We start from the raw sequence: 55,112 nt of genomic DNA, 5'->3' as shown, positions 1-55,112 counted from the left end.
CCGGTGCTGTGGACCACAGGCGTCAACACTGGCCGGCTGACGATGAACGAGTTCGTCGCGGTGACCTCGACTAACATCGCCAAGATCCTCAACATGTATCCGAAAAAGGGCGCCATCGTCGAAGGCGCGGATGCCGACATCGTCGTCTGGGATCCCAAGCGAAAGAAGAAGATCACTTCTAAGCAGCAGCAGTCCGTCATCGACTACAACGTGTTCGAAGGGTTCGAGGTGACCGGTCTGCCGCGGTTCGTGTTCTCGCGTGGCGAACTGTCGATCCAGGAGGCCGAGATCAAGGCCAAGCCCGGGCATGGAGAATTCGTCGGCCGCGAGCCGAATGCGGCGGTCAACCGGGCGCTGTCGACGTGGAAGGAAATCTCCGCGCCGCGCAAGGTGGAACGCACCGGCATCCCGGCGACCGGGGTTTGAGCTTGGCGCGTTCGGCCGCGCTCATTTCGTTGGTCCTGATGGCAACTGCCTCAGGTCCGGCAGCAGCGGACGGCCTACTGGCCGGCTCCTGGGGCAATGATGTCGGCTGCGCCGGCGTCAAAGCCGGTTATCAGGAGAGCGATGCCTATATCGTGCTGACCGCCGAAGGCGTCGAGACCTATGGCAGCGGCTGCCGGTTCACACAGCAATTGACATCGGTGCTGGGCGCGCAATCGCTTGGCGCGACCTGTTCGGCGGAAGGCGAGGCGGGAACGACAATCGAAACCGTCATGGTCACCAACAAGGGGGAGGATGGTTTCTTCGTCACCATCCCCGGCCTTGAGGAAATGGGGCCGCTGCAATTATGTTCGTGACGGTGCCGATGGCGGCCATTCCGTCGATGCTGGCCTCACGCGACCAGCGCATCCAGTTCCGGCAGCAGGACGACGCTTTCCTGTTCGTTGGGATCGGTGCGCGCAATGACGGCCGAAGACGGGGCGCTGCTCAGATTGGCCGGCAGATGCGGCACGCCGGCGGGAATATAGAAAAGGTCGCCGGCCTTGGTGACGATATGATGCTCGAGCCGGTCGCCGTACCAGGTGTGGACTTCGCCGGAGAGCACATAGATCGCCGTCTCGTGGCTCTCATGCATATGCGCCTTGGCGCGCGCGCCGGGCGGGATGGTGAGCATGTGCATGCAGATGCCGGAGGCGCCGACGGTTTCGGCGGTAATGCCGGCGAAATAGGTCAATCCCTGCTTGCCTTCATAAGTGCTTTCAGGGCGGATAAGATGACAAGTGGGTTTGGGCGACATCGGGGAAACTCCGGGCGTCGATCGAGTGGGACAAGACCAATGGGACAGGGCGAGTGGAAAACAACGTCGCGATAAAAGCAATCGGATTCCAGCCGCCGCAGGGACGGAAACAGGCAGGCGGCAGCCGATGACGGGGACTTCGCCAGCCGTCGTCGCGGCAAGCAAACTCGGACTGACCTTCCAGACCAATGACGGGCCGGTGCAGGCGCTGTCCAATGTCGATCTCACCATCGGCAAAGGGGAGTTCGTCTCCTTCATCGGGCCTTCGGGCTGCGGCAAGACCACGCTGCTGCGCGTCATCGCCGATTTGGAGAAGCCGACCTCGGGGACGATTTCGGTCAACGGCATGACAGCAGAACAGGCGCGCGAGAAACGCGCCTATGGCTATGTTTTCCAGGCCGCCGCCCTGTTTCCGTGGCGGACGATCGAGCGCAATGTCGGGCTGCCGCTGGAGATCATGGGTCTGTCCAAGGCGGAGCAAGGCGAGCGTATCAAGCGCACGCTCGACCTCGTCAACCTCTCTGGTTTCGAGAAGAAATATCCCTGGCAGCTCTCGGGCGGCATGCAGCAGCGCGCCTCGATCGCCCGTGCGCTGGCCTTCGACGCCGACCTGCTGCTGATGGACGAGCCGTTCGGCGCGCTGGACGAGATCGTGCGCGATCATCTCAACGAGCAATTGCTGGAATTGTGGGGACGCACCAACAAGACCATCTGCTTCGTCACGCATTCCATTCCGGAAGCCGTCTATCTGTCGACGCGCATCGTCGTCATGTCACCGCGCCCGGGCCGCGTCAGCGACATCATCGAATCGACGCTGCCGAGAGAGCGGCCGCTCGACATCCGCGAGACGCCGGAGTTTCTGGCGATCGCAGCGCGCGTGCGCGACGGGCTGCGGGCAGGGCATAGCTATGATGATTGAGCGCCCTGGCAAGCGAGCGGCCACCCACGCCTTCGTCATCCTAGGGCGCCGCGAAGCGGAGTGCGAAGAGGGAGCGCCCCACCAGACCTTCGTCATCCTAGGGCGGAGCAGGCGCGAAGCGGCCTGCGCAGACCCTAGGATCCATGCCGCGACGTGCGCCGAAGGGCAAAAACGGTTCAGAATATCGGCCAAGCAGGGCGAGGCACAGGGAGCCTTGTTCCGCACCGTTGCGGAGCACAGAGGTAACGGCATGGATCCTAGGGTCTGCGCCGCGTCGCTTCGCTCCTTGCTTCGCCCTAGGATGACGAAGGCGTGGTGGGCCGCCCGCGTTACGCAGAGCGCACGCCTCGCGGGCGAGGGCCGCTAGATGGACACCTTCCGCGACAAACTCATCCCCGTCACCTCGATCCTCGCTGGGGTGGTCGTGCTCTGGTATGTCTTCGCTGTCATCCTCAACACACCGTTCCAGCGCGATCTCGACCGCCGTGCCAATGAGACCTCCACGTTCAGCGAACTCATCGGCAAGACGTTGTCGCAGCCGAAGCCGACATTGCCGGCGCCGCATCAGGTGGCGGTGAATTTCTTCGAGAACACCTTCCTGCGGCCTATCACCTCGAACCGCAGCCTCGTCTACAATGCCTGGGTGACGCTGTCGTCGACGCTGCTCGGCTTTGCCTTCGGCACGGCGCTCGGCATCATCATTGCGGTCGGCATTGTCCATGTGGCGACGCTCGACCGTAGCCTGATGCCGTGGATCATCGCCTCGCAGACCATTCCCATCCTGGCAGTGGCGCCGATGATCATCGTCGTGCTGGGGGCGATCGGCATCAGCGGCCTGATCCCGAAGGCGATGATCTCGACCTATCTGTCGTTCTTCCCGGTGACTGTCGGCATGGTGAAGGGGCTGCGCTCGCCCGAGATCATGCATCTCGACCTGATGCACACCTACAATGCCAGTCGTGCGCAGACCTTCTGGAAGTTGCGCGTGCCGGCCTCGGTGCCGTTCCTGTTCACATCGATGAAGGTGGCGGTCGCGGCAAGCCTGGTCGGCGCCATCGTCGGCGAACTGCCGACCGGCGCTGTCGCCGGCATCGGCGCCAAGCTTTTGGCCGGTGCCTACTACAGCCAGTCCATCGACATCTGGTCGGCGCTGGTTGCTGGGTCTGTGGTGGCGGCACTTCTGGTCATGGTGGTCGGCATTGCCGGGCGCCTCGTCGACCGCGCCATGGGCGGGAGGCCGGCATGAACCGGCTGAAACCCTCCTGGCAAGCGGTGCTGGCGATCACGCTGTGCTTGATCGCTGTGGCGCTCGGCCCGATCGCCGCGCCGAAAGTCGATGCACTGGCGCAGCCTTCAGGGACGTTGATATACCCCTATGTGGCGACGAACTGGCTGATCTTCGGCGTGCTGCTTCTTGTTGCCTTGATCACGATGGCCAGAATACCGTCCGTCGTCGAAGCGGTTGTGCTTTTCATCGGCGCACATCTGGTCGCCTGGCTGCTGATTGGCGGCATCGCCGGCTTCGAGGGCCTGGCACGGGCGCCCTATTTCCTGCTGCTCACGGGTGCCTGGCTGCTTGGCTGGCGCTGCGTGGCGGTGCTGTCATCATTGCGTCCCTTCGCCAAATGGGCTCGCACCGCGCTGCGCCTGATCATCCCGGCCATCTTCGGCGCCTGGATACTGATTATCTGGGAAGCGGTGACGCGCGGGGCCGGCATACCCTTCATCCTGCTGCCGCCGCCAAGCGCCATCGGCGCACGCATTGCCGGTTCGCTGCCGGTGCTCGGCGCCGATATCAGGCAGACCATTTTCAAGGCGGTGATCTTCGGCTATGTGGTGGGCAGCGGCGCCGGCTTCATCACCGCGGTCCTCGCCGATCGCGTGCCGTTCCTGCGGCGCGGCCTCTTGCCGATCGGCAACATGGTCTCGGCACTGCCGATCATCGGCGTCGCCCCGATCATGGTGATGTGGTTCGGGTTCGACTGGCAGTCCAAGGCGGCGGTGGTCATCATCATGACCTTCTTCCCGATGCTGGTGAACACGGTCGCCGGCTTGGCCGCCTCCGGCCACATGGAGCGCGACCTGATGCGCACCTATGCGTCGGGCTACTGGCCGACGCTGCTGAAGCTCAGGCTGCCGGCAGCCGCGCCCTTCATCTTCAACGCGCTGAAGATCAACTCGACGCTGGCGCTGATCGGGGCCATCGTCGCCGAGTTCTTCGGCACGCCTGTCGTCGGCATGGGCTTCCGCATCTCGACCGAGGTCGGGCGGATGAACATCGACATGGTCTGGGCCGAAATCGCAGTTGCAGCACTTGCGGGTTCGGTCTTTTATGGCGTGGTCGCTCTTGTCGAAAGAGCCGTCACGTTTTGGCATCCCTCTGTCCGTGGTGGATAGGGGCGGTGGGTTTAGGGCACTAACTTCAGAGGGTAAAAAAATGAAAAGACTGATTATTCCCGTTCTGGCCGGCGCGATGTCGCTCGCCGCGTTCCAGGCAATGGCCGCCGACAAGGTGACGTTGCAACTGAAATGGGTCACGCAGGCCCAGTTTGCCGGCTACTATGTCGCCAAGGCCAAGGGTTTCTATGAGGCCGAAGGTCTCGACGTCGACATCAAGCCGGGCGGTCCCGATATCGCGCCCGAGCAGGTGATCGCCGGCGGCGGCGCCGATGTCATCGTCGACTGGATGGGCGGTGCGCTGGCTGCCCGCGAAAAGGGTGTGCCGCTGGTCAACATCGCCCAGCCGTTCAAGAAGGCCGGCATGGAACTGGTCTGCCCGAAGGACGGCCCGATCAAGACCGAAGCCGACTTCAAGGGCCACACGCTCGGCGTCTGGTTCTTCGGCAACGAGTATCCGTTCTACGCCTGGATGAACAAGCTCGGCCTCAAGACCGACGGCGGCCCGGACGGCGTCACCGTCTTGAAGCAGAGCTTCGACGTGCAGCCGCTGATCCAGAAGCAGGCGGATTGTATCTCGGTCATGACCTACAACGAGTACTGGCAGTTGATCGACGCCGGCTACAAGCCCGAACAGCTGACCGTGTTCAACTACTCGGCCATGGGCAACGACCTGCTCGAGGACGGGCTCTATGCGTCGGAAGACAAGCTCAAGGACCCGGCTTTCGAGGACAAGATGGTGCGTTTCGTGCGCGCTTCGATGAAGGGCTGGAAATACGCCATCGACAACAATGACGAGGCAGCAGGTATCGTCATGGACGGCGGCGGCCAGGACGAAAACCATCAGAAGCGCATGATGAGCGAAGTCGCCAAGCTGATCGACAATGCCGACGGCAAGCTCGACCCGGCAACCTACGAGCGCACCGCCAAGGCGCTGCTCGACCAGAAGATCATCACCAAGGAGCCGACCGGCGCCTACACCACCGCCATCACCGACAAGGCAGTGAAGTAAGCCTAGTTAGCAACATTTCGATCTCGAAAACGGCGCCTCTGGTCAGAGGCGCCGTTCTTTTATGGTGTTCATGACGAAGCTGGTTTCGATCGAGGCGACGCATTTCAGCCGCGCGATCTTTTCCTTGATGAAGCGCTCGTACTGTTCGAGGTTTCCCGTCACCACCTTCAGCACATAGTCGCGTGAACCGGTGACGAGGTGGCATTCCAGCACCTCTTCCCAGCCGCGGATCGCGTCCTCGAACATCACGATCTCGTCTTCGTTCTGACGGCTGAGCCGGATGGTGGCGATGGCGACCATGCTCCAGCCAAAGGCTGAGGGATCGACCAGCGTGGTGTAGCCCCTGATAATTCCGGTCTCCTCCAACCGCCGCACCCGCCTCAGGCAGGGCGATGGCGACAGACCGATCCGCTCGGCAAGCTCGTGGTTGGTGATGCGGGCGTCGGCTTGCAGCTCACGCAGGATCTTGCGGTCGAAATCGTCGGCTATCTTCTGCTGCACGTTCGGTCTCTCCGGGCAATTTGTTGCGGGAATGCAGCCATGAGAGCCCCAAAATAGCAAGAACTGGTGGAACAGGATCGCATAAATTGCCGTTCAATATTTCACTCGAACAGGCAGGAAAGATCATGACCGCGCCACGCCCGTCGAAAACCCATATCGGCAACCACAAGCTCCACCCGCAGACGCTGATGCTGAGCTATGGCTTCGATCCGCAGCTTTCGGAAGGCGCGGTCAAGCCGCCGGTGTTCCTGACCTCGACCTTCGTGTTCAAGTCGGCGGAAGAAGGACGCGACTTCTTCGATTACACCTCCGGCCGCAAGGAGCCGCCGAGCGGCACGGCGTCCGGCCTGGTCTATTCGCGCTTTAACCATCCCAACAGCGAGATCGTCGAGGACCGTCTGGCGATCTATGAAGGGACGGATGCCTGCATCCTGTTTTCATCAGGCATGTCGGCGATCGCCACGACACTGCTCGCCTATATCAGGCCGGGCGACGTCATCCTTCATTCGCAGCCGCTTTACGGCGGCACCGAGACGCTTTTGACGCGCACGCTCTCCGGTTTCGGCATCGGTGCTGTCGGTTTCGCGGACGGCGTCGACGAGACGGCGGTGCGCACGGCCTCCGACGCCGCCGTCGCGAAGGGCCGCGTGTCGGTCATCCTGATCGAGACGCCGTCAAATCCGACCAACAGCCTGGTCGACATCGCGCTGATGCGCAAGATCGCCGACGAGATCGGCGCGAGCCAGGGGTCGACGCCGATCGTCGTCTGCGACAACACGCTGCTCGGCCCGGTGTTCCAGCGGCCGATCGAACATGGCGCCGACGTGTCCGTCTATTCGCTGACCAAATATGTCGGCGGCCATTCCGACCTGATCGCGGGCGCCGCCATGGGCGGCAAGGCGGTCACCAAGCCGATCAAGGCGCTGCGCGGCGCGATCGGCACGCAGCTCGACCCGCATTCCTGCTGGATGCTCGGCCGCTCGCTGGAGACGCTGTCGATCCGCATGGAGCGGGCCAACGACAATGCGCGGCTGGTCGCCGAATTCCTGCGCGACCATGCCAAGGTCGAGAAGGTGCATTACCTGCCGTTCCTGGGCGAGGACACGCCGGCTGGCCGCACCTACAGGGCGCAATGCACTGGTGCCGGCTCGACCTTCTCCTTCGATATCAAGGGCAGAGAGAAGGCGGCTTTCGCCTTTCTCAACAACCTGCAGATCTTCAAGCTGGCGGTGAGCCTGGGCGGAACGGAGTCCTTGGCCAGCCACCCCGCGGCCATGACGCATTCGGGCATACCCTTCGAGGTGCGCGAGCGCATCGGCGTGCTGGAGACCACGGTCAGGCTGTCGATCGGCGTGGAGCACCCGGACGATCTGATCGCCGACCTGACGCAGGCGCTGGCGGCGGTCTGACGCTCCCCGTATCCGGGGTATCGCGCGGTCCATTAGTTTGCACGTAAGTGTTACTCGCGCGCAGCCATTCGCTCTTATAAGCGTTGTGCCGATACATCCGCGCGCCGGGGAGCCGTGGCTGGATGTCATCAGCAAACGGAGATCCTCATGCGTATCCAATCCTTGGCGCCGATGCTTTCGGCACTGGCCATCTCGGCGTCCTTCCTTACGGCAGCGCCGGCCCTGGCCGAGACGGTGAAGCTGAAAGCGACGCTCGACGGCGCCCAGCAGAACCCGCCGGTGACCACAAAAGGCAAGGGCACCGCAGCTCTTACCTTCGACACGGCCACGAAGAAACTCAGCTGGAACGTCAAACATTCCGGCCTCAGCGGGTCGGCGACCGCCGGGCATATTCACGGCCCAGCCGCGATGGGTGAAAACGCCGGGGTGGCGATCCCGTTCAAGGGCAAGCTCAAGAGCCCGATCAAAGGGTCGGCCGTGCTGACCGACGCGCAGGCCGCCGACCTGATGGGCGGCAAGGATTATGTCAATTTGCACACGGCAGCCAACAAGGACGGCGAAATCCGCGGACAGATCGAGGCCGCGAAATAGCGCAAGCCGCATGACGAAAAGGGGCGGGCGACCGCCTCTTTTTTTGTTTGGACTACGCCTTGTCGCGTATCTGCGTCATCGTCTTGGTCGGCGTGATCGCTTCGGGGTCGAGGCGGATTTCCACGATCGCCGGCTTGCCGCTGGCGCGGGCACGTTCGAAGGCGGGAGCGAAATCGGCGGTCTTGTCGACCGTTTCGCCATGGCCGCCATAGGCGCGGGCGAGAGCCGCGAAGTCGGGGTTCTTAAGATCGGTGGCGACGACGCGGCCGGGATATTCGCGCTCCTGATGCATGCGGATGGTGCCATAGATGCCGTTGTTGACGACGACCACAATGATAGGCAGGTCATACTGCACGGCGGTGGCGAATTCCTGCCCGTTCATCAGGAAGCAGCCGTCGCCGGCGAAGGCGACCACGGTGCGCTCCGGAAACAGCTCTTTGGCAGCGACGGCCGCAGGCGTGCCATAGCCCATCGAGCCCGATGTCGGCGCACCTTGAGTGGCGAAGCGGCGGAAGCGGTGGAAGCGATGCACCCAGGTCGCGTAATTGCCGGCGCCGTTGGTGAGAATGGCGTCGTCGGGCAGCATCTTTTCGAGGTAGTTCATGATCGGGCCCATCTGGACCGAGCCGGGGCCGCCTTCCGGTGGCGTCGACCAGTCGAGATAGGAGGCATGCAGCTTTGGTGTCTCGGCTGCCCAGGTCGGCTCCGAGGCCGGCTTGCGCTTGGCGAAAGCGTCGATGAAGGCGGACGGCGAGGCGTTGATCGCCAGTGTCGGCCTGTAGACGCGGCCGAGCTCGCCAGCGTCGGCATGGACATGGACCAGCGTCTGGTCGGGGTAGGGGCTTTTCAGCAGCGTGTAGTCGGACGACGGCATTTCGCCCATGCGGCCGCCGATCAGCAGCACGAGATCGGCCTGCTTGATCGCTGTGGCCAGCTTGGGGTTGATGCCGATGCCGACATCGCCGGCATAGTTCGGGTGCAGATGATCGAACAGCATCTGGCGGCGGAAGGAGCAGCCCACCGGCAGCGACCACGCCTCGGCGATCGTGCGCATTTGCGCCACCGCCTCGGCGTCCCAGCGCGTGCCGCCGAGGATGACGAACGGCCGCTTGGACTTGGCCAGCAGCTTTTCCAGCGCATCGAGCTCCGCTTCGCCCGGCCGTGTCTCAACCGGCGTGTGCGGCAAGGCGATAGGTGCTTCGACGATGCTGGTCAGCATGTCTTCGGGCAGCGAGATCACCACCGGGCCGGGCCGGCCCGATGTCGCCACCGCGAAGGCGCGGGTGACGAATTCGGGGATGCGCGAGGCGTCGTCGATCTCGACCACCCATTTGGCGATATCGCCGAAGAACCTCTTATAATCGACCTCTTGGAACGCTTCACGCTCCTTGGCGTGGCTGGCGACCTGGCCGATGAACAGGATGACGGGTATAGAATCCTGCATGGCGATGTGGATGCCGGCCGAGGCGTTGGTGGCGCCGGGGCCGCGGGTGACGAAGCAGATGCCGGGCTTCCCGGTCAGGCGGCCGTGGCAATCGGCCATCATCGCGGCACCGCCTTCCTGGCGGCAGACGATGGTGCGGATCGCAGAATCGTGCAGCGCGTCGAGCACCGCCAGATAGGATTCACCCGGCACACAATAGATGCGGTCGGTGCCGTTGGCTTCGAGCGCGTCGACGATGAGTTGTCCGCCGGTCTTCATTGTCCAGACTTCTCCAGTTCGGCAAGGATTTCTTGCGTGTGCTCGCCCAGGCGCGGCGAGGGGCGCTCATAGACCAGCGGCGTGCCCGACATCACCATCGGCGCACGCACCGAAGGCAGAAGATTGCCATGGCCGTCCTCGAGATCAAGCCGCATGCCGCGCGCGATCGTCTGCGGATCGGCAAACATCTGGCCGATCGTGTTGATCGGGCTCGCCGGCACGCTGGCCGCTTCCAGCTTGGCCAGCAGCGGATCGCGGTCAAAAATCTTCAGCGCGTCGATCATGCGCTCACGCAATTTCACCCGGTTGGCGACCCGGGCGGGGTTGGTGGCGAAGTCGGGATTGGCAGGCAGGTCGCCCAGTCCGACAGCGGCGCAGAATTTGGCGAACTGGCCGTCATTGCCGACCGCCAGGATGATGTGCCCATCCCGGACCGGCACCACCTCGTAGGGGGCGATGTTCATATGCGCATTGCCCATCTGCACCGGCGATTTGCCGGAGACGAGATAGTTCAAATTCTGGTTGCCGAGCGCCGAGATCTGGGTGTCGAAGAGCGCCATGTCGACGTGCTGGCCTTCGCCGGTTTGTTCGGCATGGCGCAATGCTGCCTGGATGGCGATGACCGAATAAAGGCCGGTGAAGATGTCGGAGATGGCGACGCCCGCTTTTTGCGGCTCGCGGCCGACCTCGCCGGTGATCGACATCATGCCGGCCATGGCTTGGATGATGAAGTCGTAGCCGGCGCGCGGCGCATAGGGTCCGTCCTGGCCGAAGCCGGTGATCGAGCAATAGACGAGGCGCGGGTTGATCTTGCGCAGGCTGTCATAGTCGAGGCCGTATTTCTTCAGACTGCCGAGCTTGAAGTTCTCGATCAGCACGTCCGAGGTGGCGACCAGTCGGCGCACGGTCTCCGCGCCTTCCGGCGCCGAGAAATCGATGGCGACGGAGCGCTTGCCGCGATTGCAGGAGTGGTAATAGGCGGCCGACAGGTTCTCGCCGTCCTTGCCCATGACGAAGGGCGGGCCCCATTTGCGGGTGTCGTCACCGCCATCGGGGCTTTCGACCTTGATGACATCGGCGCCGAGATCGGCAAGCAATTGCCCGGCCCATGGCCCGGCAAGGATGCGGGCGAGTTCGACGACGCGGACGCCTTTCAGCGGGGGCTCAGCCATGGATCACCGTGGTTGTCGCAATCACCGTGATTGCTGCGAAAGCAGAGCCTCTATCAAGCCCTGCAACGGCTGTCACGGCTCTTGCAATGGGCCAATCCGTCACGCTTTGAGGACTTTGTCGGCCCAGGCGGCGAAATCATCCATGATGATGTCGCGATTCACCTCGTTCAGGCTTTCGTGGCGGGTGTCGGCGTAAACCTTTGAAACCAGATTCGAAAAGCCCATCGCGCGCATGCGGCTGGCAAGATGCGTGATCCCTTTGCCATAATCCGAGGCGGGATCTCTTTCGCCGCCGACGATGCTGATGGGCAGGTCGCGCCGGATGCCGGCAAAGCCGGCATCCTTGCCGCCGTTCAGCGCCATCGAGACCACATCGCGCCACATCGATACCGAGGCATCCCAGCCGCAGAGCGGATCGGCGATGTATTTCGCCACTTCCGCCTCGTCGCGCGACAGCCAGTCGAACAATGTGCGGTGATTGGGCACCGCCTTGCCCCAGGCCTGGAAGGTGAGCTTCGGCAGCAGACGCGATGGCACGTCGGAGCCGAGCCGCATCCGTTCCCAGGCAAGGATGCCCAGCGCCACCTGTCCGAGCAGGCCTTGGGAGAAATTGCCGTTCCAGATAGCGGCGGCATGAACGCGCGGCGAGTGGCGTAACAGGTAGTTCAGCGCGACCGACGCTCCCATCGAATGACCAAACAGGATGACCGGTCTGTTTGGCTGTTCGCGGGCGATAAGATCATGGATGGCGCCGACGTCGGCTATCACCTTGGCCGGGCCGTCGCTGGCGGCGAACCTGCCGAGCGGCGCGTCGGGGGCCTTGGTCGCGCCATGGCCGCGATGATCGTGGACATAGACGTGGAAGCCGCGGGAGCCAAGAAAATCGGCAAAGCGGGCATAGCGCGCTGCGTGCTCGGCCAATCCATGATTGATATGGACGACGGCGCGTGCCCGGCCATCGGCCTGCCTGACGAAAAGATGGAGATCGGCACCGGTCGGCGAGGCAACCACGCGCTGCTGGCTGAATGACATGCCGCTCGGTCCCGCCCTTGCTTTATCGTCGTTGGCTTTGTTTGCGCCGGCCCACATTATGCGTCAATCCAGCAAACCCGCTTTTCGCGACGATGTTTCTTGCGTTTGGCCAGCAAAATATCGCAATTCTGACATGGAGACAGCTTCAGTCTGTCGCCCACTTGTCCAGCCGAGGATTTTCCATGCGCATTGGTGTCGTTTTCGGATTGGCCATGCTGGCCGCGTCGCTGGCCGGTGCCGCGCGTGCCGACGTCAAGATGAGCGGCTCCTTTGTGGCCGACGCTGCCTGCCCGGCAACGCAAGCCATCAAGAACGGCAAGAACCCCGGCAATGTCTCGACCGATGCCGGGCAGAGCTATCAGCTGCTTGCCGGCAACAAGGATACGCCGACGCATTATCTCATCCTGGTGCCGGGCGCCGATCCGGAGCGCCGCTGGGTGAAGGTCAGCTGCGGCCACGTTTCCGGCAGCAGCGCGGCGACCGTGCCGGCCGCACCTGACGGGCAAGGCAAGCCGGCGGCATCGGGGAAACCCGAATACGTCTTCGCGCTGAGCTGGCAGCCGGCGTTTTGCGAGACAAAGTCGAACAAGACCGAATGCAGGGCGCAGAGTGCTGGTGATTTCGACGCCACGCATTTCACCTTGCACGGTCTCTGGCCGCAGCCGAACGGCAATTTCTATTGCCAGGCGACGGCGAGCGACAAGGCCAACGACAATCCGGCCCACTGGAAAGACCTGCCGCCGGTCAATCTTGACGCCAACACCCGCACGGAACTCGATCAGGTGATGCCTGGCACGGCCTCCCACCTCGATCGGCATGAATGGATCAAGCACGGCACCTGCTACGGCAAGAGCCAGCAGGACTATTTCTCCGATGCGCTCAACCTGATGCGCGCGGTGAACAGCTCGCCGGTGCGCGAACTCTTTGCCAAGAACATCGGCGGCAAGCTGACGGCGGACCAGATCCGCGGCGCTTTCGACACTGCCTTCGGGGCGGGAGCAGGGGATCGCGTGCGCGTTTCCTGCGTCATCGATCCGTCGAGCGGCAGGCGGCTGATCGGCGAACTGACGCTCGGCCTCGCGGGTCCGATCGGGCCCAACAGCTCGCTTAAGGATCTGCTGCTGGCTTCGGTGCCGACCAACAAGGCCGGCTGCCCGACAGGCAATGTCGACGCGATCGGCTTCCAGTAACGCTCAACAGAGATACCGGGCTGTCGCGCTGCCGCGCCCTGGTGCTATGCTGCGAGCGCATCATTCTGGCGGGGGCGGCAATGGATGGCATGACGAGCAGCGCGCTGGCGCGGCTGGCTTTCTGGGCCAAGGGCATGGTCTCGATAAACGATGCCCGCATGGAATGGCCGGGCTTTTCGTATACCGACGCCGAGTGGGCACGCATGCGGACGCTCTCCAAACCGATCGGCGTCGGCACCTACCAGCTGTTCACGATCGTCAATGCGGCGATCTTCATCACGATCGCGGCGATCGGCATTTTCGGTGTCTTCCTGCCGCTGGCGACGCTGCTGTTTCCCATAGCGGCGGAAACCAGCGCGCTGAAGTTTTCGCTCCTGCTGGCCGCTTGCGCTTTCCTGATCATCGGGCTCGGTCTGCCGATCTCGATGCACCTTTCGGCCATGCTGGTGGGCGGCAAGACGGTGCGGGCGGTGCTGGTTCCAGCACTCGGCGACGAGGCGTTGGCGTCAAAAGTGTCCTGGCAGATCAACCGCATCATGCTGGTCATGTGCGGCCTGCTGGTGCCAGGCATCCTGCTGTTCATTGCCTACGATATCCAGGCCGGGCCGATCATCACGGTGCTGAAATGGCTGGCGATCGCGCTGATGGCGGTTTCGACCGTGACGGGCTTTCGACGGCAGAGGAATTCGTAACGAACTAGATCTGTGCGGATTTGGTCCGCGCAGCGGCCGTGTCGGCTTCTTGGCCGCCCGGCTCGCCGACGACGCGATCGCGGCCGGTCGACTTCGCCTTGTAGAGACGCTGGTCGGCAAGCGCGAACAGGTCGGCAAGGCAGCGCGTGGTTTCGCTGACGCTGGAAACGCCGGCGCTGACGGTGAATTCGAATCGACTGGTAGCCGCTGAAGCCTTGATCGCATGGCGAATGCTTTCGCCAAACAGCCTGGTAACCGAGTGCGGACGAGAACTGAGGATGGCGAATTCCTCACCGCCGATGCGGAACACCTAGTCCTCGGGATTGGCGACCTCGCGCAGCAGCGCGGCAACGGCTTTCAACACCTTGTCGCCTTCGGCATGGCGGAAACGGTCATTGATCGATTTGAAATGGTCGACATCGATGATCAGCAGGCTGAGCGGCCTGGCGGTGCGCAGGCTGGTCTGGACGGCGGCTTCCCCGTCGGCGTCGAAGCGCCCGCGGTGCAGCAGGCCGGTCAGGCCGTCCCGTCCGACATGTTCGACCAGCGCTTCGTAGCGTTCGCGATAGGTCAGCGTATCGAAGATATCGGTCAATCCGCGCGGCGCGGTGACTTGGCGCTCCTCGAACCCTTTGAGATAGGCGACGAGCATGGTGCTGAACGTCACCGCCGCCGCCATCTTGGCGAACCAGCCGCCGAAAAAGACGGCTATCGGCGCGCCGGCAACGAAATGCAGGGCGGTGAAAAACCCGGCCTGGTCGAAGGTCAGCACGCAAGCGACCGAAATCAGGATGCGCGCGAACGGCGCCTTGCGCAGATAACGCCCGAGCTTTTCATAAAGCAGGATGATCAGGATGGCATCGACGAACAGCAGCGTCGTGCCCCACACCATCAGCCAGCCCATCTGGTCGATGAAGCCGATGTCTGGAAGCCTGCCGTCGGGAAGTGCCGCGATGACGTGCAGGCGCAGCAGCAGCACCAGCCCGATCATCAGCGCATTGCCGAGCAGCAGGCCGTAGATCGGCTGACGCACAGTGGCGGCATCCTCCTTCATGTAGAGCAGCAAAAGCATCACCAGCTTGCCGGAAAACAGCACCGCCGAGCCAGGCGAGACCATGCCGAACGGCAAGGCGACATAAAAAACGCTGGCGAGGTAGGTCTCGAGGAAGTGCATGACACCGAGCGCGCAGATGAACACGCCGAGGCCGATGCGCCTCCGGAAGCGGAAAAGCGTCACCATGACGCTGAAATAGACGACCGCTTCGGCAAGGAGCAGGAAACTGTTCAGCAATGCCGTCGACCCGATCTCTTTCTCGAAATCGCGAATAGCGAGCGATTCCACTCCGATCCTGTTTTGACGCCGAAGAGTTAACCGGAGATTTCAGCACGCTTCGTGCTGGTGGAAAACTTCGGCGGTTGGCGGACACTTCCGCGTGTGACCGGGCAGATATGGCAAAAGCGATTGCCGTTCGCCGCCGCATCGCCTACATAGCGGCCAACCTCCACTCAATTCGACAGATCCAGTCAGTTTTCTGGGCCAGTCAGTTTTTTTCAGGGAAAGCGCGCGTGGCACGCCAGTTCATCTATCACATGGCCGGCCTCAACAAGGCCTATGGCACCAAGAAGGTGCTCGAGAATGTCCATCTCTCCTTCTATCCCGACGCCAAGATCGGCATCCTCGGCCCCAACGGTTCGGGCAAGTCGACGATCCTCAAGATCATGGCCGGGCTCGACAAGGAGTGGAACGGCGAAGCCTGGCTGGCCGAAGGCGCAACCGTCGGCTACCTGGCCCAGGAGCCGGCGCTCGATCCGGACAAGACCGTGTTCGAAAACATCATGGAAGGCGTTGCCGCCAAGACCGCGATCATCGAACGCTATAACGAATTGATGATGAACTACTCCGACGAGACGGCCGACGAGTCGGCCAAGCTTCAGGACGAGATGGACCGGCTCAACCTGTGGGATCTCGAACAGCAGGTCGAGATGGCGATGGAAGCGCTGGGCTGCCCGCCCAAGGATTCGGAAGTCACCAAGCTTTCGGGCGGCGAGCGGCGCCGCGTCGCGCTTTGCCAGCTCTTGCTGCGCCAGCCCGACCTTTTGCTGCTCGACGAACCGACCAACCATCTCGACGCCGAAACCACGGCGTGGCTGGAAAAGCATTTGCGTGCCTATCCGGGCGCCGTGATGATCATCACCCACGATCGCTACTTCCTCGACAACGTCACCGGCTGGATCCTCGAACTCGATCGCGGCCGCGGCATTCCCTATGAGGGCAACTACACCAAATACCTCGAAGCCAAGGCCAAGCGGCTCAAGCAGGAAGGCCGCGAGGACGATGCCCGCCAGCGCGCCATCGGCCGCGAGCGCGAATGGATCCAGTCGAGCCCGAAGGCCCGCCAGACGAAGTCCAAGGCGCGTATCCAGGCGTTCCAGGATCTTTTGGATGCAGCCGACAAGCGGCGGCCGAGCGATACGCAGATCGTCATCCCGCATGGCGAGCGGCTCGGCAATGTGGTGATCGAGGCGGAAGGCCTGTCGAAGGGCTTTGGCGACACGCTTTTGATCGACGGCCTGGAATTCAAGCTGCCGCCCGGCGGCATCGTCGGCGTCATCGGCCCGAACGGCGCCGGCAAGACGACGCTGTTTCGTATGATCACCGGCCAGGAAAAGCCGGATGCGGGCTCAGTGCGCGTCGGCGAAACGGTGAAGCTCGGCTATGTCGACCAGAGCCGCGATGCGCTCGATCCGTCAAAGACGGTGTGGGAAGAGATTTCCGGCGGCGCCGAAGTGGTCAAGCTCGGCAAGTTCGAGGCCAACACGCGTGCCTATTGCGCGTCGTTCAACTTCCGTGGCGGCGACCAGCAGCAGAAGGTCGGCAATCTGTCCGGCGGCCAGCGCAACCGCGTGCATCTGGCCAAGATGCTGAAGACCGGCGGCAATGTGCTGCTGCTCGACGAACCGACCAACGATCTCGACACCGAAACGCTGGCGGCACTCGAAGACGCGCTGGAAAACTTCGGCGGCTGCGCCGTCATCATCTCGCACGATCGCATGTTCCTCGATCGCCTGGCGACGCACATCCTCGCCTTCGAGGGCGACAGCCATGTCGAGTGGTTCGAAGGCAATTTCGAGGATTACGAGCAGGACAAGATCCGCCGCCTCGGGCCGGATGCCGTCAACCCGCACCGCATGACCTACAAGAGGCTGACGCGGTAAGGGGTTTTCCGGGCGGCGAATTCTCAAGAAGACGTGAGGAGTTCACATGGCTGATTGGTCCGCCGCCCAATATCTGAAATTCGAGGATGAGCGCACGCGGCCGGCGCGGGATTTGGTCGCGCAGGTGCCGGTGGACTTCCCGCGCCGGGTCGTCGACATCGGCTGCGGGCCGGGCAATTCGACCGCGCTGCTTGTCGAGCGCTGGCCGGATGCTGAGGTGAGCGGCTTCGACACTTCGCCCGACATGATCGAGAAGGCGCGGGCGCGTCTGCCCGAGGTCACCTTTGATCTGGCCGATGCATCGAAGTGGCAGCCGGCCGAACCGGTCGACGTGATCTTCGCCAATGCGGTGTTCCAGTGGCTGCCCGAGCATCCTGCGGTGTTCCAGCGGCTGATGGGCTTCCTGGCGCCGGGCGGCGCGCTGGCCATCCAGATGCCCGACAATATGGGCGAGGACTCGCACCGCCTGATGCGCGAGACCGCCGCCGAAATGCCGTTTGCCGACAAGCTCAAGGGCGCGGCACGTGGGCCGTTGCCATCGGTGTCGTTCTATTATGACCTCCTGTCGCCGCTCAGTGACCGGTTGCACATCTGGCACACGATCTACAACCACCCGCTTGCCGATGCGCAGGCGATCGTCGAATGGGTGAAGTCGACGGGCCTGAAACCGTTCCTCGATCCGCTGGGTGCCGATGAGCGGACGCTGTTCCTCGAATGTTACACGGCCAAGATCGCCAAGGCCTATCCGAAGACGGCTGATGGCAAGGTGCTCTTGCGCTTTCCGCGCATTTTCATTGTCGCAAAACGAGCTTGATTATCCGTGTTGCGCGGCGTCTTAGGGCCGCTTGGCTTTGCCTGTGGCCATGTCGAGGATCGGCTTAAGTCGGCCCAGATCTTTGGTTTAAGCCGGCGTAAACCGCCTCGGTGAGAAAACTGTTGCGCCGGAGCATTCCGGCGCCCACATGAAGCCGCAGCGCCTGCGGATGGGACGGACTGGACATGCATCGCGTCATCATCAGCGGCATCGGCGTTGAAATCCCCGAGCCCACAATCACCAATGAAGAACTGGTCGCCAGCTTCAATGCCTGGGTCGACCTGGAAAACGCGCGTCGCCTGGATACTGGCGAGCCGCCGCTGCCGAAATCGGACAGCGACTTCATCGTCCACGCCTCGGGCGTGCGCACCCGCCATGTCATCGAGCGCGAGGGCATTCTCGATCCGACCCGGATGGCGCCGCGCATTCCGGCGCGGCCCGACGACGCGCTGTCGCTGGAGGCGGAGTTCGGCATCGCCTCGGCGAAGAAGGCCCTCGACCACGCCGGGCTGCAGCCGTCGGATATCGACCTGGTGATCTGCTCGGCCTCGCATCACCAGCGGCCCTATCCGGCGATCGCCATTGAAATGCAGGAGGCGTTGGGGACGAAGGGCGCCGGCTTCGACATGGGGCTTGGCTGTTCCTCGGCCGCGGCCGCCTTGCACGTTGCCGTCAACCTGGTGCGGTCGGGCGCGCACAAACGCATCCTGGTGACGACGCCGGAGATCATCACCGGGCATCTCAATTTCCGCGACCGGCAGACGCATTTCATCTTCGGCGACGCTTCGGTGTCGATGGTGGTCGAAGGCCTGGCCAAGGGCGACAAGCGGCCGGGGCGCTTCGAGGTGCTCGACACGCGCGTCTGGACGCAGATGTCGAACAACATCCGCACCAATCTGGGCTATCACACCCGCACCGCCCAGGAAGATCCTTACATGATCAACCTGGAAGGCAATCTGATCAAGCAGGTCGGCAACAAGGTGTTCAAGGAAGTCACCGTCGCCGGGCAAAAATTCATCGTCGAATTCCTCGCCGAGCACGGGCTGACGCCGCAGGCGATCAGGCGCTTCTGGCTGCATCAGGCCAATGCGCGCATGAATGCGATGATCCTGAAACTGTCGTTCGGCCACGAAGTCGACCACGACCGCGCACCGATGGTGCTGGAGCGGCTGGGCAACACGGCGGGCGCCGGCGCCATCGTCGCGCTGTCGGAGAACCACGCCGACATGAAGCCCGGCGATTTCGGCCTGATCTGCGCCTTTGGCGCGGGGTATTCGATAGGCGGCGCGCTTCTCAGGATGCTGTAGAGAGCTATTCGTGTCAGACCGGTGCGAACGGCACCAGCATCGGCACCCGTCTGATATAGTCGTCATAGGCGCTGCCCAACTCGTCGTGCAGGAAACTCTCTTCCTGTCTTGCCTTCGTCACGATGCCGATGATGAGCGATGCGAGACCTCGATACCGGGCCTCCGCCCTTGAATCCGGCGCGCTGCTGGGCATGGGCGGACCATATGGCGGCGGACCAGATCACCATCCAACCAAAGCAACGTGATTGCCGTCACGGGTCGCATGATCGGCCTCCGTGAATTGTCTGGACGTCACCATGAACGGCACGTCGGTAATGCGCCATCACATCGATGACAGGTAAGAAATGCGTGATCGCCATCATATCGATGGTGTTGATCGGACAATCAGTACTTTCGACTGGACGCCTCGAAGTCCGCCCGGCTACTTCGCTGGATGACGAAAGGAAAGAACGCCATGTTGGATCTCTTCCCCGAGGCTGAAAAGCCGACCGAAATCATCCCCGCGCGAAAGCTTGTCGCCAAGGCGGCAGCGCTTTACGTGGCGCCGTCGGATCATTTTCAGACGCGCCCGGTGGATGAATTGCGGTTGGGTTTCGACGGTATATCGGGTGATTTCCATGCCGGGCCAACGCGCCGTTCGGGCGGGCGCGAACCGTGGTATCCGCGCGGCACCGAAATGCGCAACGAACGGCAGATATCGATCATTGCAGCGGATGAACTCGCCATCGTCGCCGAACGGATGGATCTCACCGAAATCAAGCCGGAATGGATCGGCGCCAATCTTGTGATCGAAGGGGTGCCCAACCTCTCCATGCTGCCGGCCGGGACGCTGCTGTTCTTCAAGGGCGGCGTGACCATCAAGGTGGACGCGCAGAACGGCCCTTGCCGCATCGCCGGCCGGTCGATCGCCGAGAATGCCGGAATGGTCGACGTAGAAGCCGGCGCGCTACTGTTCCCAAAAATGGCGAAGCGGCTGCGCGGCGTCGTCGCCTGGGTCGAGAAGCCGGGAACGGTCAAGACCGGCGAAGAGATTTCGGTGCGCGTGCCGGAACAGTGGATCTATAAAGCCTGAGGGCGAGCTACGCCGCCCATGGAGCGGCGTAGCAAGAGTGCTGGACTTCAGCCCTTGCGGTTCTTCTTGGCGCCTTGCGCCATGATGGAGACGTCGTCCCACTTCTCCCAGCTGGCGATGCGGTTGGCGTATTCCTGTTTGATCATCGGCAGGCCGCCGTCGCCGAAGAACACCCTGAGCGGCGGCTCGGCGGCATCGACAATGGCCAGCATGGCCGGCCCGGTGGCCTCTGGATCGCCGGCGACTGAATTGGCGCGGCGCTCCGTCATCTTGGCACGGGCCGGTGCATAGGCCTCGATCGGTTGGGACACCTTGGCCGACGGGCCGGCCCAGTCGGTGGAGAAACCGCCGGGTTCGACCAGCGTCACATGGATGCCGAATTCCGCGACCTCGATGCTCAGCGACTGGCTGAAGGCCTCCAGCGCCCATTTCGAGGCGTGGTAGAGGCCGAGCGAGGCAAAGGCATTGACGCCGCCGATCGACGAGATCTGGATGATGTGGCCGAAATGCTGTGCCCGCATGATCGGCAGTGCGGCCTGAGTGACCCACAGCGCGCCGAAGACATTGGTTTCGATCTGGTCGCGGGCTTCCTGTTCGCTGACCTCCTCGATGGCGCCGAAATGGCCGTAGCCGGCATTGTTGATGACGACGTCGAGCCGGCCAAAACGCTTGTGCGCTTCGGCGACAGCGGCATCGACGGCTTTCTTGTCTGTGACGTCGAGCTTTATCGCGGCAATCCTGTCGCCGTATTTCTGGACGAGATCGGCGAGCGTGCCGGCGTCGCGGGCAGTCGCCGCGACGCTGTCGCCACGCGCGAGTGCCGCCTCGGCCCAGACGCGGCCAAAGCCCTTCGACGATCCGGTGATGAACCAAACCTTGTTTGTCATGATCTTGGAGTCCTTGCCCCTGCGGGCGTGATTTTTGGGTGAAAGCGGAGGCTTCTCCGCTTTCGGGCATATACGGTCGATCCTCTGATTTTCCAGAGCCGACGGGAATGTTTTGAAAAGACGCCTGAATTATCAGGGATAATTCACCTGGGACGACCAGGCCGCGTCATCGTGCTTTTGCCAGTAGCGCGCCATCAGCCGGCTGGTGATCGCGCCGACCTTGCCGTCGGCGATCCGAACACCGTCGATCTCCGTCACCGGCATGATGCCGCCTGCGGTCGAGGTGATGAAAACCTCGTCTGCCTCGTGCAATGCGGCAACGCTGACATCGGTGGCGGTGGCTGCAAGACCTTCTTCGGCGCACAGATCAAAGACAGTGCGGCGGGTGATGCCGGGCAGCACACCGATGGAAGGCGTCGACAGTTTGCCATCCTTGACGCAGAAGACGTTGAAGCCCGGGCCTTCGGCGACATTGCCGTTGAAGTCCAGAAGCAACGCAGTCTCGGCGCCGCGATCATAGGCATCGTAGAGGCCGCGCACCAGATCGAGCCAGTGGTAGTTCTTGATCGCCGGATCGATCGAGGCCGGCGGAATGCGCACCTTGTCGCTGATGGCGACACGCAGGCCGCGATGCAGCTGCTCGGCATTGGCGACCGAGCCGAACGGCACGGCGAACGCCATGAAGCGGTTGAGTGCCTGGCGCGGGTCGCGGCTGAAAGTCGGGGAGGCGCCGCGCGTGCACAGCATCTCGACATAGGCGGCGCGATGACCCGACAGCGCCACGCAATTGTGCAGGATTTCGGCCACGCCTTTGCGGTCGAAGGGAATGGTCATGCGCAGTTTTTCCAGCCCGCCGAAGAAGCGGTCGAGATGCAAATCGAGGCGGAAGAAGCGGCCATTCCAGACATGCACGGTGTCGTAGGTTGCGTCGGAATGCAGAAAGCCCCAGTCCAGAACCGAGATCTTGGCCTGCGACATCGGCAAATATTGGCCGTCGAGGAAAGCGACGCCCTCGGGGTAGGAGTGCGGGTCGACATGGCGGTCGCCAACTATGGGCAGTTGCTTCTCGTCCTGTGTTGCCATCGTCCGGCTCATCGAGGCCTCCTGTCAAGCAGGCGAGAGGCTAGCGGCGCTGGGCAGAAGGCATAGAGCCACCCGCCCGGCGCTGTTCGGCCTCCATGACGATCTGGCCGATACATTCGATCGCGATTGCCCTATCGTTCCGGGTCTGAACGGGAGGGGAAAATGGGCAGGTTTGGGGCCGTCACAGCGGCAATGATGATGTTCGCCGCCGCGGGCCAAGCCAGCGCCCAGTGCGCACGCGAAGGCGAGGAATTGTGCCAGAGCGGCCAGACCTATCGCTGCGAGAAAACCGGCAGCGAATTGACGTCGATCTTCCAGAACGTGCCTTGCGCGGTGAATGTGCCGACGCTGAGCGGCACCTGGCTCGGCAGCGGCCACCAGAGCCCGGCCGGCGATGCCGGCGCCGACTGGCCGATCGCCATGACGATCAATGATGGGGGTGCGTCCATCGACTATCCGTCGCTCGGCTGCGGCGGATCCCTGTCGCAGACGTCCAGGGACGACATTTCGGCGGAATACCACGAGAGCATCACCTACGGTCAGGACAAGTGCATCGACGGCGGCAACATCACGGTCAGGTTTTTCAAGGGAAATCTGTCCTGGACTTGGGTCGGCCAGGCCGACGGCCAGCCTTATAATGCGGTCGCAGTGCTAAAGCGGAAGTAGCCGTGGTCATTCCTCCTCGTCGTCGGCGTCGAGCAGGCGGGTTGCGCGCCAGCGGGTGAGCACGATGTTGGTCTGCTCGATGACGAAGAAACGCGCCGAGTCGCGGTCATAGCCTTCGCTGAGCAGTTTTTCGTAATCGGTGTGCATGTGGCGGATATGGGCAATGGTCGCCAGCCATACGGCGATGCCCGGCGGCAGGGTCTTCATGTGAACCGCGCCGGCGTCGGTGCGGATCTTCTCCATATCGGCATAGGGCGCCAGCGGCAGAAGTGCGGTCAGCGCCTTGGCGATGGCGCGGCGGCGGCCGGTCGGCGCTGTCATCGCCGGATCCCATTGGGCTCGTCGCGCCCTTCGATGGTCGCCTCTGATATGGCGTCGGTCGAGGCGAAATAGGGTTTTAGGTCGATGACCGGCGTGCCGTCGAGCACGTCGATGGCGTCGAGATCGATGCGGCCGGTTTCGATGTTGACGGCAATCAGCCTGGCGATGTGCAGCCCGATGGGGTTCGGGCGGGCAGGGGAGCGCAGCGCAAATACACCTTTCGCTTCAACGGCATGGCGCGGTTTCTGCACAATCAGAGTCCGCGGCGCATGATGCAGCCAGGATAGGATGATGACGTGGCTGGCGCGCTCCAGCCCCTGCAGGCCCCTTCGGTAGGGCGCGTCGATGGTCAGCACCGCCTTCTGTCCGGTCTCGCGCGCGACGCGCATGTTCTTCGGGCAGGTTTCGCGCGTCGTCCACGGCGAGGCAATGCGGCCGATGAAGACGATGCCGCCATCAGGCGGCATCAGGGCCGGATCGTTTTCCAGCCTCTGCTCCCCTTCGCGCGCCTCGAACATCTCACGCGTTTCAGTCATGGCCCGCGTCTCTTAAAACGCCACACGAGCGGCATTTTCTGGTCCGGAAGCGACATAGCGCTTGCAAGGTTTCGAAAACCGACATAAACATATGTTTATATCTTTTCAAAGAGAATACGCTGATGCATGTCTCGCTCGACACCATGGTTGATACATTGAAGGCGGCGGCCGAATCCAGCCGATTGCGCATACTGGCACTTCTGTCGCGCGGCGACCTCACGGTTTCCGATCTTACCGAAATTCTCGGCCAGTCGCAGCCGCGCGTTTCGCGTCACCTGAAGCTCTTGCTGGAGGCCGGGCTGATCGGCCGCTACCAGGAAGGGTCCTGGGCCTTCTTCCGTCTGTCGGATGCGGATTCAGCGCGTGACTTCGTCATGGGACTGGTTTCCGACATTCGCGGCGCCGATCCGCAGGTCGAGCGCGATCTTGAGCGTCTGGCCTCGGTCAAGCGCAAGCGGCAGGACCGCGCGGTCGCGTATTTTTCGGTGAATGCGGCAAGCTGGGACCATATCCGCTCGCTGCATGTGCCGGACCGCGCCGTCGAAGCCGCAATGTTGAAGCTGGTGGGCAAGCGGCCGTTCCAGTCGATGCTGGATCTCGGCACCGGCACCGGGCGGCTGCTTGAAATCTTCTCGCCGCTTTATCGGCGCGGTGTCGGCATCGACATGTCGCGCGAGATGCTGACCGTGGCGCGCGCCAATCTCGACAAGGCCGGGGTTTCGAACGCACAGGTTCGGCAGGGCGACATCTTCGCACCGCCGGTCGAGCGCGATGCCTTCGATCTCGTCACCATCCATCAGGTGCTGCACTATCTCGACGATCCCGCCCGCGCCATCCACGAGGCGGCGCGGCTTTTGCGTCCGGCCGGACGCCTGGTCATCGTCGATTTCGCGCCGCATGCGCTGGAATTCCTGCGCGAGGAGCACGCGCATATGCGGCTCGGTTTTTCCGACCGGCAGATCGCCGACTGGTTTTCGGAAGCCGGCCTCGATCTTGAAGACAGTCAGGAATTCGAGCCGCGCGGCGGCAACGAGGCCAGGCTCACCGTAAAACTCTGGCTTGGCCGCGACCGGCGCCTCTTGATCGCCGATCCTTCCAACGACACAAGGCAGGCCAAAGCGAACTCGATAGGGGAAATCGCATGAACCAGTTCCGCTTTTCCCGCCGCCCCGACATTGGCGACAAGGTCAGGGTTTCCTTCGAATTCTTCCCGCCGAAGACGGACGAGATGGAAGCGAGGCTGTGGGAGACGGTAACAAAGTTGGAGCCGCTGAAGCCGAAATTCGTCTCGGTGACCTACGGCGCCGGCGGCTCGACGCGGGAGCGTACCGCGCGCACTGTAAAGCGCATCCTGACGGAAACCGGTATTCCTGCAGCGGCGCATCTGACCTGCGTCGGTGCAACACGCGACGAGGTCGACGCGGTCATCCAGGATTACAGGTCGATCGGCATCAACCGGTTCGTGGCGCTGCGCGGCGACCCGGCCTCCGGCGTCGGCGAACCGTATCGGCCGCATCCCGGTGGCTACGAGAACGGCGCGGAGCTGGTCGCCGGGCTCAAGGCAATCGCGGACTTCGACATCTCCGTCGCGGCTTATCCGGAAAAGCATCCGCAAAGTCCCGATTTCGCCACCGACATCGAGATGCTGAAGCGCAAGGTCGACAATGGCGCGACGCGCGCCATCACCCAGTTCTTCTTCGACAATGATCTCTACGAGCGCTATGTCGAGCGCGTCCGCCGCGCCGGCATCTACATCCCGATCGTGCCGGGAATCCAGCCGGTTCACAGTTTCAGGCAGGTCGCGAACTTTTCCGCCAGGGCGGGCGCGCATGTGCCCGGCTGGCTGGCGGAGCGTTTCGAAGGCCTTGACCGGGACCCGCAGACGCATGCGCTGGTGGCGTCGGCGGTGGCAGCCGAACAGGTGATGGATCTGGTCGAGCGCGGTGTCGGCGATTTCCACTTCTACACCATGAACCGCGCCGATCTGGTCTTTGCCATCTGCCATATGATCGGCATCCGCTCGCACGAGGCGGCGGCGGCCGGATCAGCCGCGGCTTGAGGTCGGGTTCAAACAAAAGGCCGGGAAAAACCCGGCCTTTTGAATTGGTTGGACTATTTGGGTGCTGGTCTTCCCCGCTTTGGCGGTCAGGGAAGGAAGCCCATAATAAGGGCTCCGATAAAGGCGAACGCAGCACAGATCATCAATGCGTTGATAGGCCTCGTAAGTCCCATGACATAGCCTCCTCTTAAAGAGCTATGTTATGGAGTCTAGGTTCATTTGTGCCACAGGCAAGCGGAAAATGTGCTGCATTGCGACGTGATTGTGAAATCCGCGACATGTCTTTTGCCGTTAGGCTTTGAAACTCCTAGGCAAAAACCGGCTTCAGACCTGTGAATAAAATGTGGCCCGCTCGTGTCGCTGCTGTGTCATGGCAGCGCTACCCCCGCGAAAGCCGAATTCGGCTTCGCGATGCGGGGGCAATTAGGCGGTTAGAGCATTCTTTGCGCGTCCAGTGGACGCGCGGCGCTCTAACGTCGGCCGAACAACCGCCCGTCGATGGTGACGAGGCCGAGCGCGATCAGCACCACGCCGCCGATTTCGAACAGCTCCAGCCGCTCGCCAAGGAACAGGAAGCCGAGCAGCATGGCGCTGGCCGGCACGACAAGCGTGACCAGCGAGGCGTTGGTCGCGCCGGCCGAGGCGACGAGGTTGAAATAGAGGATGTAGGCGAAGGCGGTGGACAGAAGCGCCAGCGCCAGCACCGCCGCCCAGACCGGGGGCGAGGCCGAGAACAGGCCGGATGGACCGTAGGTGAAGAGCACGATCGGGATCATGATGATGGTCGACGCCGTCAACTGTCCGGTGGCGATGACCGGTGAGGGCACGCCCTTGAAGCGGCGGGCGACCATCAGCGCAATACCATAGGACAGCGAAGCACCGATCAGCGCGAACTTGGCCCAGACCGGGCCGCCGAGCCCGGTAAGCAGGCCGGGGCCGATCATGACGGCCGTACCGGCGATGCCGAGCGCAATGCCGGCGAGCTTGTTCCAGGAGAGCTTTTCGTCGGATGTCAGCGCGTTCGCGAGGATCAGCGTCCAGAACGGCGTCGTCGCGTTGAGCACCGAGGCGACGCCGGCGCCAAGCTCCGTCTGGCCGACGAAGATCAGCGAGAAGGGCACGACATTGTTGGTGAGCGCCAGCAGGAAGAACAGGCCTGCATGCGGAAGCGCGAGGCGGAAGGACGGACCGCGCAGACCGAGATAGATCTGCAGCGCAATGGCGGCGATGGCGACGCGAAACAGCACCAGCACCAGCGGGGGGAGTTCCGCCACCGCGATGCGCGCAAAGAAGAACGAGCCGCCCCAGATCGCGCCGAGCAGCAGGAGTTGCCCCCAATCCTTGAGCACCATCGGCCCGCGTGGTGCGGATGTCGCGGCCATTGCCATGTGAGTCGCCCTCCCAGACTGCCTGAATGCCAGTCACTCAGGCAGAAGCCATATCGGCGCCAGTGACAAGGGCCACCCGAAACCTGATCGCTGGCAAACGTTGCTGGCAAAGACCTAGCGCCGCTGCGTCAGCCGCACGAGACACAGAATTGTTTTCATTAGCCGCTAGCTTGGATTAATTGTGCGCAGGCTAGGTCAAGGATTCGTCGATGCAGCGATTCGAAAATGCCCGCGAGGCGGCACTGGCGCTTCGTCCGGACGATCCGGTCTATTGCTTCCGCCCGCAAGTGCTGATGGCGGATGCCAGGCAGTTCATGGGCATGTTCCCCGGCAAGACCGCCTATGCGGTCAAGACCAATGGCGAGCAGATCGTGCTGAAGACCCTGGTCGAAGCCGGTGTCAAGGCTTTCGACGTCGCTTCGCCGGGCGAGTTCGCCGCCGTGCGCGCGGTCTCTCCGGATGCCGAGATGCTCTACATGCATCCGGTCAAGGCGCAGTCGGACATCAAGCTGGCGCTGGAGAAATACGCCATCCGCGTCATTTCGCTGGATCACGAGGACGAGATCACCAAGCTGACGCGAGTGGTGCGGGCGCTCGACATCGATCCGGGCTCGATCAGCGTGTTCGTGCGGGTGCAGACCAAGGGGCATGCCGCCTACGAATTGTCGAAGAAGTTCGGCGCCGGGCCGGCCTATGCGGTCGAACTGGCCGAGCGGCTCAACCGCACCGGCTACAAGGTTGGTCTGTGTTTCCATGTCGGCAGTCAGATCGAGGATCCCGACACCTATGAGCGGGCGCTGGCTTCCGCCGATTGGGTGCGCAACCGGCTGACCTTCGATATTGCAGGGCTCGACGTCGGCGGCGGTTTCCCCGCCGAATACGGCCACGATCCCAACCGCAAGCAGATCGAGATGCCGTCGCTCGGCCAGATCATGTCGCGGCTTTCGGGCGACCTGAAGGAGTATCAGTTCGACCAGATGCCGCTGGTGGCGGAGCCGGGCAGGGTGATCGTGGCGCGCTGCCTGTCGCTGATCGTGCGGGTGCTGCTGCGCAAAGGCAAGCGGCTCTACATCAATGACGGCATCTGGGCGTCGCTGTCGGATTCATGGACAGGCAAGATCACGCTGCCGGCGCGCTTCATTCCCGATCCGGCGATCCGCTCGCGTAATGGCGAGGAGAAGAACATCGTGCCGTTCAAGGTCTGCGGCGCGACCTGCGATTCCGTCGACATCCTGTCGCGGCCATTCTGGCTGCCGGAAACGGTCGATACCGGCGACTGGATCGAGATCGGCCATATCGGCGCCTATTCGCTGTCGCTGAGGACCCGATTCAACGGGTTTTACCCCGACACCTTCGTCGAGGTGACGACGCCGTTCGACGAGGGCGACGCGCCGCAGGGGTTTGCGAGTCTGGAGACGATGGCGGATTAGGGAATAGGGAATAGGGAATAGGGAATAGGGAATAGGGAATAGGGGTGGCAGGCACGGCTTTCGGAGTAATTTCCTACTGCCTACTGCCTACTGCCTACTGCCTACTGCCTACTGCCTACTGCCTACTGCCTACTGCCTACTGCCCTAAAATTTCCCCAATAGCTCCGGCGTCGGCCAGCCATCCACCGGCAGGCCTAGCCGCATCTGCTCCTTGCGGATCGCCTCGCGGGTGTTGGTACCCAAAATGCCGTCGACAGTGCCGACATCGTAGCCCCTGGCTTCCAGCTTGGTCTGCAACGCCTTCATCTGCTCGTTGTTGAGGCCGGTTTCGGGATTGCGCGGGTCGAGCGGCGGCGCGCCTGCGAGTCGTGCGGCAAGGTTGGCTGCCGTCAGCGCATAGGTGAAGGACTGGTTCCATTCGAGATAGACGTCGAAATTGTCGTAGGTGAGGAAGGCAGGCCCCTTGCGGCCCATCGGCAGCGCCAGGCCTGCTTTCAGGCCGTTGTCGACCAGCGGCGCGCCGCTAGGGTAGGTGACGCCCCATTGCGCCCACTGCGACAGCGGCAGCTTGTTGGTGCGGCCGGTCTGGTCCCACGGCATGTCTTCGGGCGCGCGGACTTCCTGGATCCAGGGCTGGTCGCGTTTCCAGCCGCGCGACAGCACTTTGTTGGCGGTGGTCATGATCACATCGGGCACGCTGCCGCGCAGGTCGATCTTGCCGTCGCCGTCGCCGTCGACGCCGCGTGCCAGATAGTCGGAGGGCAGGATCTGCGTCTGGCCGATCTCGCCGGCCCAGGCGCCCCTGACATCGGCCGGCAGCACGCCGCGATCGATCAGCTCCAGAAGCGGCACCAGCTGCTGCCGGAAGAGCTGCGGCCGGCGGCAATCATGGGAAAGCGTCACCAGGGCGCTCAGCGTGTGGAAGTCGCCCTGCACGGCGCCGAAATCGGTCTCCAGCGCCCAGAAAGCGGCGATGATCGGCGCCTGGACGCCGAACTGCTGGTCGGCGCGGGCGAAGACGTCGGCGTATTTCTTCAGGTTTGCCGCACCTTGCTTCAGGCGATAGGCCGAGATCATGCGGTTGGAAAACTCGACAAAGGTTTGGGTGAAGACGCCCTGGGCGCGGTCGCGTGCCAACACCTTGTCGTCGAAGGTTGCCGCTCCAAGGGCGTCGAGACCCGCTGTACCTACGCCAGCCGCCTTGGCTTCCGCAGCGACGCCCTGCTTCCAGGATTCGAAGTCGCCGCCGCATTCCTGCGCCATCGCCGGCAAGGCCGTGGCGCACAGGGTCAGCGCAGCCGCGAGGACTTTGGAACGCAGTCGCATCAGCTTCCTCTCGAAACGAATAGCGGGCAGTTGTTGTGCTCCCCGGAAGCCCAACGCCCTGAATTACTGGCGGTTGCACTTTTCACCGCTGGCTGTGTCGAAAAGCAGGCGGCAGGCCCGGTGTCAACGGGTGTTCTGCCGCAGCCACTTGTTCCAGGCGGCTTCACTGCCGTTGAAGACGTTGATGTCGGACTTGCCGCTTACGCCCGGAACGATGCCGGTTCCCGTGTATTGCCAGAAGGTGAAGGGGTGGCTGCCGTATTTCTCACGCGGATGGCCGGCGACGGAGCGCAGCCAATAGGGATAGCCGCGAAAGCTCGACAGCTCGTTATCGTCGAAGAAGTCGATCGAGGTGTAGATGATCGGCTTCTTGCCGTAGTGCCGTTCGACGATTTCAAGGAAGGTGGTCATCTCCGCGCGCACCGTGGCAGCGTCGGGACGCAGCCTGCAGGTCGGCGATTGCGGGTTCCATTCCATGTCGAGGACCGGCGGCAGCGCCGAGCGGTCGACGGGGACGTTGCGGATGAACCAGCGCGCCTGCACGGCAGCCGGGGTGCAGAAATAGTAGAAGTGATAGGCGGCTCGCGGAACGCTGGCAGCTTTCGTGCGGGTCCAATGCTCGTTGAAATACTCATCGAAGCGATCGCCGCCCTCGGTCGCCTTGATGAAGGCGAAGGAGATGCCGCTGGCCTTGGCCGCCGGCCAGTCGACCGAGGTCTGGTATTTGGAGACGTCGGTGCCGTGAACGGCATAGTTCCATGGCGCTCCGCTTTCCCATTCATGCGGCTTGGAATCGGCAAAGCGCGGCGCCCGGACAGTGACCGTCGGGCTGCTCGACGCCGACGGCGATAGCGGCGAGAGATCGTCCACTGTCGAGCACGCGCCAAGCAGCGCTAGCATAATGAGGCCCGCAAGACGGCGCATCGCAATTCCCGAGCCGGATTCAGCCGGTCGCTGATGGGTCTATACCTGATGGCCGGCTTGTGATCGGGCCCCCTCCGAGCGATCGCCCCACAGCATCGCCCGGCTTTCCATTCTCGTTCATGTCGTTGTCCCAAAACCGCTGCGCAGTTTTGGGCGACATTAACCTGTGATCGCCGATCATGGTTGATAATCCGTTGATGGCGCTCGACAAGCACCATGATTTGCGGAAGCAATGTCGGCAAATCGATGACATGAGGGTCGCGCAGGGCCCGGAGGAAATGAATGCGGATCGTGGTCAAGATCGTCAAATGGCTGCTTGGCCTGATCGTTCTGGCGATCGCCGCGCTTTTTGCCTGGCTTTATATCGCCCCGCCGGAGTTGATCAGGGTCGGCTCGGGCTACTCGGCCAAGATCGTCTGTTCGAACGTCTTCATTGCCGGCCGCGATCCCAATGAGGTGCTTGCCGTCGACGTGCAGGCGCCCGGGCATCCCCTGCTGCGGCTAATGCGGGTTTCGGTGGACAAGAACAGGGGAACGGTGTCGGCGGGCCTGTTCGGCTTCCTCGGCAAGAGCATCGCCGTCGCCCGTGACGGGCTGGGCTGCGCTTCGGTTCCGGACGGCGATGTAGGCAAGGCGCGGCGGACCGCGATCCAGGCGGAGCCGTCAGCGGCCACCATGGGCGACCTGTGGCCGCAAGGCGAGCGCGTCGAGGCATCACAGGATCCGGTGATTGCCAAGCTGCTGGACGATGCGGCGCTGAACGGCACCGGCATGCGCGCGGTGGTGGTGGTCAAGAATGGCCGCGTCGTCGCCGAGCGCTATGGCGATGGCTTTTCCGCCAGGACGCCGCTGCTCGGCTGGTCGATGACCAAGACGGTGAACGCCGCCATCGTCGGTACGTTGGTCAAGGACGGCAAGATGGCTTTCAACAACAAAAACCTGTTTGCGCCGTGGAAGGCGGACGGCCGCGCCGCGATCAGCCTTGCCGACATGATGGCGATGTCGAGCGGGCTGGAGTTCAACGAGGATTATGGCGACGTCGCCGACGTCACGCGCATGCTCTATCTCGAACCTGACATGGCGGGCTTCGCCGAATCCAAGCCGCTGGCTGCAGAGGTCGGCAAACAGTTTTCCTATTCGAGCGGCACGGCGGTGATGCTGTCGCGCCTCTGGCAGGACGCGATCGGCGACAAGGCCAAGGCGCTGACGTGGCCGCGCACGGCGCTGTTCGAGCCGCTCGGCATGCACAGCGCGGTGCTCGAGACCGACGAGCAAGGCACCTTCGTCGGCTCGTCCTATCTCTACGCGACTGCCCATGACTGGGCGCGCTTCGGCCAGTTCCTGCTGCAAAGCGGGGTGTGGAACGGCAACCAGATCCTGCCGACCGGCTTCGTCGACTGGATGCGGGAGCCGGCAGCTGCCTCGAAAGTCTACGGCAAGGGCCAGTTGTGGATCGAGGCCCCGGGCGATGAGGAAAATCCCGGCGCCGGCGTCGCGGCAGGCCTGCCCAAGGACACGTACTGGATGGAAGGCCATGACGGGCAGACGGTTGCCATCATCCCCTCGGAGCAGTTGGTGGTGGTGCGGCTGGGGCTGACGCCGGCCAAACTCGGCTACCGGCCGCAGACGATGGTGGGGGCGCTGGTCAAGGCGCTGCATTAGACTAGCGCGCCGTAACTCTTGTCTATGCAGCTGTCGCCAAAAGGCTTGGCGCGATCAACCCGCGCCCGCTCGTCGGGCGAGTTCATGACCTGCCAGAGATCGCTGCGGCGCTGGACGTTCAACCAGAAATCCGGGCTGTTGCCGAACACCCGTGCCAGAATGAGCGCGGTCGCCGCCGTCACGTTGCGGCGGTCGTTGCACAATTCGTTCACATGTTTGCGCTGGACCCCCATCGCCTCGGCCAAAGCTGCCTGCGTAAGGCCAAGCGGTTGCATGAATTCTTCCGTGAGAATTTCGCCAACCGTTGCTGGCTTGCGTGCGGTCATCAACATGTTCTCACCTCATCTATAGCTGTGGTCGTCGAGATAGATGTCCGACGCCTCACCGCGGCCGCCGTCCCAGCGGAAGATCAGCCGCCATTGCTTGTTGACGCGTATTGAATGGAAGCCTTCGAGAATGCCACGCAGCTTCTCGAAATGATTGCTGGGCGGCACACGCAAATCCTGATCGATCATCGCGTCGTCAATCATCTGGAGCTTGCGGAACAAACGGCTTTCGAGATCGGACGGAATGTTGCGAGAATGGGTGTCTTCCACGAAGAAGGCCCGCAGCCATTCATCCCTGAAGCCGATGATCACCACATGCTTCATGCATGTGAGATAGTGTACCGCTCTCGGGGTCATAAGGCAACGTTTATCCAACGGATCGTGGCTGCTTCGCCTTTATGTGCCTTTCCCACGGCAATATTCAGGAAGTTATCTTGATAACCGCCAGCCAGGCATAGCCGCGATAAAGCGTGCGGAAACGGAAGCTTGCGCTGGTTCGCCGAGATTCCGATTCCAGCACTTCGCGCAACGATTCACGCGGCGCGACGTGGAATTTTTTCAGCCAGCCGCGCAGCAAGGTCCGGAACCAGCCGGGTAGGCCTTCCTGCTGGCCGAAATCGACGATGTGCAGCGAACCGTTCGGCGACAGGGCGGCAAGCGCTGCCGACACAGTTTTTTCCCAACCGGGGATCATCGACAGCGAATAGGACACGAAGACGCGATCGAAGCCGTTGCGCCCGAACAGCGCCTTGGCATCGAATCCCGTGGCGTCGCCCTGGGCGAGCGTGACACGATCGACCAGGCCCTCGCGGGCAATCGCGGCGCTGGCCGTCTCCAGCATTTCGGCTGAAATGTCGAGGCCGAAGAAGCCGGCGTCGGGGTAGCGACGCGCGGCCAGGATGATGTTGCGGCCGGTGCCGCAGCCGAGCTCCAGCACGGTGCCACCGACAGGCACGTCGAGCCCCGAGATCATTAGGTCGCGGCCGAGCAGGTAGTATTTGCGGGTCAGGTCGTAGATATGGCGCTGCCAGCGGTAGACGCGGTCCATCAGTTCGGCATGGTTGGCCTTGAATTCGGGGCTGGCCGGCAACTCGCTGGTGCTCATGCCGCACGCTTCACGTAGAGGTGGAAGCCGCCATAGATGGCCGAGCGGTCGCGGGCCAAAAATTCGCGCGAAGCCTGGTCCTGATAGTCCCACTGGTCGAGCAGCGAGCTGGAGACTCGGCCCGGCAACAGGCTGGGTTCGGCGGCGGTGCGGAAGATGACGCGGGCGTCGGCCGATGCGGTGCGGGTGATTTCCGCCCACAGCGCGTTGAGCTGATCGTCGGTCATCCAGTCCTGCGCATCGAGCAAGACGAAACGGTCGACCGCGCCGGCGTCCTTGCCGGTGAGAAATTCGATCAGATTGGCGTGGTGGATGGCGACGCGGTCGACATTGCCGCGGATGGTCTGGTAATTCTGTTTTTCGAGATAGGCGGGCAGGGCGGCCTCGCCGGGGTTCGGATAGCGCCGAGCGAAGGCCTGCCAGGCGAAGTAGTTGTTCTCCAGCGGAAAATCGCAAGCGAGCTTTTCCAGCCGGGCTTTCAGCACGCTGGCCATGGTGCCGTCGCCAGAAGTGATCAGCGAATCGTACTGCGCCGGTGGAATGCCGAGGCCGAACAGCGAAGCCTTGCGCGACGTCGCCCATTTCAAAAGCTTCTTGTCGAAGACCGGCGCCAGTTCCTCGTTGAAGAAGCGGCGCTGCTCGCCGATGTTGCGGGCCTGCATGATGCCGGCGGGGTCGACGCCGAAGAATTTTGCCGTGCGGTGGCCCATGGCGATGAACAGGCCGAGCAGGCCGGTCTGGTAGAAATTGCGGTCGAACACAGTGACGCGACGGCGGCCACGCCAGTTGCGGCGCTCCCAGTAGTGACGGCTTACCGGATCGAGATGCGGTGCGATGAAGCGGTCGTAGGCCGCCGAATTGTGGCTGGTGTCGGCGGCACCGAAGAAGCGGAACAGGTCGCCCTGTGAAGGCAAATGGCGCACCGCCTCCAGCTTCATGCGGTTCAGCGCGATGTGCGCGGCGTTGAGATCGACGGCGTCGACCCGGGCCGGCGAGCGCGTGAGGTAGGCCAGGATGTTGCAGCCGCCGGAGGCGATGGTGACGACGCGGTGGCCCTGGCCAAGCTGCATCGCCTCCATGTCGACATCGGGGTCCTCCCAGATCTGCGGATAGACGAGGCCGGAAAACAGGAAGGCGAACAGCCGCTCCGAAATGCCTGCCTTCGACAGCGGGCGGTTCTGGTAGACGGCCTTTCCAACTTCCTTGCCGCGGCGAAAAACCAGATCAGCGGAAACGTCCGTCATGGCAAGATGATTCCCCATTTGCTTTGCCGCAAGCGGGTAGCTCAGGGTCATGACAGGCCGGTGACAGCCTGTTGACGCATCTTTTCACGGCTTGCCAAATCCGCCCGGCGTCGGCGTCGTCAGGATGACGGCGTCGCCGGCCTGCAGCACTGTCTGGTCGCAGGCTTTCAGCATGTCGATCGTGCCATCCTTGCGGCGGACCTTGGTCGAGCCGACCTCGCCATCGCCGCCACCATCCAGCCCTTGCGGCGGGCGGTTGCGGTGCGAGGACAGGATCGCGCATTCCATCTTTTCGAGGAAGCGGATGGTGCGTTTGGTGCCGTCGCCGGCGCTCCATTTGCCCTTGCCGCCGGAGTTTTCCCGAATGTGGAAATCCTCGAGCAGCACGGGAAAGCGCAATTCCAGCACTTCCGGGTCGGTGAGGCGCGAGTTGGTCATGTGGGTATGGACGCCGGAGGTGCCGGCAAAGCCGCGGCCCGAGTTCATCTGGCCGGCGGGCGAGCCGGAACAGATCGTCTCGTAGTATTGGTAGGTCTTGTTGCCGAAGGTCAGGTTGTTCATCGTGCCTTGCGCGTTGGCCATGGCGCCCATGGCGCCGAACAGCGCATTGGTGACATGCTGCGAGGTCTCCACATTGCCGGCGACGACGGCGGCGGGGTAGGCGGGTTTCAGCATGCAGCCGTCGGGAATGATGATGTTGATTGGCCGCAGACAGCCGGCATTCATCGGGATCATGTCCTCGACCATGACGCGGAAAGCATAGAGCACGGCCGCTCGGGCGACGGGTTCGGGCGCGTTGAAATTGTTCTTCATGACCGGCGACGTGCCGGTGAAGTCAACGGTCGCCTCGCGCTTTTGCCGGTTGACCGTGATCTTCACCTTGATGATTTGGCCGGTGTCGGTCGGGTATTCGTACTGCGAACTATCGGGCAGCCGCTCCAGCACGCGGCGCACGCTTTCAGCCGCATTGTCCTGGACATGGCCCATATAGGCCTCGACGACATCGAGGCCGAAATGCGCGACCATCTTGCGCAGTTCCGCGACGCCCTTCTCGTTGGCGGCGATCTGCGCTTTGAGGTCGGCGATGTTCTGGTGCGGATTGCGGGCCGGGTAGCGGTGGTCGGTGAGCAGCGTTTCCAGCTCCTTCTCGCGGAATTTTCCACGATCGACGATGCGGAAATTGTCGAACAGCACGCCTTCCTCGTCGACCGTGGTGGCAAGCGGCGTCATCGAGCCGGGTGCCGTGCCACCGATATCCGCATGATGGCCGCGAGAGGCTGCCCAGAACAGGATTTCGCGTTGGGCGTCGTCGAACACCGGCGTCACCACGGTGATGTCGGGCAGATGCGTGCCGCCATTGTAGGGCGCGTTGAGGGCAAAGACGTCGCCGGGGTGGATGTCGCCGGAATTCAGCCGGATGATGGTTTCGACCGAGCGGTCCATCGAGCCCAGATGCACCGGCATATGCGGCGCATTGGCGACCAGCGCGCCAGTGCGATCGAAGACGGCACAGGAGAAATCCAGCCGTTCCTTGATGTTGACCGAATAGGCGGTGTTCTGCAGCGTCACGCCCATCTGCTCGGCGATCGACATGAAGAGGTTGTTGAAGACCTCCAGCATGACCGGATCGGCCTCGGTGCCGAGCGCTGCCTGCCGGCGCTTTTTCTCGACACGGCGCAGGAGCACATGGTTCCTGGCGGTGATTTCGGCCTGCCAGCCCGGCTCGATGACGATTGTCTGGTTCGGCTCGATAATCAAGGCAGGTCCCGCAACCCTGTTTCCCGGCTTCAGCGCCTCGCGGCGGAAGATGGGTGAAGTGCGCCACTCTCCTTCGGTGAAGATTTCGCGGGTTTGCGAAGGGCTTACGGCAAGGTCTTCGGTTCGCGATTCAGTTTCGTCGCGCCCGGTGCCGCCGGTGTCCGCGCCTTCGACGCCGACGGTCTCGACGATCATCGGCTTGTCGTCATAAACGAAACCGAACTGCGCCTTGTGGGCGATTTCAAAATCGCGCCTGGCCTGGAAAATCGAATCCGCCTCGAAATTCACCGGCAGTGTCGTGTCGGTGCCGTCATAGCGAATGTGCAGCACGGGCTTTGTGGCGACCGTATCCTCGCCGATGCCTTGCGCCGCGAGTTCGGCGATGACGGCTTTTCTCAAGATGGCGATGAGGTTGCCGATCTCCGTTCTGGACTCTTCGGCAAGCGGTTTCAGCAGCGCCTGCTGGCGTGAGGCAAAGACCGAGGACAGGCCGATGCCATAAGCCGACAGCAGGCCAGAGAAGGGATGGATCAGCACCGCTTCCATGCCGAGCGCATCGGCGACTAGGCACGCGTGCTGGCCGCCGGCGCCGCCAAAACAGTTCAGGAGATATTCGGTGACGTCGTAGCCGCGCTGCACGGAGATCTTCTTGATGGCGTTGGCCATGTTCTCCACGGCGATGGTGACGAACCCTTCGGCGACAGTCTCAGGCGACCGGCCATCGCCGATTTCGGCGGCGAGTGCGGAGAATTTTTCGCGCACCGTCTCGACGTCGAGCGGTTCGTCCTGGCCGGGTCCGAATATTGCCGGAAAGAAATCGGGCTGCAGCTTGCCAAGCATGACGTTGGCGTCGGTGACGGCGAGCGGGCCGCCGCGCCGGTAGGCTGCCGGGCCGGGATTGGCGCCAGCCGAATCCGGTCCGGCCCGGAAGCGACCGGCCTCATAGTGCAGAATCGAGCCGCCGCCGGCGGCGACGGTATGGATGCGCATCATCGGCGCGCGGATGCGCACGCCGGCGACCTCGGTGTCGAAGGCGCGCTCATATTCGCCGTCATAATGGGCGACGTCGGTGGAGGTGCCGCCCATGTCGAAGCCGATGACCTTGTCGAAGCCGGCGAGCCTGGCCGTCTCGACCATGCCGACGACGCCGCCGGCCGGCCCCGACAGCAGTGCGTCCTTGCCCTGGAACATGTCGGCGGCGGTGAGACCGCCCGACGACATCATGAACATGAGGCGAGGCGATTGGCCGGGCGCCACGCCCAGCTCTCCCGCCACCCTTTGCACGTATCGAGACAGGATCGGCGACAGATAGGCGTCGACCACGGTGGTGTCGCCGCGGCCGACCAGCTTGATCAGTGGCGAGACTTCATGGCTGACCGAGACCTGGCTGAAACCAAGTTTGCGGCAGACTTTCGCCACAGCCTTCTCGTGGTCGGGGTATTTCCAGGCGTGCATGAAGACAATGGCGACCGCATCGATGCCATCGGCCCTGGCCTGTTCGATCGCCGGCCGGCAGGCGGCGATGTCGAGCAATTGTTCGACGCGGCCATCGGCGCGCACGCGCTCGTTGATTTCGATGACCCGCTCGTACAGCTGTTCGGGAAGGATGATCTCCTTGGCGAAGATGTCGGGGCGCGCCTGGTAGGCGATCTTCAGCGCATCGCGAAAGCCCTTGGTGATGAGCAAAAGCACGCGGTCGCCCTTGCGCTCCAGCAGCGCATTGGTGGCGACCGTGGTGCCCATCTTGATGTCGCCGATCAGGCCGCTCGGGATCGTGTCGCCGACTGACAAGCCGAGAAGGTCGCGAATGCCCTGGATGGCGGCATCGTTATAGGCTTCGGGGTTTTCGGAGAGAAGCTTGCGCGGGTGCAGCCCGCCTTCCGGATCTCGGCCGATGATATCGGTGAATGTGCCGCCGCGGTCGATCCAGAAATCCCATTTTTCGGTCATGACAGCCCCTGGCGCTCTTCTGTTCGATCGGTGGTGCACATGCTGTTAGTTCGCCACGGCCTGAGCGGCAATCGCAAATGAACCAGACGATGTTACATGTCGAAACGCAACGTTACGAAACTCATGGTCGTCTGACGCATTTGTCCTTCGACCGCTCACGGCAACGTGAGCGTGTGTTGAAGGAGAGACAAAATGAAAAAGCTCATTCTCGCGTCCGTTTCCGCTCTGGCCTTGCTTGGCGTCGCCGCCTGCAGTGACAGCGGCACGGACAATACGACCACCCAGAGCACCAATCCGCCGGCCGCCGAGGAACCGATGAAGCCGGCTACCCCGGAAGCCACGCCGCCGGCCGCGACGCCTCCGGCAACGGATAATTCGACCACGAAGAGCATCACACCCGAGAAGCCTGCCGAGCCGGCTCCGGCAACACCAGCTCCTGCGCCCGCGCAGTAGTGAGCAAGCAGTACTTCGTGTGATGAATGAGAAAGGCCGGCTCGCGCTGGCCTTTTTCATATTGTCCGAGCGCCGTGGCGTTCGAGTCCGATCGATTTGTCGCGCAAAGCCTGCGGCACTGTCCCGGCTTGATAGGAGCGGGCGGTGGCTCTAAGAAGCAGGCCATGTCGATTTGGGATCGCCTCGGCGAATTCATCACCCGCGTTTCATCCTCAGCCTCGTCGGGTGTCGCCGACGTGGTCGAGGCCGTGCGCACGGTTTTCGCCGGCGATGCGGATTTGCGCCGGCGTGTCGCCTTTTCGGTGGCGATGATCGCGCTGTCGGCCAAGATGGCCAAGGCCGATGGCATCGTCACCCAGGACGAGGTGCGCGCGTTCCAGGAAATATTCGAAGTGCCGCCGAAGGAGACGCGCAATGTGGCGCGTCTGTTCGATCTCGCCCAGCGCGACGTGGCCGGTTTCGAGGCCTATGCCGAGCGGATGGCGCAGATGTGCGGTTCCGGGCATTCCAATTGTGTGATGCTGGAGGACATACTCGACGGTCTGTTCCACATCGCCAAGGCCGACGGGCTGGTGCACGAGCGCGAAGGCCACTTCCTGCACCGCATCGCCGAGATTTTCCGCATCGACGAAGCGCATTACGAGGCCATCATGGCGCGGCACGTCAATCTCGGCGCCGGGGATCCCTATGTCGTGCTTGGCATCGAGCGCGGCAAGCCGTTCGAAGAGGTCAGGAAACGCTATCGCAAGCTGGTATCCGACAATCATCCGGACCGGCTGATCGCGCGCGGCCTGCCTCAGGAATTCATCAAGATCGCGACCACCAGGGTGGCGGCGATCAACGCCGCCTACGAGATGATCGAGCGGGGCCTGCGCCACGCATGAGCGGCTTTCTGCCCGACGAGCCACGTGCCGAAGTCAGGGTATCGCCGAATTTCGGCCCGCGGCGCGAGACGCCCAGGCCTGACATGATCGTGCTGCACTACACCGGTATGGCGACTGGCGCCGGGGCCGAGGCTTGGCTTTGCGACCCGGCCAGCGAGGTCTCGTCGCATTATCTCGTCCACGAGAATGGCCATATCGTGCAGATGGTCAGGGAAAGCGACCGCGCCTGGCATGCCGGCAAGAGTTCGTGGTTCGGACGGGCCGACATCAATTCCTGTTCGGTCGGCATCGAGATCGTCAATCCGGGGCATTCGCTGGGTTATCCCGGTTTTCCCCGGCGGCAGATCGATGCGGTGATCGGGCTGTGCCGTGGGATCGCCGGTCGGCATTCGATCGCCGCCGAGCGGGTACTCGCGCATTCCGATATTGCGCCGGGGCGCAAGATCGATCCCGGCGAGAGGTTTCCGTGGCGGACGCTGTTCGAAGCCGGTGTCGGTCATCTCGTGGCGGCCGCACCCGTCAGGCGAGGCGCCACTCTGACAACCGGCGACACCGGCGGCGACGTCGAAGCGTTGCAGTCGATGCTGGCGCTCTACGGTTATGGCGTTGAAATATCCGGCGTTTTCGACCGGCAGACCGAGGCGGTGGTCGAGGCCTTCCAGCGTCATTTCCGGCCGCGCAAGGTGGACGGCGTTGCCGACGGCTCGACGCTGCGGACGCTGCAAAGGCTGCTTGCTTCCGTGAGGCGCTGACCCCCGGGAAGCCTCTTCCAAGCAATTCTTTCCAATCCTTAAGTTACAAGCTGTCACTCAAAGTGACTTGCCTGGCCTTGTTTGACACTAATTCGGGCGTCAAACGGCTGACGTGTAGATGTCGGACCCCAAGCCCCCGGGTTGTTCCGACGTTGGTTAGGCGTTGCTGCGCGAACATCTTCGCGCGGTTCAGACAGAACAGGATCACATGCAGAAATTTACCGTTTTAACGGCAGCTCTTGCTGCCGGCGTAATGACTTTTGCCTTCAGTGCCGCAGATGCCGCGCCCCTCAGCCCGCGAGCCGATCAAGGGCCTGTCGTGGCATCCGCGAAAGGCGGCAAGGCCCCACAGGCCAGAAGCGGCAAGGCAGGCCAGGACGCCAAGGCGACGAAGCGGGCTTCCGCGAAAATGGAAAAAGCAAGCTGGTCCAAGCCGAAGAAGTCCGCCAGAAAGCAGACGAAGCGTGGCCGAAAAACCGTCGACATGACGGCAACGGCGTCGATCGGTGTCCGGAACGCGGCAGCCTCGGCGGCCACGGTGGCCAGCAGCGGGCAGTATTCCGCAATCGTTGCCCGCTATGCGGCGATCGAAGGCGTTCCGGTATCGCTCGCCTCGGCGGTTATCCAGATCGAAAGCAACTATCGGCCCAACATCGTCGGCGGCGCCGGCGAGATCGGCCTGATGCAGATCAAGCCGGCCACGGCTCGGATGATGGGCTATAGCGGCTCCGCCAAGGGTCTGTTCGATCCCGACACCAACATCAAATACGGGATGAAATACCTTGCCATGGCGCGGAGCCTCGGCGGCGGCACGACCTGCGGCACGATTTTGAAATACAATGCCGGCCACGCCGCAACGCGGATGAACCCGGTGTCGGCAGCCTATTGCGGCAAGGTGAAGGTGCAGATGGCTGCGCTGGGATCGCCCGCATAAGTCTGCTTTTTCGTTTGCGTTTTCGGGCGTGAACCCCTTTATACGCTCTGCCAGCTGGCTGGGCGGCCGCACCCGCAAACGCCGAAAGGTCGTGGGTGAGGAAAGTCCGGGCTCCATGGAAACACGGTGCCGGTTAATGGCCGGCGGGGGCGACCCCAGGGAAAGTGCCACAGAAAGCAAACCGCCACGATCCGGCTTGCCGGATTCGGGGTAAGGGTGAAAGGGTGGGGTAAGAGCCCACCGCGCGACTGGCAACAGGAGCGGCACGGTAAACCCCACCGGGAGCAAGACCGAATAGGGGCGGTGCGAGGGGAAACTCTCGAGGGCTGTTTCCGGCTCACCGTCCGGGTAGGTTGCGTGAGGCGCATGGCAACATGCGCCCAAGATGAATGGCCGCCACGTTCTCGCCTCGCAAGGGGCGAGGGCCATACAGAACCCGGCTTACAGGCCAGCTGGCAATTTTTTCTCCCGCGATATCGAAGAGAAGTCTCTTGATATCAACAGGTTGCGCCCTCGGGCGCGCCTGCTGATTCAAGTTTGTTCACCGATCCATCCATGCGAGCGAGGGCCGGCTATTGCTTGAAACTGGTGCGATTAAATCGTACCATGGATCAGCTGATAGCATCGGGAGCCTCTCATGGGACAGGTCGACAAACGCAGCATCACGCTGTCGCCGGAACTGGCGGCGGCGGTGGACGATGTAGTCGCCGCCGGCGAATATGCATCGGCCAGCGAAGTGATCCGCGACGCGCTCAGACAGTGGAAAGACCGGCGCGACCTGCATGGCTACACGGTCGAGGAATTGCGCAAGCTGGTGCAGGAAGGGATCGACAGCGGGCCTGGTCGATTTGCGTCAATGGATGACATCAAGGCTGAAGCGAGGAGACGCCTGCGATCTGACGACGCGGCATGAATCTGCTGCCCATCGTCCGGAATGCGCGCGCAGAAGACGATTTGATCGCGATCTGGCTTCATGTTGCACGCGACAGCGAGGCTGCGGCCGATCGGTTGCTCGATCGCATCGAGGCGCGGTGGCGGCAACTGCCACCTATCCCTTCTTAGGCGCACCGCGCGACGACATCGCGCCAGGCATCCGTCATCTGGTCGTTGGCGACTATCTCACCTTGTACCGGGTCGATGACGATGCGATCGAAATAATCCGCGTGCTGCATGGCAAGCGCAACATCGAGGCCGATGACGTCGGCGCGTAGCCGTTTCGTCAGCCGCCGATCTTGTCCAGTGACGCCTCGATCGCCTTCCAGAGCTCGTCCACCGGCTCGCAGCCGACCGAGAGGCGAACGAAGCCGGCGGCAACGGCATCGCCTCGCTTCAAGCGCCGCTCGGCGGACGTGTGGACGCCGCCGAAGGATGTCGCGGCCTGCATCAAGGCGCAATTGTTGATGAAATCCTCGGCCTTGTCCTCCGAGGCGAGCTCGAACGAGATGAGGAAGCCGAAGCGCTCCATCTGGGCGCGGGCAAGGTTGTGCGACGGATCGCCTTCCAGTCCGGGATAACGCAAGCCGCTGATTGCCCGGTGGCCCTGCAGCCGCCGCGCGATGACTTCCGCCGAGGAACACATGCGATCGAAGCGCACATCCAGTGTCTCCAGGCCGCGGTGCACCAGCCAGGCTTCGAATGGTCCGGGAATGCTGCCGGAAACTTCGCGCCAGCCGGTCACGGCGGCGATGATATCGGCATTGCGGCTGGCCACATGGCCGAACAGCACGTCGGAGTGGCCATTGGGTGCCTTGGTGTCGGCGGCAACGACGATATCGGCGCCAAGGTCGAGCGGCCGTTGGCCGAAGGGTGTCATGGTCGTGTTGTCGACGACAAGGATCGCGCCGGCTTTGTGAACAGTATCGGCAACGGCGGCGATATCGCAGATATCCAGCCCCGGATTGGCAGGGGTTTCGACAAACGCCAGCCGATAGCCATCGAAGCCACCATCGAGGAAGGTCGAGGTCGGCCTGACGTCGTAGGTGATGCCGAGCGGCTTGAGGAAGCGATCGGCCAAAGCCCGCGTCGTGTGATAGCCGTCCGAAGGCAGCAGGATACGGTCGCCAGTTTTGAGCACGGCAAAGAACGCCGCCGAGATTGCCGCCATTCCTGAAGGGAACCCGACGCAAGGTGCGTCCTCCAGATGAGCCAGCATATGTTCGACCGCGTCCCAGGTCGGGTTGCTGAATCGCCCGTACTGGTTAAAACCGGTGGCGTCGCCGGGCGCATGAAAAATGGCGGCCATGGTCAGGGGCAGGGGAATGGAATCGCCCATGGCAAGCCCGCTGCGACGCAGATGAGGAAGCGCTGCAGCGCGTGACTTTGCAGTTTCAGACATCGAATTTCCAACCCTGTTTGCGACCGGCGATATGTGGCGAGACGCTATGCCCGGCAGCGGCGCGCGGCAAGGCGCGTCCGGTTGGGCCAGGCGGCTCTAAACGGTTCGTTAGGCTTAATAGACCATAAAGACGAGACGTGTCGGCGAGGCTGCTCTCATTGGTCGCGGCGCGCGTGTTTGTGAAGCCTATTCCCGTTGACGCCCATAGTGCCCCATGATATCCCATCCAGACATCAAAGCCTTCGTTCCGCGTCAGGGTAAAGCGTACGCCAATCGGGCAGCCGCGGCGGCTGCGCGTTTGCCGGTCTTTGCCCGTGTGGACGAGGCTGATACGGGGCAGGGAACGCGCCGCGGCGGGGCGGGCGACAAGATGGAGAGGGGTGCGGCGGCGAAAGCGGCTGTAGCGTTTAATGGACCGGTTTCTGTCAAACACGGTGAGCAGGATCGATGCGAAGGGACGGGTGTCCGTTCCCGCGCATTTCCGTGCCGTCGTGCAGAAGCGCGGCTATTCGGAACTCTACGCGCTGCGCTGCCTCGACCTGCCGGCGATGGATGTCGGCGGGCTCGACCTGCTCGACCGCTACGAGCAGCGCATTGCGCTCGAGGATCCCTTCCTGCAGACGGCGGACGACATGTCGTTCTTCTGCCATGGCGATGGCACCTTCTTGAAACTCGACCAGGACGGCCGCATCACGATGAGCGATTTCATTCGCGAACACACCGGCATTTCGGCGGAAGTGGCCTTTGTCGGACGCGGCAATTTCTTTCAGATCTGGGAGCCGGGACGGCTTGCCGCCTATGGGGCGCAGGCGCGAGCCCGGCTTTTGCAGCTTCGGCAGGGGACGAAGCCTGGGGAGCGACCGGAATGACGGCGAGCCACGGCGATGACCTTCCTCACGCCGTTGGCGGATCGGCCCGCCACATTCCGGTCCTCCTTGGCGAAGTGCTCGAAGCACTGGCGCCGGCGCAGGGCGACGTCATCATCGATGGCACATTCGGTGCCGGCGGCTACACCAAGGCCATTCTGGCGACGGGCGCCTCGGTTGTGGCGATCGATCGCGATCCGGATGCAATCGATGCCGGGCGCGATCTGGAAGCGCAGTCCGGCGGCCGGCTGCGGCTGGTGCAGGCGCCGTTCTCGACGCTGGACGAACATGTCGAGAGCGCCGAGGGCGTCGTGCTCGACATCGGCGTGTCCTCGATGCAGCTCGACCAGGCCGAGCGCGGGTTTTCGTTCCGCGCCGACGGGCCACTCGACATGCGCATGGCGCAATCGGGCCTCAGCGCCGCCGATGTCGTCAATTCCTTCAAGCCGGGCGACCTTGCCCGTATCTTCGGCTTTCTCGGCGAGGAGCGCCATGCCGGACGCATCGCCCGCATGATCGAGGCGCGCCGCGAAAAGCGCCCGTTCGAACGCACGCTGGAACTGGCCGACGCCATCGAGACGCATATCGGCCGGGCGCCGAAGGACAAGATCCATCCGGCGACGCGCGTCTTCCAGGCGCTGCGCATCTTCGTCAATGACGAGCTTGGCGAACTGGCCAAGGCGCTGTTCGCGGCCGAACGCGCGCTGAAGCCGGGCGGTCGGCTCGCCGTGGTGACGTTCCATTCGCTGGAAGACCGCATCGTCAAGCGCTTCATCGCCGACCGGGCCGATGTTGCGACCGGCTCACGTCACCTGCCCGAGGCTCATGCGCGCACCGCGACGTTCCGCAAGGCGGGCGGCGGCGTGACTGCCGGCGACGCCGAGGTGGCGGCCAATCCGCGCGCCCGTTCGGCCAGGCTGCGCGCGGCGATCCGCACCGAGGCGCCGGCGCGCGGCAGTGTTTTTTCGATTTTCGGCCTTCCAAAGCTTCCCGGTATCGACCGGCCGGGGGAGAGGTAACACGTGTTTCGTACCAGCGACATTGTCCTGATCGCCGTCATGGTTGCGGTCGCGGCCCTTACCTACAAGGCCAAGCGCGAGGCCGAGGAACAATTGGCCGCGGTGCAGAAGATCCATGCGCAGATACGCTATGAGGAGGACACGATCGACCTGCTCAAGGCCGACTGGAGCCTGCTTACCCAGCCGTCGCGGCTGCAGAAGCTGGCCGAACTCTACAAGTCGCAGCTCGAACTCGAGCCGGTCAGCGCTCGTCAGATCGGCGGCATCGGCGACCTGCCGGCCAAATCCCTTGACATCCAGGACATCCTGTCGGGACGCCAGGGCGGCATGGCCGACAATTCCGACCAAGCGCCTTCGGACAGTAAGGATCCCGTCGTGACCGGAGGCATCGCCCAATGATCGGCAAACTGCTGAAGCGTCGCGCCAGGACGAGTGAGGATGGATCGATCGTGGTCGAGGGCGCCCGCAAGGCGACCGGCGGCAAGGGCAGGACGCGCATCGTCATGACGATGGCGGTGTTCTTCGGCATCTTCTCGACCATATCAGGGCGGCTGGTCTATCTCGGCTTCCAGACCCCCGATATGTCGGGCGGTCCGCAGAGCCGGGTGACGGCATCGCGGCCCGACATCGTCGACCGCAACGGCGAAGTGCTGGCCACCGATATCAAGACGGCGTCGCTGTTTGCAGAACCGCGCCGCATTGTCGACGCCGACGAGGCGATCGAGAAGCTGTCGACGGTGCTTCCGGACATCGACTATGAGCAGACCTACCATAAGCTGAAGAGCGGCGCCGGTTTCGTCTGGCTGCAGCGGCAGCTGACGCCCAAGCAACAGTCCGACATCATGCAGCTCGGCATTCCCGGTTTCGGCTTCCGCACCGAAAAGCGCCGCTTCTATCCGAGCGGCGAGACCTCGTCCTACATTGTCGGCCTCACCAACATCGACAACCAGGGCATCTCCGGAATGGAGAAATATGTGGACGAGCAAGGCTTGAGCGACTTGCAGGCATCGGGCCTTGCCATTGCCAAGGATCTCAAGCCGGTAAAGCTTTCGATCGATCTGCGCGTGCAGCATGTGGTGCGCGACGAGATCGCCGCCGGCCTTGAGCGCTATCGTGCCATGGGGGCCGGCGCCGTCGTGCTCAACGTCAAGACCGGCGAAGTGGTGGCCATGGCTTCCGTGCCGGATTTTGATCCGAACAATCCCTACAATGCACAGGACAAGGACCGGCTGAATCGCATGTCGGCGGGCCTCTACGAGATGGGCTCGACCTTCAAGAGCTTCACATCCGCCATGGCGCTCGATTCCGGCAAGGCGACGATGGCGAGCCGCTTCGATGCTTCGCATCCAATCCGGGTCGGCCATCAGGCCATTCACGATTTCCACGGCAAGAACCGTGTGCTGTCGTTGCCGGAGGTGTTCCTCTATTCGTCCAATATCGGGTCGGCCAGGGAAGCCGAGATGGTCGGCATCGAGGGGCATCGCGAATTCCTGCACCGCCTTGGCATTCTGGACAGGATGCAGACCGAATTGCCGGAGACTGCCCGTCCGACTGAACCGAAGGTCTGGAAACAGGTCAATTCATTCACCATCGCCTTCGGCCATGGCGTGTCGACGACGCCGCTGCAAGCGGCTGTGGGCTGCGCGGCGTTGATGAATGGCGGCTTCCTGATGAACCCCACCTTTTTGGTGCGGACGCAGGCGGAAGCGATGGCCACCGCCAAGAGAGTGGTGAGCGAAAAGACCGTCGAAGGCATGCGCTACCTCTATTCGCTCAATGCCGAAAAGGGCTCTGCCAGAAACGCCAGAGTCCCCGGCTACCGCGTTGGTGGCAAGACCGGAACGGCCGAGAAGGTCGTCAATGGCCGTTACTCCAAGGACTTGAATTTCAACACTTTCGTCGCCGCCTTCCCGATGGACGATCCGCAGTATCTGGTGTTTACCATTGCCGATGCCCCGCACCCGGAAAAGCCTGGTATGACGGATGTCGCGGCCGCAAATGCGGGGGTAATGGCCGGCAATATCATCAGGCGTTCAGCTGCCATGCTTGGCGTGAAGCCAGATTTCAGCCATGAAAATGGTGCAACGCTGGTTTCCTATCAGTGATTCTTAGGGCGCGCCGGCAACAGCGCGCTATTTTGTTGCGGTGAACGGGACTCGATGAAGCTCAGAGATCTAGCCGGTATCCTGCCCGTCGAGGGAATAGCTTCCGTCGATCTGGAGGTTACAGGGATTTCTTCGGATTCCCGCCAGGTAAAACCGGGCGTTGTCTTTTTTGCGCTCGCCGGAACCAAGGCCGACGGCGCCGTTTATGCCGCCGACGCCGCCTCGCGCGGTGCTGCCGCGATCGTGGCGGGCAAGGGCAGCACCATTGCCGGGCTGTCGGTTCCGGTGCTGGCGGTCGACGATCAGCGCCTGGCGCTGGCGCTGAGTGCGGCACGCTATTCCGGCAAGCAGCCTGAGATCATGGTCGCGGTGACCGGCACCAGCGGCAAGACCTCGGTCGCCGCCTTCACCAGGCAGATCTGGGAGCAGGCCGGTTATGCCGCCGCTTCGATCGGCACCACCGGCGTGGTGGCGCCTGGGCGCAACGACTATGGCTCGCTGACGACACCCGATCCGGTCGCCCTGCATCAATTGCTGCGGGAATTGGCGGATGCCGGCGTCACCCACGCCTCGATGGAAGCCTCCAGCCATGGGCTCGACCAGCGCCGCCTCGACGGCGTGAAGCTGGCCGCCGGCGGCTTCACCAATCTCGGCCGTGACCATATGGACTATCATCCGACCATCGAGGACTATCACCGCGCCAAACTGCGTCTGTTCGACACGCTGCTGCCGAAGGGCGCACCAGCCGTGATCTTCGCCGACGATCCATGGTCGGCGCCGACGACCCTGGCCGCACAGGGCGCCGGGCTCAATGTGCTGACGGTCGGCCGCCATGGCGATTTCCTCAGGCTGAAGCGGGTCGAGCATGAACGCCATCGCCAGCGGGCCGAGGTCGAGGCCGATGGCGTGCTCTACGAGATCGACCTGCCGCTGGCCGGTGATTTCCAGATTTCGAACGCGCTGGTTTCGGCGGGTCTTGCCATCTCCACGGGAACACCTGTCGCCAGGGCCTTGATGGCGTTGGAGAGACTGAAGGGCGCGCCGGGCCGGCTCGACCTCGTCGGCACCACCGCCAGCGGCGCGCCGGTCTATGTCGATTATGCCCACAAGCCCGACGCGCTGGAAAACGTGCTGGCCTCGGTGCGCCCATTCACCACCGGCCGCGTCATCGTCGTGTTCGGCTGCGGCGGCGACCGCGACCGCGGCAAGCGACCGATCATGGGCGAGATTGCGACGCGGCTTGCAGATGTCGTCATCGTCACCGACGACAATCCGCGCTCCGAAGTGCCGGAAACGATCCGCGCCGCTATTTTGGCCGCCGCTCCCGGTGCCATCGAGATCGGCGACCGGCGCCAGGCGATTCATGAGGCGGTCGCCATGCTGCATGCCGGCGACACGCTGATCGTGGCCGGCAAGGGCCACGAGGAGGGCCAGACGATCGGCTCCGAGACCTTGCATTTTTCCGATCACGAGGAAGTTCGCGCGGCACTCGTGGAGCGTGCCGCATGAGCTTGCTGTGGACCTCCGAGGCGCTGGTTGCCGCCATGGACGGGCGGCCGCTCGGGCCGATGCCGGACGGCATTTCAGGCATTTCGATCGACAGCCGCAGCCTGCAGCCGGGCGACGCCTTCTTCGCTATCAAGGGCGAGGCGATGGACGGCCATGACTTCGCAACCGCCGCCATCAAGGCTGGCGCCGGCGTGCTGGTGGTGGCCGAAGGCAAGCTGCCGTCGCTCGGCCGGCTGACGGCGCCGATCATCGTCGTCGAGGACGTGCTGGTCGCGCTGGAAAAGCTTGGAGTTGCGTCGCGCGCCCGCTCGAGCGCGAAAATCATCGCTGTCACCGGTTCGGCCGGCAAGACCACCACCAAGGAAGCGCTGCGCCATGTGCTGCAAGCCGTCGGCAAGGTGCATGCCTCGGCGCAGTCCTTCAACAATCACTGGGGCGTGCCGCTGACCTTGGCGCGCATGCCCGATGATTGCGACTATGCCGTGTTCGAGATCGGCATGAACCATCCCGACGAGATCCGTCCGCTGGTCAAGATGGTGAGGCCGCATGTCGCCATCGTCACCATGATCGCGGCCGCCCACCTAGGTTTCTTCCGCAATCTGGACGAGATCGCCAAGGCCAAGGCCGAGATTTTCGAGGGGCTGGAGCCCGAGGGGGTCGCCGTCCTCAACCGCGACGATACGCGCTTCAAGCTGCTCGACAAGATGGCCCATGCCGCCGGTGTCGAGCACGTATACGGCTTCGGCGAGAATGCGCGCTCTACCTTCAAGCTCACCAAATGCGAACTGCATGCGGATCATTCCGACATCATCGCCAGGATCGGCGGCCACGAAGTGACGGCGCGGATCGGCGCGCCCGGCCGCCATATGGTGCAGAACGTGCTGGCGGTGCTGGGTGCGGCGCATCTGGTCGGCGCCGATCTCGACAAGGTGGCTTCAGCACTGGCCGATCTCTCCGCCGAGCGCGGGCGCGGCAAGCGCCATGTGCTGCGCCATCCCGGTGGCTCGACTTCGAGCCACCCAGGTGGACCGATCACGCTGATCGACGAAAGCTACAACGCCAATCCGGCATCGATGGCTGCTGCCATGGCATTGCTCAACGCGACGCCTGTGACGGGCGAGGGCCGCCGCATCGCCGTGCTCGGCGACATGCTCGAACTCGGCGACCATTCGGCCAAGCTGCATGCAGCCCTTGCCGAACTCATCGTCGGCACCGGGACACAGACCGTCTTCCTCGGCGGCCCGGAAATGCGGGCGCTGGCCGAAGCGCTGCCGGCTGAGATCAAGACGGAATACCGCGCTGGTGTCGAGGAGCTGAAGCCGGTGCTGCTTGCCGCGCTTAAGCCGGGTGACGTGGTGATGATCAAATCGTCGAAGGGCATCGGTTTTGCAAAACTGGTCGATGCGCTGCTGGGCAAATTCCCGGCTGAATCGACAGCTAGAAAACAGACCTAGGTCGGGGGACGAAAACGCATGTTTACACTGCTCGTCGATTTTGCGGACAAGGTCTCGGTCTTCAATGTCTTCCGCTACATCACCTTCCGCACCGGCGGGGCGCTGATCACGTCGGCGCTGATCGTCTTCATCTTCGGACCGACCATCATCAATTCGCTGCGGCTGCGGCAAGGCAAGGGTCAGCCGATCCGCGCCGATGGGCCGCAGACACATTTCAAGAAGGCCGGCACGCCGACCATGGGCGGCCTGATGATCCTGTCGGGCATCATCGGCTCGTCGCTTTTGTGGGCGAACCTGTCGAGCATCTATGTCTGGGTGGTGCTGCTGGTGACGCTGGGCTTCGGGTCGATCGGCTTCTACGACGACTATCTCAAGGTAACCAAGCAGTCGCATCTCGGCTTTTCCGGCAAGGCACGCCTTGCGCTTGAATTTGTCATTGCCGGCATCGCCGCCTGGGTGATCATGCACAATGGCCAGGCGCCGTTCTCTTCGTCGCTGACATTTCCCTTCGCCAAGGAATTCATCGTCAATCTCGGCTGGTTCTTCATTCCGTTCTCCTGCTTCGTCATCGTCGGCGCCGGCAATGCTGTGAACCTCACCGACGGTCTGGACGGACTGGCGATCGTGCCGATCATGATCGCGGCGGCCTCCTTCGGTGTCATCGCCTATCTCTCCGGCAACGCCGTCTTCGCCGAATATCTGCAGATCCATTTCGTGCCCGGCACCGGCGAACTGGCTGTCGTGCTCGGCGCGGTCATCGGCGCTGGTCTGGGCTTCCTCTGGTTCAATGCGCCGCCTGCGGCGATCTTCATGGGCGATACCGGCTCGCTGGCCATGGGCGGCCTGATCGGCACCGTTGCGGTCGCCACCAAGCACGAGATCGTTCTTGTCATCGTCGGCGGATTGTTCGTCGTGGAAATCCTGTCGGTCATCATCCAGGTCGGCTACTTCAAGATGACCGGCAAGCGGGTGTTCCTGATGGCGCCGATCCACCATCATTTCGAAAAGCTCGGCTGGACCGAAAGCCAGGTGGTGATCCGCTTCTGGATCATCGCCGTCATCCTGGCGCTGGTCGGCCTGTCGACCCTCAAGCTGAGATAGGAAGCCCTTTGATCCCCGCCGCATCCTTTTCAGGCAAGCGCGTTTCGCTCTTCGGGCTCGGTGGCTCGGGGATCGCGACGGCGCGCGCGCTGATCGAGGGCGGCGCGGACGTGCTGGCCTGGGACGACAATCCCGAAAGTGTGGCCAAGGCCACCGTTGCCGGCATCGCGACCGCTGACCTCCGCGGCGCCGACTGGGCGAAATTCTCGGCCTTCGTGCTGTCGCCGGGTGTGCCGCTGACGCATCCCAAGCCGCATTGGACGGTGGAGCTGGCGCGCGGCTCAGGCGTCGAGACCATCGGCGACATCGAGCTTTTCTGCCGCGAGCGGATGCTGAGCGCGCCGACGGCGCCTTTCATCGCGATCACCGGCACCAACGGCAAGTCGACGACGACCGCGCTGACCGCGCACATCCTGAAAGCCGCGGGACGCGACACCCAGATGGGCGGCAATATCGGCCGCGCGGTGATGACGCTCGATCCGCCCGAGCCCGATCGGCACTATGTCGTCGAATGCTCGTCCTACCAGATCGATCTCGCGCCCTCGATCAACCCGACGGCCGGCATCCTGCTCAACCTGACGCCCGACCATCTCGACCGCCACGGCACCATGCAGCACTACGCCGCGATCAAGGAACGGCTGGTGGCCGGCAGCGAGACGGCGATCGTCGGCATCGACGATTCCTGGTGCGCGCAGATCGCCGAGCGGCTGGAGCGGGCGGGGCGGCATGTCATCCGCATTTCCAAACGCCTGCCGCTGACCGATGGCTATTTCGCCGACGGCAGCAATTTGATGGAAGCGGTGCACGGCCGTTACAGCCGTGTCGCCTTCCTCGAAGGCATCGGTTCGCTGCGCGGCCAGCACAATGCCCAAAACGCTCTGGCGGCGGTCGCCGCTTGCCTCAAGGTCGGGCTGGAGCTTGGCGAGATCCAGTCGGGGCTGGAAAGCTTTCCCGGCCTCGCGCACCGCATGGAGCAGGTCGGCCGCAAGGACCATGTGCTGTTCATCAACGATTCCAAGGCGACCAATGCCGATGCGGCGGCGCCGGCGCTGTCCAGCTTCGCGCGCATCTACTGGATCGCCGGCGGCCTGCCCAAGGAAGGCGGCATCGAACCCTTGCGCGGCTTCTTCCCGCGCATCGCCAAGGCCTATCTTATCGGCGAGGCGGCGCCGGCTTTTTCGGCGACGCTGGGCGAGGCAGTTCCCTACGAGATTTCAGGCACGCTGGCCGCGGCGGTCGAGCACGCCGCGCATGATGCCGCTAAGGACGACAGCGGCGAAGCGGTGGTGCTGCTGTCGCCGGCCTGCGCCAGTTTCGACCAGTTCAAGAATTTCGAAGTCCGCGGCGAAGCCTTCAGGCAAGCTGCGAATGCTATCGAGGGTGTGAAACCCATCGGAGGGGCACGATAATGCAAAGCCGTCTCGACAAAAGTCCGGTTGCGACCTGGTGGTGGACGATCGATCGCTGGTTCCTGGCGGCTTTCCTGTCGCTGATGGGGCTTGGCATCGTCTTGTCCTTTGCTGCCAGCCCGGCGGTGGCCGAACGCATCGGCCTCGATAGTTTCCACTTTGCCACCAGGCAGATCATCTTCACCGTGCCGGCGCTCGGCGTGATGCTGGCCGTTTCCTTCCTCGATTCCAGGCAGATCCGGCGCATGGCGCTGGTCATCCTGTGCCTGATGCTGGTGCTGATGGTGGCGGTGCTCTACATCGGCGTCGAGGTGAAGGGTGCGCGCCGCTGGGTGTCGCTTGCAGGCCTGTCGATCCAGCCGTCGGAATTCCTGAAGCCGGCCTTCGTCATCATGTGCGCTTGGCTGTTCGCCGAGCACAAGCGCCAGCCTGACATTCCGGGCAATCTGTTCGCCATGCTGCTGCTGGTGCTGGTCGTGTCGCTGCTGGTGGCGCAACCGGATCTCGGCCAGACCATGCTGACGACCGGCACCTGGGGCATCATGTTCTTCATGGCCGGGCTGCCCTGGCTGTGGATCGTCGCGCTCGGCGCGGCCGGCGTCGGCGGCGTCTTTGCCGCCTATACGGTGTTCCCGCACGTTGCCTTGCGCATCGACAAGTTCCTCACCGGCGAGGGCGACACGTTCCAGGTCGACATGGGGCGCGAAGCGCTGATCAATGGCGGCTGGTTCGGTGTCGGGCCGGGCGAGGGCACAGTCAAGCGCGTCATTCCCGACAGCCATGCCGACTTCGTCTTCTCGGTCGCGGGCGAAGAGTTCGGGCTGATCATGTGCTTCTTCATCATGTCGATCTTCGCCTTCATCGTGCTGCGCGGCCTCAACACGGCGCTGAAGGAGCATGACGATTTCACCCGCTATGCGGTCGGCGGCCTAGTCACCGTGTTTGGCCTGCAGGCGGTCATCAACATGTGCGTCAATCTCCAGCTTGTGCCGGCCAAGGGTATGACGCTGCCGTTCATCTCCTATGGCGGCTCCTCGCAGATCGCCATCGCCATCTCGATGGGCATGGTGCTGGCGCTGACACGCAAGCGGCCGGAAAAGCGCAAGCAGATGGGCTTTGGCCTGTCGCAACGCGCCGTGCCGGCGGAGTGATATGGCCAGAGGCGTCATCCTTCTCGCGGCAGGCGGCACCGGTGGGCATCTTTTCCCGGCCGAGGCGCTGGCGCATGAGCTGAACGAGCGCGGCTGGTCGGTGCATCTGGCGACCGACGACCGTGCCGAGCGTTTCGCCGGCCATTTTCCGGCCGCCGCCGTCCACCCGATCCAGTCGGCGACGATGGGCTCGAAAAATCCTTTTGCCC

General features: G+C 63.1%; 54 protein-coding genes, 1 other RNA gene and 1 pseudogene (2 of these 56 running past the window's edge). 36 read left to right on the top strand and 20 right to left on the bottom strand.

Going from position 1 to position 55,112, the window contains the following annotated elements; translation table 11 throughout:
- Both hydA and NKJ04_RS09625 read left to right on the top strand, forming a co-directional pair.
- Window positions 1–426: the 3' end of a dihydropyrimidinase gene (gene hydA / locus NKJ04_RS09630; protein ID WP_352674526.1), read on the top strand. The gene continues 1,026 nt to the left of window position 1, outside the view; only the last 426 of its 1,452 coding nucleotides appear in the window; its start codon lies beyond the left edge, outside the window; it ends in the stop codon at window positions 424–426.
- A gap of 2 nt (window positions 427–428) precedes the next feature.
- Window positions 429–800 (top strand): hypothetical protein, encoded by a 372-nt coding sequence (locus NKJ04_RS09625; RefSeq protein WP_023813188.1) that lies wholly within the window; start codon window positions 429–431, stop codon window positions 798–800.
- Window positions 801–835: 35 nt separating this feature from the next.
- Here NKJ04_RS09625 and NKJ04_RS09620 read toward each other — a convergent pair whose 3' ends face one another.
- Window positions 836–1,240, bottom strand: coding sequence for a cupin domain-containing protein (locus NKJ04_RS09620; RefSeq protein WP_127296050.1), 405 nt, complete (start codon window positions 1,238–1,240; stop codon window positions 836–838).
- A 127-nt stretch (window positions 1,241–1,367) separates the two neighbouring features.
- Here NKJ04_RS09620 and NKJ04_RS09615 point away from each other — a divergent pair, with 127 nt between their 5' ends.
- The 4 genes from NKJ04_RS09615 to NKJ04_RS09600 all read left to right on the top strand — a co-directional run bounded on the left by NKJ04_RS09615 (window position 1,368) and on the right by NKJ04_RS09600 (window position 5,568).
- Window positions 1,368–2,159, top strand: coding sequence for an ABC transporter ATP-binding protein (locus NKJ04_RS09615; RefSeq protein ID WP_023813186.1), 792 nt, complete (start codon window positions 1,368–1,370; stop codon window positions 2,157–2,159).
- A 367-nt stretch (window positions 2,160–2,526) separates the two neighbouring features.
- Entirely contained in the window at window positions 2,527–3,405 is an 879-nt protein-coding gene (locus tag NKJ04_RS09610; protein WP_023813184.1) for an ABC transporter permease, read from the top strand.
- Window positions 3,402–4,556 carry an ABC transporter permease gene (locus tag NKJ04_RS09605; RefSeq protein ID WP_023813183.1) on the top strand — a complete coding sequence of 385 codons (1,155 nt, stop codon included), beginning with the start codon at window positions 3,402–3,404 and terminating at the stop codon, window positions 4,554–4,556. The genes NKJ04_RS09610 and NKJ04_RS09605 overlap by 4 nt, the downstream gene beginning before the upstream one ends.
- A 40-nt stretch (window positions 4,557–4,596) precedes the next feature.
- On the top strand, window positions 4,597–5,568 hold the full coding sequence (locus NKJ04_RS09600; RefSeq protein WP_013894623.1) for an ABC transporter substrate-binding protein: 972 nt from the start codon (window positions 4,597–4,599) through the stop codon (window positions 5,566–5,568).
- A gap of 42 nt (window positions 5,569–5,610) precedes the next feature.
- On the opposite strand, the gene NKJ04_RS09595 is transcribed toward NKJ04_RS09600, so the two are convergent.
- On the bottom strand, window positions 5,611–6,069 hold the full coding sequence (locus NKJ04_RS09595; RefSeq protein WP_023813182.1) for an Lrp/AsnC family transcriptional regulator: 459 nt from the start codon (window positions 6,067–6,069) through the stop codon (window positions 5,611–5,613).
- 125 nt (window positions 6,070–6,194) lie between these two features.
- Between NKJ04_RS09595 and NKJ04_RS09590 the strand changes: the two genes are divergently transcribed.
- Both NKJ04_RS09590 and NKJ04_RS09585 read left to right on the top strand, forming a co-directional pair.
- A complete protein-coding gene (locus NKJ04_RS09590; RefSeq protein ID WP_023813181.1) occupies window positions 6,195–7,478 on the top strand; it encodes a cystathionine gamma-synthase family protein in 1,284 nt (427 codons plus the stop codon).
- 147 nt (window positions 7,479–7,625) lie between these two features.
- Window positions 7,626–8,069 carry a CHRD domain-containing protein gene (locus NKJ04_RS09585; RefSeq protein WP_352674520.1) on the top strand — a complete coding sequence of 148 codons (444 nt, stop codon included), beginning with the start codon at window positions 7,626–7,628 and terminating at the stop codon, window positions 8,067–8,069.
- A 52-nt stretch (window positions 8,070–8,121) separates the two neighbouring features.
- On the opposite strand, the gene NKJ04_RS09580 is transcribed toward NKJ04_RS09585, so the two are convergent.
- The 3 genes from NKJ04_RS09580 to NKJ04_RS09570 form a co-directional block, all read right to left on the bottom strand.
- A complete protein-coding gene (locus NKJ04_RS09580) occupies window positions 8,122–9,771 on the bottom strand; it encodes a thiamine pyrophosphate-binding protein (RefSeq protein ID WP_352674517.1) in 1,650 nt (549 codons plus the stop codon).
- The gene (locus NKJ04_RS09575) at window positions 9,768–10,943 is read right to left on the bottom strand and encodes a CaiB/BaiF CoA transferase family protein (RefSeq protein ID WP_352674515.1); all 1,176 of its coding nucleotides are present in this window, start codon (window positions 10,941–10,943) and stop codon (window positions 9,768–9,770) included. The genes NKJ04_RS09580 and NKJ04_RS09575 overlap by 4 nt, the downstream gene beginning before the upstream one ends.
- Window positions 10,944–11,042: 99 nt before the next feature.
- Window positions 11,043–11,975, bottom strand: a complete 933-nt coding sequence (locus NKJ04_RS09570; protein ID WP_352674514.1) for an alpha/beta fold hydrolase — start codon at window positions 11,973–11,975, stop codon at window positions 11,043–11,045.
- A 182-nt stretch (window positions 11,976–12,157) separates the two neighbouring features.
- Between NKJ04_RS09570 and NKJ04_RS09565 the strand changes: the two genes are divergently transcribed.
- Window positions 12,158–13,165, top strand: coding sequence for a ribonuclease T2 family protein (locus NKJ04_RS09565; protein ID WP_023813176.1), 1,008 nt, complete (start codon window positions 12,158–12,160; stop codon window positions 13,163–13,165).
- A gap of 80 nt (window positions 13,166–13,245) precedes the next feature.
- Window positions 13,246–13,857: a hypothetical protein gene (locus NKJ04_RS09560; protein WP_352674511.1), complete on the top strand. Its 612-nt coding sequence runs from the start codon at window positions 13,246–13,248 to the stop codon at window positions 13,855–13,857.
- Between the two features lie 4 nt (window positions 13,858–13,861).
- On the opposite strand, the pseudogene NKJ04_RS09555 reads toward NKJ04_RS09560, so the two are convergent.
- Window positions 13,862–15,148: pseudogene (locus NKJ04_RS09555) on the bottom strand (GGDEF domain-containing protein).
- A 275-nt stretch (window positions 15,149–15,423) separates the two neighbouring features.
- On the opposite strand from NKJ04_RS09555, the gene ettA reads away from it, so the two are divergent.
- From ettA to NKJ04_RS09540, 3 genes are all read left to right on the top strand, one after another.
- On the top strand, window positions 15,424–17,073 hold the full coding sequence (gene ettA, locus NKJ04_RS09550) for an energy-dependent translational throttle protein EttA (protein WP_013530923.1): 1,650 nt from the start codon (window positions 15,424–15,426) through the stop codon (window positions 17,071–17,073).
- 46 nt (window positions 17,074–17,119) lie between these two features.
- On the top strand, window positions 17,120–17,887 hold the full coding sequence (gene tam / locus NKJ04_RS09545; RefSeq protein WP_352674508.1) for a trans-aconitate 2-methyltransferase: 768 nt from the start codon (window positions 17,120–17,122) through the stop codon (window positions 17,885–17,887).
- Between the two features lie 185 nt (window positions 17,888–18,072).
- Window positions 18,073–19,194, top strand: a complete 1,122-nt coding sequence (locus tag NKJ04_RS09540; RefSeq protein WP_128303467.1) for a beta-ketoacyl-ACP synthase III — start codon at window positions 18,073–18,075, stop codon at window positions 19,192–19,194.
- A 13-nt stretch (window positions 19,195–19,207) separates the two neighbouring features.
- Here the strand turns inward: NKJ04_RS09540 and NKJ04_RS09535 are convergent, their stop codons facing one another.
- The gene (locus tag NKJ04_RS09535) at window positions 19,208–19,387 is read right to left on the bottom strand and encodes a hypothetical protein (RefSeq protein ID WP_352674505.1); all 180 of its coding nucleotides are present in this window, start codon (window positions 19,385–19,387) and stop codon (window positions 19,208–19,210) included.
- A 261-nt stretch (window positions 19,388–19,648) separates the two neighbouring features.
- On the opposite strand from NKJ04_RS09535, the gene NKJ04_RS09530 reads away from it, so the two are divergent.
- A complete protein-coding gene (locus NKJ04_RS09530) occupies window positions 19,649–20,266 on the top strand; it encodes an MOSC domain-containing protein (protein WP_352630888.1) in 618 nt (205 codons plus the stop codon).
- 47 nt (window positions 20,267–20,313) lie between these two features.
- Here NKJ04_RS09530 and NKJ04_RS09525 read toward each other — a convergent pair whose 3' ends face one another.
- Both NKJ04_RS09525 and NKJ04_RS09520 read right to left on the bottom strand, forming a co-directional pair.
- Window positions 20,314–21,153, bottom strand: a complete 840-nt coding sequence (locus NKJ04_RS09525) for an SDR family oxidoreductase (protein ID WP_128303469.1) — start codon at window positions 21,151–21,153, stop codon at window positions 20,314–20,316.
- Between the two features lie 132 nt (window positions 21,154–21,285).
- Complete coding sequence (locus NKJ04_RS09520) at window positions 21,286–22,248, bottom strand: D-amino acid aminotransferase (protein ID WP_352674502.1); 963 nt, start codon at window positions 22,246–22,248, stop codon at window positions 21,286–21,288.
- Between the two features lie 150 nt (window positions 22,249–22,398).
- On the opposite strand from NKJ04_RS09520, the gene NKJ04_RS09515 reads away from it, so the two are divergent.
- On the top strand, window positions 22,399–22,902 hold the full coding sequence (locus tag NKJ04_RS09515) for a hypothetical protein (protein ID WP_352630886.1): 504 nt from the start codon (window positions 22,399–22,401) through the stop codon (window positions 22,900–22,902).
- A 6-nt stretch (window positions 22,903–22,908) separates the two neighbouring features.
- Here NKJ04_RS09515 and NKJ04_RS09510 read toward each other — a convergent pair whose 3' ends face one another.
- The gene (locus tag NKJ04_RS09510; protein WP_127260329.1) at window positions 22,909–23,223 is read right to left on the bottom strand and encodes a DUF2293 domain-containing protein; all 315 of its coding nucleotides are present in this window, start codon (window positions 23,221–23,223) and stop codon (window positions 22,909–22,911) included.
- Entirely contained in the window at window positions 23,220–23,759 is a 540-nt protein-coding gene (gene tsaA / locus NKJ04_RS09505) for a tRNA (N6-threonylcarbamoyladenosine(37)-N6)-methyltransferase TrmO (protein WP_128303473.1), read from the bottom strand. The genes NKJ04_RS09510 and tsaA overlap by 4 nt, the downstream gene beginning before the upstream one ends.
- A gap of 122 nt (window positions 23,760–23,881) precedes the next feature.
- Between tsaA and NKJ04_RS09500 the strand changes: the two genes are divergently transcribed.
- Together NKJ04_RS09500 and metF are read left to right on the top strand one after the other, a co-directional pair.
- On the top strand, window positions 23,882–24,904 hold the full coding sequence (locus NKJ04_RS09500; protein WP_352674500.1) for an ArsR/SmtB family transcription factor: 1,023 nt from the start codon (window positions 23,882–23,884) through the stop codon (window positions 24,902–24,904).
- The gene (gene metF, locus NKJ04_RS09495) at window positions 24,901–25,818 is read left to right on the top strand and encodes a methylenetetrahydrofolate reductase [NAD(P)H] (protein ID WP_352442219.1); all 918 of its coding nucleotides are present in this window, start codon (window positions 24,901–24,903) and stop codon (window positions 25,816–25,818) included. The genes NKJ04_RS09500 and metF overlap by 4 nt, the downstream gene beginning before the upstream one ends.
- 470 nt (window positions 25,819–26,288) lie before the next feature.
- Here metF and NKJ04_RS09490 read toward each other — a convergent pair whose 3' ends face one another.
- Complete coding sequence (locus NKJ04_RS09490) at window positions 26,289–27,206, bottom strand: DMT family transporter (RefSeq protein ID WP_352551765.1); 918 nt, start codon at window positions 27,204–27,206, stop codon at window positions 26,289–26,291.
- 209 nt (window positions 27,207–27,415) lie between these two features.
- Between NKJ04_RS09490 and NKJ04_RS09485 the strand changes: the two genes are divergently transcribed.
- Complete coding sequence (locus NKJ04_RS09485; protein WP_013530936.1) at window positions 27,416–28,636, top strand: alanine racemase; 1,221 nt, start codon at window positions 27,416–27,418, stop codon at window positions 28,634–28,636.
- 144 nt (window positions 28,637–28,780) lie between these two features.
- On the opposite strand, the gene NKJ04_RS09480 is transcribed toward NKJ04_RS09485, so the two are convergent.
- On the bottom strand, window positions 28,781–29,962 hold the full coding sequence (locus NKJ04_RS09480; protein ID WP_128303477.1) for a lytic murein transglycosylase: 1,182 nt from the start codon (window positions 29,960–29,962) through the stop codon (window positions 28,781–28,783).
- A 123-nt stretch (window positions 29,963–30,085) separates the two neighbouring features.
- A complete protein-coding gene (locus tag NKJ04_RS09475) occupies window positions 30,086–30,886 on the bottom strand; it encodes a glycoside hydrolase family 25 protein (protein ID WP_352674495.1) in 801 nt (266 codons plus the stop codon).
- Between the two features lie 282 nt (window positions 30,887–31,168).
- Between NKJ04_RS09475 and NKJ04_RS09470 the strand changes: the two genes are divergently transcribed.
- Window positions 31,169–32,548 (top strand): serine hydrolase domain-containing protein, encoded by a 1,380-nt coding sequence (locus tag NKJ04_RS09470; RefSeq protein ID WP_352674493.1) that lies wholly within the window; start codon window positions 31,169–31,171, stop codon window positions 32,546–32,548.
- Here the strand turns inward: NKJ04_RS09470 and NKJ04_RS09465 are convergent.
- The 5 genes from NKJ04_RS09465 to NKJ04_RS09445 form a co-directional block, all read right to left on the bottom strand.
- Complete coding sequence (locus NKJ04_RS09465) at window positions 32,545–32,880, bottom strand: HigA family addiction module antitoxin (RefSeq protein ID WP_352674490.1); 336 nt, start codon at window positions 32,878–32,880, stop codon at window positions 32,545–32,547. The genes NKJ04_RS09470 and NKJ04_RS09465 overlap by 4 nt on opposite strands.
- Before the next feature lie 9 nt (window positions 32,881–32,889).
- The gene (locus tag NKJ04_RS09460) at window positions 32,890–33,186 is read right to left on the bottom strand and encodes a type II toxin-antitoxin system RelE/ParE family toxin (protein ID WP_127267190.1); all 297 of its coding nucleotides are present in this window, start codon (window positions 33,184–33,186) and stop codon (window positions 32,890–32,892) included.
- Between the two features lie 109 nt (window positions 33,187–33,295).
- Entirely contained in the window at window positions 33,296–33,979 is a 684-nt protein-coding gene (locus NKJ04_RS09455; protein WP_352630881.1) for a class I SAM-dependent methyltransferase, read from the bottom strand.
- Window positions 33,976–35,274 carry a BtaA family protein gene (locus NKJ04_RS09450; protein WP_352630880.1) on the bottom strand — a complete coding sequence of 433 codons (1,299 nt, stop codon included), beginning with the start codon at window positions 35,272–35,274 and terminating at the stop codon, window positions 33,976–33,978. Before NKJ04_RS09450 ends, NKJ04_RS09455 begins: the two co-directional genes overlap by 4 nt.
- Window positions 35,275–35,307: 33 nt before the next feature.
- Window positions 35,308–38,931 carry a hydantoinase B/oxoprolinase family protein gene (locus tag NKJ04_RS09445; RefSeq protein WP_352674487.1) on the bottom strand — a complete coding sequence of 1,208 codons (3,624 nt, stop codon included), beginning with the start codon at window positions 38,929–38,931 and terminating at the stop codon, window positions 35,308–35,310.
- Window positions 38,932–39,123: 192 nt separating this feature from the next.
- Between NKJ04_RS09445 and NKJ04_RS09440 the strand changes: the two genes are divergently transcribed.
- The 7 genes from NKJ04_RS09440 (at window position 39,124) to NKJ04_RS09410 (ending at window position 43,165) form a co-directional block, all read left to right on the top strand.
- Complete coding sequence (locus NKJ04_RS09440) at window positions 39,124–39,384, top strand: hypothetical protein (RefSeq protein ID WP_081734943.1); 261 nt, start codon at window positions 39,124–39,126, stop codon at window positions 39,382–39,384.
- 164 nt (window positions 39,385–39,548) lie between these two features.
- Window positions 39,549–40,268: a J domain-containing protein gene (locus tag NKJ04_RS09435; RefSeq protein ID WP_128303483.1), complete on the top strand. Its 720-nt coding sequence runs from the start codon at window positions 39,549–39,551 to the stop codon at window positions 40,266–40,268.
- A complete protein-coding gene (locus NKJ04_RS09430; RefSeq protein WP_128303484.1) occupies window positions 40,265–41,020 on the top strand; it encodes an N-acetylmuramoyl-L-alanine amidase in 756 nt (251 codons plus the stop codon). The genes NKJ04_RS09435 and NKJ04_RS09430 overlap by 4 nt, the downstream gene beginning before the upstream one ends.
- Before the next feature lie 208 nt (window positions 41,021–41,228).
- On the top strand, window positions 41,229–41,954 hold the full coding sequence (locus NKJ04_RS09425) for a lytic transglycosylase domain-containing protein (protein ID WP_023813152.1): 726 nt from the start codon (window positions 41,229–41,231) through the stop codon (window positions 41,952–41,954).
- A 50-nt stretch (window positions 41,955–42,004) separates the two neighbouring features.
- An RNA gene (rnpB, locus tag NKJ04_RS09420) (RNase P RNA component class A) lies at window positions 42,005–42,414 on the top strand.
- A gap of 177 nt (window positions 42,415–42,591) precedes the next feature.
- Complete coding sequence (locus NKJ04_RS09415; protein ID WP_023813151.1) at window positions 42,592–42,867, top strand: type II toxin-antitoxin system ParD family antitoxin; 276 nt, start codon at window positions 42,592–42,594, stop codon at window positions 42,865–42,867.
- A 118-nt stretch (window positions 42,868–42,985) separates the two neighbouring features.
- Window positions 42,986–43,165 (top strand): type II toxin-antitoxin system RelE/ParE family toxin, encoded by a 180-nt coding sequence (locus NKJ04_RS09410; RefSeq protein WP_352442232.1) that lies wholly within the window; start codon window positions 42,986–42,988, stop codon window positions 43,163–43,165.
- Between the two features lie 8 nt (window positions 43,166–43,173).
- Here NKJ04_RS09410 and NKJ04_RS09405 read toward each other — a convergent pair whose 3' ends face one another.
- A complete protein-coding gene (locus NKJ04_RS09405) occupies window positions 43,174–44,289 on the bottom strand; it encodes a cystathionine gamma-lyase (protein ID WP_352551780.1) in 1,116 nt (371 codons plus the stop codon).
- Between the two features lie 410 nt (window positions 44,290–44,699).
- On the opposite strand from NKJ04_RS09405, the gene mraZ reads away from it, so the two are divergent.
- The 10 genes in view from mraZ to murG are tightly spaced (at most 54 nt apart) and all read left to right on the top strand, a layout consistent with a single transcriptional unit that may run on beyond the window.
- On the top strand, window positions 44,700–45,158 hold the full coding sequence (mraZ, locus tag NKJ04_RS09400; RefSeq protein WP_056582893.1) for a division/cell wall cluster transcriptional repressor MraZ: 459 nt from the start codon (window positions 44,700–44,702) through the stop codon (window positions 45,156–45,158).
- Complete coding sequence (gene rsmH, locus NKJ04_RS09395; protein WP_352551782.1) at window positions 45,155–46,174, top strand: 16S rRNA (cytosine(1402)-N(4))-methyltransferase RsmH; 1,020 nt, start codon at window positions 45,155–45,157, stop codon at window positions 46,172–46,174. The genes mraZ and rsmH overlap by 4 nt, the downstream gene beginning before the upstream one ends.
- Before the next feature lie 3 nt (window positions 46,175–46,177).
- Window positions 46,178–46,573, top strand: coding sequence for a cell division protein FtsL (gene ftsL / locus NKJ04_RS09390; RefSeq protein WP_127271473.1), 396 nt, complete (start codon window positions 46,178–46,180; stop codon window positions 46,571–46,573).
- Window positions 46,570–48,279: a peptidoglycan D,D-transpeptidase FtsI family protein gene (locus NKJ04_RS09385; protein ID WP_023813146.1), complete on the top strand. Its 1,710-nt coding sequence runs from the start codon at window positions 46,570–46,572 to the stop codon at window positions 48,277–48,279. Before ftsL ends, NKJ04_RS09385 begins: the two co-directional genes overlap by 4 nt.
- Window positions 48,280–48,333: 54 nt before the next feature.
- Entirely contained in the window at window positions 48,334–49,788 is a 1,455-nt protein-coding gene (locus tag NKJ04_RS09380) for a UDP-N-acetylmuramoyl-L-alanyl-D-glutamate--2,6-diaminopimelate ligase (protein ID WP_352674484.1), read from the top strand.
- Window positions 49,785–51,242 (top strand): UDP-N-acetylmuramoylalanyl-D-glutamyl-2,6-diaminopimelate--D-alanyl-D-alanine ligase, encoded by a 1,458-nt coding sequence (locus tag NKJ04_RS09375; protein WP_352674481.1) that lies wholly within the window; start codon window positions 49,785–49,787, stop codon window positions 51,240–51,242. Before NKJ04_RS09380 ends, NKJ04_RS09375 begins: the two co-directional genes overlap by 4 nt.
- An 18-nt stretch (window positions 51,243–51,260) precedes the next feature.
- Window positions 51,261–52,343, top strand: coding sequence for a phospho-N-acetylmuramoyl-pentapeptide-transferase (gene mraY, locus NKJ04_RS09370; protein ID WP_013530954.1), 1,083 nt, complete (start codon window positions 51,261–51,263; stop codon window positions 52,341–52,343).
- A gap of 8 nt (window positions 52,344–52,351) precedes the next feature.
- Complete coding sequence (murD, locus tag NKJ04_RS09365) at window positions 52,352–53,752, top strand: UDP-N-acetylmuramoyl-L-alanine--D-glutamate ligase (protein WP_352674479.1); 1,401 nt, start codon at window positions 52,352–52,354, stop codon at window positions 53,750–53,752.
- Window positions 53,752–54,903 carry a putative lipid II flippase FtsW gene (ftsW, locus tag NKJ04_RS09360; RefSeq protein WP_023813142.1) on the top strand — a complete coding sequence of 384 codons (1,152 nt, stop codon included), beginning with the start codon at window positions 53,752–53,754 and terminating at the stop codon, window positions 54,901–54,903. The genes murD and ftsW overlap by 1 nt, the downstream gene beginning before the upstream one ends.
- Before the next feature lies 1 nt (window position 54,904).
- Window positions 54,905–55,112: the beginning of an undecaprenyldiphospho-muramoylpentapeptide beta-N-acetylglucosaminyltransferase gene (murG, locus tag NKJ04_RS09355; RefSeq protein ID WP_023813141.1), read on the top strand. It continues 920 nt past the right edge of the window; the window shows 208 of its 1,128 coding nt (coding positions 1–208); it begins with the start codon at window positions 54,905–54,907; its stop codon lies beyond the right edge, outside the window.

It is taken from the genome of Mesorhizobium sp. M0618 (genome assembly GCF_040320765.1).
Taxonomy (GTDB): Bacteria; Pseudomonadota; Alphaproteobacteria; order Rhizobiales; family Rhizobiaceae; genus Mesorhizobium.
Note: the sequence above shows the minus strand (reverse complement) of the source record. Positions and strands in the feature narration are given on the sequence as shown.

Bases quoted from the DNA above. Each gene is read 5' to 3' on its own strand.
- NKJ04_RS09620 (WP_127296050.1), bottom strand. From the start codon at position 1,240: ATGTCGCCCAAACCCACTTGTCATCTTATCCGCCCTGAAAGCACTTAT.
- NKJ04_RS09615 (WP_023813186.1), top strand. From the start codon at position 1,368: ATGACGGGGACTTCGCCAGCCGTCGTCGCGGCAAGCAAACTCGGACTG.
- NKJ04_RS09610 (WP_023813184.1), top strand. From the start codon at position 2,527: ATGGACACCTTCCGCGACAAACTCATCCCCGTCACCTCGATCCTCGCT.
- NKJ04_RS09605 (WP_023813183.1), top strand. From the start codon at position 3,402: ATGAACCGGCTGAAACCCTCCTGGCAAGCGGTGCTGGCGATCACGCTG.
- NKJ04_RS09600 (WP_013894623.1), top strand. From the start codon at position 4,597: ATGAAAAGACTGATTATTCCCGTTCTGGCCGGCGCGATGTCGCTCGCC.
- NKJ04_RS09590 (WP_023813181.1), top strand. From the start codon at position 6,195: ATGACCGCGCCACGCCCGTCGAAAACCCATATCGGCAACCACAAGCTC.
- NKJ04_RS09585 (WP_352674520.1), top strand. From the start codon at position 7,626: ATGCGTATCCAATCCTTGGCGCCGATGCTTTCGGCACTGGCCATCTCG.
- NKJ04_RS09580 (WP_352674517.1), bottom strand. From the start codon at position 9,771: ATGAAGACCGGCGGACAACTCATCGTCGACGCGCTCGAAGCCAACGGC.
- NKJ04_RS09575 (WP_352674515.1), bottom strand. From the start codon at position 10,943: ATGGCTGAGCCCCCGCTGAAAGGCGTCCGCGTCGTCGAACTCGCCCGC.
- NKJ04_RS09570 (WP_352674514.1), bottom strand. From the start codon at position 11,975: ATGTCATTCAGCCAGCAGCGCGTGGTTGCCTCGCCGACCGGTGCCGAT.
- NKJ04_RS09565 (WP_023813176.1), top strand. From the start codon at position 12,158: ATGCGCATTGGTGTCGTTTTCGGATTGGCCATGCTGGCCGCGTCGCTG.
- NKJ04_RS09560 (WP_352674511.1), top strand. From the start codon at position 13,246: ATGGATGGCATGACGAGCAGCGCGCTGGCGCGGCTGGCTTTCTGGGCC.
- tam (WP_352674508.1), top strand. From the start codon at position 17,120: ATGGCTGATTGGTCCGCCGCCCAATATCTGAAATTCGAGGATGAGCGC.
- NKJ04_RS09540 (WP_128303467.1), top strand. From the start codon at position 18,073: ATGCATCGCGTCATCATCAGCGGCATCGGCGTTGAAATCCCCGAGCCC.
- NKJ04_RS09535 (WP_352674505.1), bottom strand. From the start codon at position 19,387: ATGCCCAGCAGCGCGCCGGATTCAAGGGCGGAGGCCCGGTATCGAGGT.
- NKJ04_RS09530 (WP_352630888.1), top strand. From the start codon at position 19,649: ATGTTGGATCTCTTCCCCGAGGCTGAAAAGCCGACCGAAATCATCCCC.
- NKJ04_RS09525 (WP_128303469.1), bottom strand. From the start codon at position 21,153: ATGACAAACAAGGTTTGGTTCATCACCGGATCGTCGAAGGGCTTTGGC.
- NKJ04_RS09520 (WP_352674502.1), bottom strand. From the start codon at position 22,248: ATGAGCCGGACGATGGCAACACAGGACGAGAAGCAACTGCCCATAGTT.
- NKJ04_RS09515 (WP_352630886.1), top strand. From the start codon at position 22,399: ATGGGCAGGTTTGGGGCCGTCACAGCGGCAATGATGATGTTCGCCGCC.
- NKJ04_RS09510 (WP_127260329.1), bottom strand. From the start codon at position 23,223: ATGACAGCGCCGACCGGCCGCCGCCGCGCCATCGCCAAGGCGCTGACC.
- tsaA (WP_128303473.1), bottom strand. From the start codon at position 23,759: ATGACTGAAACGCGTGAGATGTTCGAGGCGCGCGAAGGGGAGCAGAGG.
- NKJ04_RS09500 (WP_352674500.1), top strand. From the start codon at position 23,882: ATGCATGTCTCGCTCGACACCATGGTTGATACATTGAAGGCGGCGGCC.
- metF (WP_352442219.1), top strand. From the start codon at position 24,901: ATGAACCAGTTCCGCTTTTCCCGCCGCCCCGACATTGGCGACAAGGTC.
- NKJ04_RS09490 (WP_352551765.1), bottom strand. From the start codon at position 27,206: ATGGCAATGGCCGCGACATCCGCACCACGCGGGCCGATGGTGCTCAAG.
- NKJ04_RS09485 (WP_013530936.1), top strand. From the start codon at position 27,416: ATGCAGCGATTCGAAAATGCCCGCGAGGCGGCACTGGCGCTTCGTCCG.
- NKJ04_RS09480 (WP_128303477.1), bottom strand. From the start codon at position 29,962: ATGCGACTGCGTTCCAAAGTCCTCGCGGCTGCGCTGACCCTGTGCGCC.
- NKJ04_RS09475 (WP_352674495.1), bottom strand. From the start codon at position 30,886: ATGCGCCGTCTTGCGGGCCTCATTATGCTAGCGCTGCTTGGCGCGTGC.
- NKJ04_RS09470 (WP_352674493.1), top strand. From the start codon at position 31,169: ATGCGGATCGTGGTCAAGATCGTCAAATGGCTGCTTGGCCTGATCGTT.
- NKJ04_RS09465 (WP_352674490.1), bottom strand. From the start codon at position 32,880: ATGTTGATGACCGCACGCAAGCCAGCAACGGTTGGCGAAATTCTCACG.
- NKJ04_RS09455 (WP_352630881.1), bottom strand. From the start codon at position 33,979: ATGAGCACCAGCGAGTTGCCGGCCAGCCCCGAATTCAAGGCCAACCAT.
- NKJ04_RS09450 (WP_352630880.1), bottom strand. From the start codon at position 35,274: ATGACCCTGAGCTACCCGCTTGCGGCAAAGCAAATGGGGAATCATCTT.
- NKJ04_RS09445 (WP_352674487.1), bottom strand. From the start codon at position 38,931: ATGACCGAAAAATGGGATTTCTGGATCGACCGCGGCGGCACATTCACC.
- NKJ04_RS09440 (WP_081734943.1), top strand. From the start codon at position 39,124: ATGAAAAAGCTCATTCTCGCGTCCGTTTCCGCTCTGGCCTTGCTTGGC.
- NKJ04_RS09435 (WP_128303483.1), top strand. From the start codon at position 39,549: ATGTCGATTTGGGATCGCCTCGGCGAATTCATCACCCGCGTTTCATCC.
- NKJ04_RS09430 (WP_128303484.1), top strand. From the start codon at position 40,265: ATGAGCGGCTTTCTGCCCGACGAGCCACGTGCCGAAGTCAGGGTATCG.
- NKJ04_RS09425 (WP_023813152.1), top strand. From the start codon at position 41,229: ATGCAGAAATTTACCGTTTTAACGGCAGCTCTTGCTGCCGGCGTAATG.
- NKJ04_RS09415 (WP_023813151.1), top strand. From the start codon at position 42,592: ATGGGACAGGTCGACAAACGCAGCATCACGCTGTCGCCGGAACTGGCG.
- NKJ04_RS09405 (WP_352551780.1), bottom strand. From the start codon at position 44,289: ATGTCTGAAACTGCAAAGTCACGCGCTGCAGCGCTTCCTCATCTGCGT.
- mraZ (WP_056582893.1), top strand. From the start codon at position 44,700: ATGGACCGGTTTCTGTCAAACACGGTGAGCAGGATCGATGCGAAGGGA.
- rsmH (WP_352551782.1), top strand. From the start codon at position 45,155: ATGACGGCGAGCCACGGCGATGACCTTCCTCACGCCGTTGGCGGATCG.
- NKJ04_RS09385 (WP_023813146.1), top strand. From the start codon at position 46,570: ATGATCGGCAAACTGCTGAAGCGTCGCGCCAGGACGAGTGAGGATGGA.
- NKJ04_RS09380 (WP_352674484.1), top strand. From the start codon at position 48,334: ATGAAGCTCAGAGATCTAGCCGGTATCCTGCCCGTCGAGGGAATAGCT.
- NKJ04_RS09375 (WP_352674481.1), top strand. From the start codon at position 49,785: ATGAGCTTGCTGTGGACCTCCGAGGCGCTGGTTGCCGCCATGGACGGG.
- mraY (WP_013530954.1), top strand. From the start codon at position 51,261: ATGTTTACACTGCTCGTCGATTTTGCGGACAAGGTCTCGGTCTTCAAT.
- ftsW (WP_023813142.1), top strand. From the start codon at position 53,752: ATGCAAAGCCGTCTCGACAAAAGTCCGGTTGCGACCTGGTGGTGGACG.